Origin of the sequence: Streptomyces sp. NPDC091376 (genome assembly GCF_044757085.1) — a bacterium.
Taxonomy (GTDB): Bacteria; Actinomycetota; Actinomycetes; order Streptomycetales; family Streptomycetaceae; genus Streptomyces; species Streptomyces pratisoli.
Genome location: NZ_JBIVUF010000013.1, coordinates 115344 through 171389, shown reverse-complemented (window position 1 = coordinate 171389; position 56046 = coordinate 115344). Strand labels below are relative to the sequence as shown.

Sequence of the window (56046 nt, the reverse complement as noted above, 5' to 3'; positions counted from 1 at the left end):
GCTGGACGTGGTGCACGACTACTCCGCCGAGGGTGCCGGGGCCGGGCTCCCGGTCGTCTGGGAGCTGTGACCGTCATGCGGATCGTCGACGCCCATCACCATGTATGGGACCTGTCCGTGCGCGACCAGGACTGGATCGGCCCGGAACTCGCCACGATCCGGCGGGACTTCCTCCTCCCCGAGCTGTGTGCGGAGACGGCGGCGGCCGGGGTGCACGCGACGGTCCTCGTCCAGACGGTGCCGGTGGCACAGGAGACTCCCGAGTTCCTCGCTCTCGCCGCCGCCGACGACGGTCCGGTCGCGGGTGTGGTCGGCTGGACGGACCTGACCGCGCCGGACGTCGCCGGCGCCCTGGCCGCGCTGCGTGAACTCCCCGGCGGGGAACGGCTCGTCGGCATCCGCCATCCGGTGCAGGGCGAGCCGGACCCCGGCTGGCTGCTCCGGGACGACGTGCGGCGCGGGCTGTCCGCGGTCGCGGAGGCCGGGCTGGTGTACGACCTGCTGGTCCGGCCGCATCAGCTGGACGCGGCGGTGCGGACGGCCGCCGCCCATCCCGGGCTGACGTTCGTCCTCGACCATCTGGGCAAGCCGCCGATCGCGACCGGCGGGCGGGAGCCGTGGGGGGCCGCGGTGCGCGCGCTGGCGGCGCTGCCGAACACCGTCTGCAAGCTGTCCGGGATGGTCACCGAGGCGGACTGGACGACCTGGACGGTGGGCGGTCTGCGGCCGTACGCGGACACGGTGCTGGAGGCGTTCGGGCCGGCCCGGACGATGTACGGCTCCGACTGGCCGGTGTGCCGGCTGGCTTCCTCGTACGCCGGCGTACTGGCCTGCGCGCGTACGCTGACCGAGCGACTGGCACGGGACGAGCAGGCCCAGGTGTTCGCCGGGACGGCCGACCGCGTCTACGGGCTCGGGGGCGCCTGAGCCGCCTTCTCCAGCACGTCGACGAGCGTCGGGAGATGGCTGCCCTCGACGTTCTTCACCGAGGTGACGAGGGTGACCGGCCCGCCGCGGGCGAGGGCGAGCAGCCGCTCCAGGGCTTCCGCGGCCGGGCCCTGTTCGAGCTCCTGGCGGTAGCGCGCGTCGAACTCCCCGTACCGGGAGGCGTCCTTGTGGTACCAGGTGCGCAACTCACCGGAGGGAGCCACCTCCTTGAGCCATTCCTCGACCGCCGCCCGCTCCTTGGAGACCCCTCTGGGCCAGAGCCTGTCGACGAGGACGCGGGTGCCGTCGTCGGGCCGGGGATCGTCGTAGACCCTGCGCACGGTGATGGTGACCATGCCGTCAGCCTGGTGGGGTGCCGCGGTCGGCGCAAGCGCGCGACCCTCCCATTTCGTCGCCTTGACGATAAGCGGCGGTCACCGATATCGTCGCAGTGACGAAAACAAGGGGGTTGTTCCATGGCCGACATCACCAGGCGCTTCGGCTGGCGCCATCTGCGCTCCGCACCCACCGTCCATGTCCGCCACCACCGGCGCGGCCGGCTCGTCCACGACGGCCCCGGCCTCAGCTTCTGGTTCCGGGCGCTGACCGCGGCCGTGTCCGAAGTACCGGTCGACGACCGGGAGCTGGCCGTCACGTTCCACGCCAGGACGTCCGACTTCCAGGACGTGTCGGTGCAGGCGACGGTGACGTACCGGATCAGCGAACCCGCCACCGCCGCCGCCCGCCTGGACTTCTCCGTCGACCCGGACACCGGCGTCTGGCGCGGCGCCCCGCTGGAGCAGATCTCCACGCTGCTCACCGGGACCGCCCAGCAGCACGCGCTCGACGTCCTGGCCCGCACGCCGCTGTCGGCGGCGCTGGCCGACGGCGTCACCGCCGTACGGGAGAGGATCTCCGCCGGTCTCGGCGGCGAGCCGCGGCTCGGCGCCACCGGCATCGAGGTGGTGGCCGTACGCGTCATCGCCCTGCGCCCAGAACCCGAGGTCGAACGGGCGTTGCGCACCCCGGCCCGTGAGCAGATCCAGCAGGAGGCCGACCGCGCGACCTACGAGCGCCGTGCCGTCGCCGTGGAGCGGGAACGGGCCATCGCCGAGAACGAGCTCGCCAGCCGGATCGAGCTGGCCCGCAGGGAGGAGCGGCTCGTCGAGCAGAAGGGCACCAACGCCCGGCGGGAGGCGGAGGAGAGCGCCGCTGCCGACGCCGTACGCGCCGAGGCCGAAGCCACTCGCACGGTACGGCTCGCCAAGGCCGAGGCCACGGCGGCCCGCGAGGTCGGCGAGGCGCGCGCCGGGGCCCAGGCCGCCTGGCTGCGCGTGCACGCCGAGACCGACCCGGCGACGCTGCACGCACTGGCGGTCAGCCGCCTCGCGGAGAACCTGCCGCGCGTCGACAGCATCACCCTCTCCCCCGACGTCCTCACCGGACTGCTCGCCCGGCTGGGCGGTTCGGGAACGGCCACGGGGACGGGGACGGGGACGGCGTGAGCCTGGCACCGCGCGCGGTGCTCGTGCACCGCACCACCGAGTACGAAGAGCTGCTCGCCCGGCACGGCACCCACGGCCAGGCCGAGTTCTTCCTCTCCTCGCGCGGCCGCAGCATCCAGGACGTGGCCGAACGGCACCACCGCACCCGGCGGACGCTGGCGGAGGTGTCGGCGGCCGTGCCGGTGCAGTGGCGGCAGACGCGGGTGGAGCGCGCGGACCTCGACCGGTTCCTGTTCGCACCCGAGGACGTGGTCGTCGTGGCCGGCCAGGACGGGCTCGTCGCCAACACGGCGAAGTACCTGACCGGGCAGCCGGTGGTGGGGATCGACACCGATCCCGGGCGCAATCCCGGGGTGCTCGTACGCCACCGGGCGGCAGACACCGCCCGGCTGCTGCGGGCCGCCGTCGCCCGCGGCGCCACGGCCGAGGAGCTGACCATGGTCGAGGCCGTCGCCGACGACACCCAGCGCCTCGTCGCGCTCAACGAGATCTACCTCGGCCGGCCGGACCACCAGACGTCCCGGTACCGGATCGGTGTCGACGACGGGCCCGGCGGGACGGAGCCACAGGCGTCCTCCGGCGTCCTCGTCGGCACGGGGACCGGAGCCACCGGCTGGCTGCGTTCGCTGTGGCGCGAGCGCGGCAGCCGCCGGCCGCTGCCCGCACCGGCCGAGGCCATGCTCCTCTGGTTCGTGCGGGAGGCCTGGCCCTCCCCCGCCACCGGAACGTCGCTGGTGGAGGGAGTGCTGCCGGCCGGGCGGCACCTTCGGCTCACGGTGGAGTCCGAGCGGCTGGTCGCCTTCGGCGACGGGATGGAGTCCGACGCACTGGAGCTGACCTGGGGTCAGACGGTCGCGGTGGGGGTGTCGGACACCTCCCTGCGACTGCTCGTCTGAGCCCTCGCACCGACGGCTACGGGCAATCGGTGCGTACCGGCGTCCGCGCCGGCGACCACGGGCGGATGTCGTCGTCTCAGCGGCTGCCCGGGTCGAACGACATGACCGTCCTGTCCCTCTCCCGCCAGGAGCCGCACGGCTGGAAGCCGCCGCCCCACGTCCGGTCCCAGTGAGCGCGCCGGGGCCGGCCGCCGCCCGGTGTGGCCCGGGCGGCGGCCCGGCGGTGGGCGAGGATGGTCAGGACCGCCATGAGCGCGGCCAGTTCCTCGTCATCCGGTGCACCGTGCACGATGCGCAGATCCACGTCCATGACCGCCTCACCAGCGCACCGGAAGGGTCTTGGGCCCGCGGATCAGCGCGCCCTCCTCCCAGGCGATCTCCTCGGGCGGCACCGCGAGCGCGAGCCGCGGATAGCGGTCCAGCAGCGTCGCGATCATCACCTCGGACTCCATCCGGGCCAGCATCGCGCCGACGCAGTGGTGCGGCCCGAACCCGAACGACAGATGCGTCACGGCCTCACGTCCGAGGTCGAGCGTGTGCGGGTCGGTGAAGACCGCCGGGTCCCGGTTCGCGGAGAGGTACGAGCAGTAGACCGCCTCGCCCGCCCTGATGCGTACGCCGCCGACCTCCAGGTCCTCGGTCGCGATCCGCGGCAGGCCCACACCGTTGCGGTGCGGGATGTAGCGCAGCAGTTCTTCGACGGCCTGCGGCAGCATGCGGGGCTCGGCCCGCAGCCTCGCGAGCTGCTCGGGGTGGGTGAGCAGCGCGTACACCATGTTCGCGCTGTTGTTGCGCACCGCGTGCGCCCCGCTGACGAGGATCGCCGTCGCCAGCGACACGGCCTCGTCGTCGCTGATCTCGGCGTCCTTGACGGCGGCCGCGAGGACTCCCGCGAGATCCTCCCCCGGCTCGGTGCGCCGCCGGTCGAGGAGCCCGACGACGACGTCACGGACCGTGGCCCTGGCCTCCTCGCTGCGGGCCGGGGCCTGGCGCGGCGCCATGATGACGTTCGCCCAGGAGGTCATCCCGGCGCGTTCGCCCTCGGGCAGCCCGAGCAGATCGCAGACGACCGACAGCGGAAAGGGCCCGTGCAGATGCTGCATCAGATCGCCCGGGGGACCATTCCGCTCCATCCCGTCCAGCAGGGACTCGGCCCTTCGCCGGGCCATCGGCCACAGCCGCTCCATGCTCCTGCCGGTGAAGGCCCGGGCGACGACACGGCGCAGAGTGTTCAGATGCGGGGGGTCCGTGTAGTTGAGGGCGGCGTGCTTCGCGGCGATGGCGTGCGGCGAGCCGCTCGTCACCTCGCGCTCCGCCAGGGCCCGGCGGCTGAGCCGCGGGTCGGACGTGACCTGCTTGACGTCGTCGTAGCGCGTCACGAGCCAGGCGGTCCCCTCACCGAACGGAAGCCGGATACGGGCGACGGGCTCCTCGCGCAGCAGGGTGGTCAGAAGCGGGTCGAAGTCCAGCGCCTTCAGATCGTCGAGGCTCCAGAAGAGGGCGCCCTCGTCGCCCACCTCACCCACCTCGCCCACGTCCTCCTTCGGGCCGGCTTCGGCCGATCGCCCCCGCGGACCGGGCCCGGCCGGGTCCTCCCGCGAGCCGGCCCCCGTCGAGTCCTCCTGCGCACCGGGGCCGGGCGCGGCCACCGTCTCGGGTTCTGACGTCATGGCGTTCAACTCCCAACGTTCAACGCTGTACGCGCACACCCGGCACCGATCACGCCGAGTGAGCGGCCCGGGCGGCATCCAGCGGGTTCGACATCCCTTCCCGATCGCCGGCCCGTCGGCCCGGCACCGGCGCGGCATCACCCGGACAGCCCAGCGGCAAGGGCTTTCCTCGGCGGGCGCGAACGGGTGACGTCCCTGATCCTTTAGAAGGAAACGCGAGAGAAGGGCGCACCATCATGGCCACTCTGTGCAGACCGGCAGTGTCCGTACCCGAGCACGTGATCACCATGGAGCAGACCCTTGACCTGGCGCGGTCCGTCCACGCGGACCATCCACAACTGGATCTGGCGCTGCGTCTGATCCGGAACACCGGCGTGGAGAAGAGGCATCTTCTGCAACCGATCGAGGAGACGCTGAAACATCCCGGTTTCGAACAGCGCAACGCCGTGTACGAATACGAGGCGAAGGCCCGGGTCCCCGGGGTCATCGAGCAGGCGCTGGACGACGCGGGACTCCGGCCCGTCGACATAGACGTCATCATTTACGTGTCGTGCACCGGCTTCATGATGCCGTCGCTGACGGCCTGGCTGATCAACACGATGGGCTTTCGCACCGACGCGCGCCAGGTGCCGATCGCCCAGCTCGGCTGTGCGGCCGGGGGCGCGGCGGTCAACCGGGCGCACGACTTCTGCACCGCCTACCCGGAGGCGAACGCGCTCGTCGTAGCCTGCGAGTTCTGCTCGTTGTGCTACCAGCCCACCGATCTGGACGTCGGCAATCTGCTCTCCAACGGGCTCTTCGGCGACGGTCTCGCCGCCGTCGTGGTGCGCGGCCGGGGCGGCCATGGCGTCGTGCTGGAGCGCAACGGCTCCTTTCTCGTCCGGGACACCGAGGACTGGATCGCCTACGACGTCCGCTCCACCGGATTCCACTTCAAGCTGGACCGGCGGGTGCCAGGCACCATGGAACCGCTGGCTCCGGCGCTCAAGGACCTCGCGGCGGAACACGGCTGGGACGCCGCCTCGCTGGACTTCTACATCATCCACGCGGGCGGGCCACGCATCCTCGACGACCTCGGCAAGTATCTCGGGGTGGCCCCCGAGGCGTTCCGCTTCAGCCGGGCCACGCTCACCCAGTACGGCAACATCGCCAGCGCGGTCGTGCTGGACGCCCTGCGCAGGCTCTTCGACGAGGGGGCCCCGGACGACATGGCGCGGGGCATCCTCGCCGGCTTCGGCCCGGGCATCACCGCGGAGATGTCGCTGGGCCGCTGGAGCACGCCCGAAGGTGCCCTCGCCCGCGAAGGGGCGCTGGCGACGGAGAGGAGGTGAGCCGGCCATGCGGAACGAGACCACCAAGGGGCCCGGGGTCACTGAGGCAGGCTGCCCGGCGAGGGCGTCCGGGGCAGGGACCACGACGACCGCTCCGACCGCTTCGGCCACGACGACCACCTCGGCCCTTCCGGCCACGGCCGGCGCGGCCGACGGCGGCCCGCCGGTGCGCTTCTGGCCGGTGAGTGACCTGACCGGGGTGGACTTCGACCCGGACCTCGCCGCGCTGATGCGGGAGGGTCCACTGACCCGGATCCGGCTCCCCAACGGCCGGGGCTGGGCCTGGCTGGCGACACGCTACGACGACGTGCGGATGGTGACGAACGATCCGCGCTTCAGCCGCAAGGCGGTCGTCGGGAACGATGTCACGCGCCTGGCACCGCACTTCATACCCGTGGACGGGGCGGTCGGCTTCGAGGACCCGCCCGACCACACCCGGCTGCGCCGCTCCGTCGCGGCCGCGTTCACCACCCGCGCGATGGACCGGCTGCGCGGGCGGGCCCAGGACATGCTCGACGGACTCGTCGACGGTGTCCTGCACGACGGACCGCCCGCCGATCTCGTCGGGCGTGTCCTCTCGCCGTTCCCGCTGGCCGTCGTCTGCGAACTCATGGGCGTACCCGCCAGGGACCGGCCGAGGATGCACGAGTGGACCGCCCTCATCCTGTCCTCCTCCCACGGCGCGGAGCGCAGCGAGCAGGCCAGGACCGCGATGTGCGACTACTTCGCCGAACTGCTGAAGCAGCGTCGGGGCACCGGCGGTGAGGATGTGACCGGGCTGCTCGGGACGGCCGTCGCGGACGGTGAGATCACCGAGTCGGAGGCGGTCGGACTGGCGCTGCTCGTCCAGATCGGCGGCGAGGCGGTCACCAACAACACCGGAAACATGGCGTACATCCTCCTCACCCGCCCCGAACTGCACGCCCGGCTGCGCCGGGAGCCGGGGCTGCGGACCTCGGCCATGGACGAACTGCTGCGCTGGATACCGCACCGCAACGGCGTCGGACTGTGCCGGATCGCGACGGAGGACCTGACCGTCGCCGGCCAGGACGTCAGGAAGGGCGAGGCCGTCTACGTGTCGTATCTGGCGGCCAACCGCGACCCGGACGTCTTCCCGGACCCCGAGGAGATCCGCCTCGACCGGAGCCCCAACCCGCATGTGGCGTTCGGCTACGGTCCGCACTACTGCATCGGCGGCCTGCTCGCCCGGCTGGAGACGGAACTGATCTTCTCCGCCCTGATCGACCGGTTCCCGGGGATGCGGCTCGCCGTGCCGTCGGAGGAACTCCACTGGCGGCCCGGCGCACTCATCCGCGGCCCCGAAGGATTGCCGGTGATCTGGTGACCGCGCACGTCAGGACGCCGGACGGGCTGCTCGTGCCGAAGGGTCACGGCCGTACGCTGCGCGCGGCGGCCCAGCAGGTGACGTTCAAGGTCACCGGTGACATGTCACGTGTGTCGTCCAGCTTCGAAGTCGTCGTCCCTCCCGGGTTCGACGTCGGGGCACATGTGCACGCGCGGAGCGAGGAGCTCTTCTACGTACTCGAAGGAGAGCTGGACATGCTCGCCTTCGAGCCGCGCGTGCGCACCGGCGACGACTGGCGGCACTGGGAGTCCCGGTCGGGCCGGCGCTCCGTCCGCGCCGGTCCCGGCACGGTCGTCGTCGTGCCGCCCGGCTGTCCGCACGCCTTCGCCAACCGGACCGGCGAATCGGCGAGGATGTTCTTCCAGGCCTCGCCCCCGCCCGACCACGAGCGGTACTTCGAGGAACTGATCGAGATCCTCGACGCGGGCGGCCCGCCCGATCACGGGGCGATCGCCGAACTGCGGGCGCGCTACGACATCGAGCAGCTCACGCCGCTGCGCCACGAGGCGTGACGCCCGCCCTTCGCGCCGTCCCGTCGTGCCCGCCGTGCCGTCCCGCCGGTCATGATGTGCCGGCGGTGTGAAGTCCCGTCACCAGGCCGAACAGTTCCGCCTCGTTGCCGGCCAGGCCCGCGTCCTCGAGGGCCTGGTCGGCCTCGGCCATGGGGGCGGTGAGCAGCAGGGGCGGCGGGGCCGCAGCACCGGGTGGTGCGGCGAGCGCGGCGCGCACGGCACCCAGCAGGCGCAAGTACGCCTGGGCGGCGGCACGTTCACGGGACGTCATGACAACGGTGGTACTCATCGGTCGGCCATTCCCCTCGGGTCGTCTCGGTCGTCTCGGCGGTCTCAGTGGTCTTGCCGGTCTCGGGTCCTTTCGCACCGTCCCGGCCCTGCGGGGCCATATGTGACGGTGCACCCGACAGCCTGCCTCACGGCACTGACAACGCCCCTCCCGATCCGTCCGCGTACGACACCTTCCAGCCGGTCCGACCAGTCGGTATGTTCCGGAGTGCCGACACGACGTAGTCCAACGGAGCACGGAGGGGTCATGACCGACACCGGGGCACGGATCGAGGGCCATTGCGACGCGCGGTTCTCCGCGGTCCGCACCGCTTTCGAGGAGAACTTCCGTGAACGCGGCGAGCTGGGTGCCGCCGTCGCCGTCCGGTCCGGCGGGGAGACCGTCGTCGACCTGTGGGGCGGCTGGGCCGACGCCGCCCGCAGCCGGCCGTGGCAGCGGGACACCGTGGTCAACGTGTGGTCGACGACCAAGGGAGCGACCGCGCTGTGCGCGCATCTCCTGGCCGACCGAGGTCTGCTCGACCTGGACGCCCCGGTCGCCTCGTACTGGCCGGAGTTCGCCGCCGCCGGCAAGGACACCCTTCCCGTCCGCCACCTCCTCTCGCACCGCGCGGGACTCGCCGCTCTGCGTGAGCCGCACACGCTCGCCCAACTGTGCGACTGGGAGCTGACGGTGTCCCGGCTGGCCGCGACGGAGCCCTGGTGGGAGCCGGGGACCCGGTCCGGCTACCACGCGATGACGTACGGCTTCCTGGTCGGCGAGGTGGTGCGGCGCGTCACGGGACTGCTGCCCGGCGAGTTCCTGCACCGGGAGGTGACGGGGCCGAACGGCATCGACTTCACGATCGGGCTTCCCGAGAAGGAGTCCGGCCGCGCCGCCGAACTGGTGCATCCTCCGGTCGCGGCGAACAGCGAACAGGCCGCGGCGTTCGCGCAGTTGCAGCCGGTCGCGGTCGCCGCGCTCACCAACCCCGTCGTCGGCGCGGCCGGGGCGAACACCCCGGAGTGGCGGGCGGCCGAGATCCCGGCGGCCAACGGCCACGGCACCGCCCGCGCGGTCGCCGAGCTGTACGGCGTCTTCGCCTCGGGCGGTCTGCTCGGAGAGCACCGCGTGCTGTCCGCGGCGGCCGCCGAGCGGGTCCGCGAGGGCCAGGGCGCCTGCCGGGACCTCGTCCTCGGCGCGGGCTTCGCCCATGAGACCGAGATCGGACTGGGCCTGTGGCTGAGCGGCCCGAACGGGTCGTACGGACCCAACCCGCGCGCCTTCGGCCATGACGGCTACGGCGGTTCCTGTGGGCTCGCGGACCCGGAGGCGGGCGTGTCGATGGGGTACGTCATGAACCGCATGGGGTCACGCATCGCCGACGATCCGCGCAAGATGGCCCTGGTCGACGCGGTGTACAGCGCCATGTGACACCGTGACGCATCCCCGGGCGGTCACGGGGCGGCGGGCAGGGTCACCTCGAAGCGGCAGCCGCCGGTCACATTGTGCACGTCGGCGCGACCTGCGTGGGCCTCGACGATGCCCCGGACGATCGCCAGCCCGAGGCCCGCCCCGGCCGGAGGGGTCCGGGCCTGGCTGCCGCGCCATCCGGTGTCGAAGACACGGGGCAGGTCCTCCTCAGGGATGCCGCCGCAGCCGTCGGTCACGGACAGCACGACGCTGTTCCGGCGTCGTTCCGCGGCGACCGCGACCGTGCCGTCCGCCGGGGTCCGCCGGATCGCGTTGACGAGCAGATTGGCCAGGACTCGGGTCATCTCCTTGCCGTCCACCTGGACGGGGACCGGCTCCACCCGGTCCCCCACGAGCCGTACGCCGTGCTCACGGGCGAGCGGGTCCGCGCCCGCCAGTGCCTCGCCGACCAGGTCGTACACGGACATCCGGGTGGGGCTGAGCGCGAGCGCGCCGGCGTGGATCCGGGACAGTTCGAAGAGGTCCCCGACCATGCTGTTGAGCCGCTCGACCTCGGCGCGGATCTGCCGGAAGTACCGCTCGGGGTCCTGGACGACGCCGTCCTCCAGCGCCTCCGACATGGCGCGCAGCCCGGCGAGCGGGGTGCGCAGATCGTGCGAGATCCAGGCGACGAGCTCCCGCCGGGAGGTCTCCAGCGCCCGCTCCCGTTCCCGGGACGCGGCGAGCTTCGCGCTCGTGGCGGCGAGTTCCCTGCTCAGCTCGGCGAGTTCGGCCGTGGCCTCGCCGTCGGGCGCGGCGAAGCTGCCGTCCTCGCCGAACGTACGGGCGGCGAGGGCGAGTTCGCGGCTGCGGGCGACGACCCAGCGGCCGAGGAGCAGCGCGGTGGCGAGCGACACGACCGCGGCCATCGCGACGACGGTGGTGACGACCGTCAGGTCGTGCGCGGACAGGAACATCGCCTGGGCGACCGCGAGGGTCCCGGCGAGCATCGCGACGACGGTGACGGCGGCGACGACCGTCAGCGACACGGCGACCGACCGGTGGCGCAGCAGGCGCAGGACGAGGGCACCGGCCAGCCCGGCGGAGGCCGCGCCGAGGAAGGCGAGGAGCACGATGAGGAGGAAGTCACGCATGACGTGTCACACCCCGTCCGTCGGTTCGGGTGCGCCGAACACCGCCGGTGCTGGTGCTGGTGCTGGTGCGTCGAAGCGGTAGCCGACGCCCCAGACGGTCTGGATCAGGCGTGGTCTGGCGGGATCGTCCTCGATCTTGCCGCGCAGCCGTCGGACGTGGACGGTGACGGTCGACAGGTCCCCGAACTCCCAGCCCCACACGTCGTGCATCAGCTGTTCGCGGGCGATGGCCTGTCCGCGGTGGCGCATGAGATGGGCGAGGAGGTCGAACTCCCTCAGCGTGAGGGCGAGTTCGCCGCCGTCCTTGGTGACGCGGCGGGCCGTCGGGTCGACGCTGATCCCCGCACAGCTGAGCACGGGTCCGGCGGTCCGCCCCTCGTCCCGCGCCCGGCTGCGGCGCAGCACGGACTCGACGCGCAGCACCAGTTCACGCGGGCTGAACGGCTTGGTGACGTAGTCGTCCGCGCCGACTTCGAGACCCAGGATGCGGTCGTCCTCGTCCCCGCGCGCGGTCAGCATGATCACCGGCACGGGCCCCTGGCCGCGCAGCCTGCGGCAGACCTCGAGGCCGTCCATGCCGGGCAGCATCAGGTCCAGCACCACCAGGTCCGGCCACAGCTGCCCGGCGGACCGCAGGGCCTCGGGCCCGTCCTCCGCGCGGTTGACCGCGAAGCCCGCGCGTTCCAGGTAGCCGGCGACCACTTCGGCGACGGTCGGATCGTCGTCGACGACGAGGATGTTCTGCATGGCTCCAGTCTGGTCCGCGAGGGCCGGCGACTGCGCGCGGGGACCCTTACGAATCGATGACGGCGAGCCGGGCGAGCTCCCCGGCGCCCGTCCGTGACCGTGTGCGTGCGGTGTCCGATTCCTTCAAGACGCCGTACCACCGCCCTTCCTACGGTGGCTCCATGACTCCACGACTCGATGCCGTCGGCCTGGTCGTCTCCGACATGGCCGCCTCACTCGCCTTCTACCGCCGCCTCGGCCTGGACTTCGCGGAAGGGGCCGAGTCCGCGCCGCATGTCGAGGCCGTGCTGCCCGGCGGGCCGCGCGTGCTCTTCGACACCGAGGAGACGATCCGGTCCTTCGATCCCGGCTGGACCCGGCCCGAGGGCGGGGACCGTGTCGGGCTCGCCTTCCTCTGCGACAGTCCCGCCGAGGTGGACAAGGTGTACGAAGAGCTGGTCGCGGCAGGCCATCGTGGCCACCTGGGGCCGTGGGACGCGTTCTGGGGGCAGCGCTACGCGATCGTGCTCGACCCGGACGGTGCCGGGGTCTCCCTGTTCGCGGACGCGGAGCCGGCGGCCAGTTCGGCGTAGCGGCCGAGGGTGAGCCCGGTCAGGTCCCGCATCTCGCGTGCGAGGTGTGCCTGGTCGGCGCAGCCCGCGGCGAGGGCGGCCTCGGCATGGGAGGTCCCGGCCCGTACGAGGGTGAGGGCGCGTTGCAGTCGCAGGACCCGGGCGAGCGTCTTTGGGCCGTATCCGAAGGCGTCCAGGGATCTGCGGTGCAACTGGCGTGCGCCGAGCCCGACCGCGTCGGCGGTCGCCGCGACGGTCCCTCCGGCGTCGAGCCGCTGGACGACGGCCCGCAGCAACGGGTCGGGCCGGGGACCGTCCGCCGCGTACCGCAGGGCCACGGCCTCCAGCGCCGCGGCCCGGTCCGGCGCTGCGGTGACCCGTGCGGCCATCGCGCGCACACGGCCGGCGGGCCAGAGGCCGGCGAGTTCCACGCGGACGTCGCGCAGCTCGTGCGCGGGTACGCCGAAGAAGGCGGGGGCGGTGCCGGGGGCGAAGCGCAGCCCCGTGTACGAGGCGCCGGTGCCGTCGGACGGATGCGCGCGTGTGTCGGGTCCGGCGACGAGGAGCCGGCCGTCGCTCCACATCAGGTCCATGCAGCCGTCGGGCAGTACGGGAAGGCCCGGGCCGGGGCCGGGCTCGTTGCGCCAGACGACGGCCCCGTCCAGCGACGAGGCCCGTTCCTCGTACATGGTGTCGAGGCTAGAGCTTCTGGCTGCCGTTGTCGCGAGGATCCCGGCTGCCGTGGAACCGGGATTTCACGTCGTCCGGCGGCAGGAACTTGGACCAGCGTTCGGGGAACTCCGACGGCATGTCGCCGCTCCCTTCCCCTTCCTCGCCCTCCTCGCCTTCCTCCCCGTCCTCGCTCTCGCCTTCCGCGGCACGGGCGCGGGCGACCAGCTCGGCGGCGTGGGCGGCACGGACTCGCTGGTTGGCGGCGCGGGCGGCGGCGGTGGCGACCGAGGGCCAGACCCGGTCGATGGCGGCGTTCACGGCGGCGCCGACGAGCACCGCGAAGGCCGAGATGCCGATCCAGAGGAGTACGGCGATGGGGGCGGCGAGGGAGCCGTAGATGGTGGGGCCCTCGACGGTGCTGGTCAGGTAGATGCGGAGCAGGAAGCTGCCGAGCACCCACATGGCGAGGGCGACGAGCGCGCCCGGGATGTCCTCGGCCCACGGTGAGCGGACCGGCACGGACACGTGGTAGAGCGTGGTGAGGAAGGCGATGGACAGCAGGATCACCACGGGCCAGTACAGGACGCTGACGACTTCCGTGCCGAACGGCAGGAGTTCCACGAGGCGGTCGGGGCCCACGACCGCCAGCGGCAGCACGACCGCGCCGATCAGCAGCGCGACGAGGTAGAGCAGGAACGCCAGCAGCCGGGTGGCGACGATGCCGCGCTGGCCGTCGAGTCCGTACATCACGGTGATGGTGTCGACGAAGACGTTCACGGCCCGCGATCCGGACCACAGGGCGATCGCGAAGCCGAGCGAGATGACGTCGGGGCGGCCGCCGCGGGTGACGTCCTCCAGGAGGGGTTTGGCGATCTCGTTGACGCCGCGGTCGGACAGGACGGTGCCGGCGGCGCCGAGGATGTTCTCCTGGATGGAGGCGACGGTGGTGGTGCTGGTCCAGTCGTCGACGTAGCCGAGGAGCCCGAGGACGCCCAGCATCAGTGGTGGCAGCGACAGCAGGGTGAAGAACGCCGCCTCGGCCGCGAGCCCGAGGATCCGGTACTCGATGCACGAATTGACGGTGTCCTTCAGCAGCAGCCAGGCCAGTTTCCGCTTGGAGACGTTGCGGTAGAGGACTCGCGCCCGGTGGAGCCGGCCGGAGGGCCGCTCGGGTGTTTCGTTTGCTGCCTGCACCTCCTTACCGTATCGGCATGGAGACCAGCACCCACACCGTGACCAACCAGGCTCCGCCCCTGGTCGCGTACGACGTGTTCGCGGCGGACCGTGCGCTGACCGAGGCCGTGGAGCGGCACCTGGATCCGGGGCTGCTCGGTACGGCGCGTCAGGAGCTGTCCGAGCTCGGCCGCACCGCGGGTTCGGCGCAGGCCCAGCGGTGGGGAGCGCAGGCCGACGAGAACCCTCCGGTGCTCCGGACGCACGACCGGTACGGGCACCGGATCGACGAGGTGGACTTCCATCCGGCGTGGCACCGGCTGCTGGGCAAGGCGGTCACCTCGGGGCTGACGAACGCCTGGGGGCGGCCCGGCGGGCATGTGCGGCGCGCGGCCGGGTTCCTGGTCTGGTCGCAGGTGGAGTCCGGGCACGGCTGCCCGGTGTCGATGACGCATGCGGCGGTGCCTGCGCTGCGCACGGACCCGGCGCTGGCGGCCGAGTGGGAGCCGCGGCTGACGTCGCGGGTGTACGAGGACGGCCTGCGGCCGCCGGTCGATAAGGCCGGTGTGCTGTTCGGGATGGGCATGACCGAGAAGCAGGGCGGCAGCGACGTCCGGGCGAACACGACCCGGGCGGTGCCGCTGGCCGCGGCCGGGGAGTACGGGCTGACCGGGCACAAGTGGTTCTGCTCGGCGCCGATGAGCGACGCCTTCCTGGTGCTCGCGCAGGCTCCCGGCGGCCTCACGTGCTTCCTCGTGCCGCGGGTGCTGGACGACGGGACGCGCAACGTGTTCGCGATCCAGCGGCTCAAGGACAAGCTGGGCAACAGGTCGAACGCGTCGAGCGAGGTGGAGTTCGACGGGACGTGGGCGCGGCGGGTCGGCGAGGAGGGGCGCGGGGTGCGCACCATCATCGGGATGGTGTCGGCGACGCGCCTGGACTGCGTACTCGGTTCGGCGGCGCTGATGCGGCAGTCGGTGGCGCAGGCGGTCCACCACACCGCCCACCGCAACGCGTTCGGCGGCCCGCTGATCGACAAGCCGCTGATGCGGAACGTACTGGCCGATCTGGCGCTGGAGTCGGAGGCGGCGACGGTGCTGGCGATGCGGCTGGCGGCGGCGTACGACGCCGCTCAGGCCGGTGACGAGGCGGAGCGGGCGCTGCTGCGGCTCGCGGTGCCGGCCGCCAAGTACTGGGTGACCAAGCGGTGTACGCCGGTGGTGGCGGAGGCGCTGGAGTGCCTGGGCGGGAACGGCTACGTGGAGGAGTCCGGGATGCCGCGGCTGCTGCGGGAGTCTCCGCTGAACTCGATCTGGGAGGGATCGGGCAATGTGCAGGCCCTGGATGTGCTGCGGGCGCTGCGGGCGACGCCGGAGGCGCTGGACGCGTACCTCCGGGAGGTCGGGCGGGCGCGTGGCGCGGACCACCGGCTGGACGGCGCGATCAAGGGGATGCTGACGGAGCTGGCCGATCTGGAGTCCGTGGAGGTACGTGCGCGGCGGCTGGTCGAGCGGATGGCGCTGGTGCTCCAGGGGTCGCTGCTGGTGCGCTGGGCGCCGCCGGAGGTGGCGGACGCGTTCTGCGCGTCACGGCTGGGCGGGGACTGGGGGTCGGCGTTCGGGACGCTGCCGTACGGGCTGAACCTGGCGGCCGTCGTGGAGCGGGCGCGCGTACAGGTGTGAGGGCGGCTCGCGTACAGGTGCGGGGGCGGCTCGCGTACAGGTGCGGGGGCGGCGCGCGTACGGGTGCGGGGGCGGCGCGCGAGCCGGTGTGAACGGCGGCGCGCGAGCCGGCTGACGCGACCGTGCGCCCTTGGTGTGCGCCGGTGCGTTGACCTGCGAAAGCGGAGGGTGGTGCTGCGCCGACACGGCACCACCCTCCGCTCATGTCACCCTCACGCACAGGCTGGCCGTTGGCCAGAGTTGCAGACCGTTGCAGGAGATGTGCGAATCGGCTTCCGGGCGGGTGCGCGGGCGGCACGATGGGAGGCGGAGGGGCCGCGATGCGGCACGCACCGGTGCGTGGTGGGACGCGCACCGAGCAGAACCGATACGGCACGGCCGGCCCGCATCATTCGGCGCCGGCGACGGCGGGGGGTACCCGATGAGGAACACGGCTCTCGACATGGCACGGCTCAGCAGCATGGACGCCGGGCATGCGACGCGTCTGCTCCGCCAGGTACACGCCGCGACCCTGGCCGGCCGGCGCCCGCCGGTCGCGCCGCGCCCGGTCATCGACGCGTCCTGGCAGCGGATGCTCCGCCTGGGCGTGGACCCCGACAGTTCCACGGGCAGTGAGCTGCTGCAGCGTGAGGAGCTGGAGCACCGGCGGCGGGCGACCGTGCTCGGCGAGGTGATGCACACGCTCAGCGGCGGGCTCTCCGAGATCGCCGACGCGTCCGTGCAGATCATGGTGGTGACGGACGATCAGGGCCGGGTGCTGTGGCGGGAGGGGAACGCCGGAGTGATCCGGCAGGCCGACACCATCTGTCTCGAGGAGGGCGCGGCCTGGAGCGAGGACAGCGCCGGCACCAACGCCATCGGCACCGCCCTCGCCGCCCGGCGGCCGGTCCAGGTCCACTCGGCCGAGCACTTCGTGCACACGCTGCACAACTGGACCTGTGCGGCGGCGCCCGTGCACGACCCGCGCGACGGCCGGCTGCTGGGCATCGTCGACGTCAGCGGCCCGGCGTCCGGCTTCCACCCGGCGACGCTGGCGCTCGTCAACTCGGTGGCCCGGCTCGCGGAGGCGGATCTTCGCGAGCGTCATCTGCGGGTGGTCGAGCGGCTCCGGTCGGTCGCGGCGCCGATCCTGTGCCGGCTCGCCGGCCGGGCGCTGGCCGTCGACGTGCACGGCTGGACGGCGGCGGTCAGCGGTATGGCACCGGTGGACCGGCTGCCGCTGCCCAAGTCGTTCCGCGCGGGCCGGGTCTGGCTGCCGTCGCTGGGCATGTGCACCGTCGAGCCGCTGCCGGGCGGCTGGCTGGTCCGTCCCGACGAGTCCAGGGCCACGGAGACGGCGAGCCGTGTCGTCCTGGACCTGAGCCGCGCCCGCCGCTGGACGGTCGCGGTCAGCGGTCCCGCGGGCAGCTGGTCCCAGGAGCTGAGCCCGCGCCATGCCGAGCTGCTGTACGTGCTGGCGAGGCATCCGCAGGGGCGCACGGCCGCGGAGCTGGCGTCCGATGTGTTCGGTGACCCGACACGCACGGTGACGGTGCGCGCTGAAATGTCACGTGTGAGGCGCTACCTCTCCGGTGTGCTGGCCCACCGCCCGTACCGCTTCAGCGAGGAGGTCAGGGTGGAGGTGGTCCGTCCGGCCCGCCCGGATGACCTCCTGCCGCACTCCTCGGCCCCGGCGGTCGCCGCGGAGCGGACCGCGGGGTTCCAGGCCCTGTCAGGAGCATGATCCGCACGAGGGGCGCAGGGGCGTGCCCGCGGCTCCCGGCTTTTTGGAGCCGGGGCGCGGACGTGGTTCCCTGGCGGCCATGAGCATCACTGTGACCACGTGGTCCCTGGAGCAGACCTCGGCCGCCGATCTGCGTCCGGCCGCCGAGCCCGCGGGGGACGTGCGGATCGTGCGGGCCGAGGTGCCCTCGCCCGAGTTCAGCCGCTTCCTCTACACGGCGGTCGGCGGGGACATCCGCTGGACCGACCGGCTGGGTCTCACCCACGCACAGTGGCAGGAGACGCTGGACAGGCCGGGCGTGGAGACCTGGGTGGCGTACGAGAAGGGGACACCGGCCGGGTACGTCGAGCTGGAGGCGCAGGACGAGGGCGCCGTCGAGATCGTCTACTTCGGGCTGATCCCGGCTTTCCGCGGGCGGCGCATCGGTGGTCATCTGCTGTCGTTCGGCACCGCGCGGGCCTGGGACCTCGCGGACCGCTGGCCGGGACGGACCCCGACGAAGCGGGTGTGGCTGCACACCTGCTCCAAGGACGGCCCGCACGCGATGGACAACTACCTGCGCCGCGGCTTCACGCTGTGCGACACGAAGGTGGAGGACGAGCCCGAGGTGGAGACGCCCGGCCCCTGGCCCGGCGCCCGGGTCTGACCCGAGGCCCGCCCCGCGGCCGTGGGGCGGTGCGGGTGATCGAGGACACAGTGTCTCGCGATGCGGGACACTCTTGTCCATATTCTGGATGACGGTGGACTGGGTCCAAAGTCCCGTGACACGCTTCCGTCATGTCTCGAGCTGGAATTGCCTTGGTGAGTCGGCGTCACGTCGACCTCGGCCGCATGTCCAGCGCCATGTGTCCGGCGGGCTGACGCTACGGACAGCCGGGGCCCTCGGCCCCTAGCAGCCCACCACGACCTCAGACATCCCCTGCCTTCTGCGCACCGCGACGCCCTGCTCGTGCGCAGGTCAGAGCCGCCCTCCTGCAGTCCCGAAGGACGTACCTCCATGGCCGCCACCCCGGAACAGCCCGCCACCGCCACGCCCCGCCGCAAGGCCGGACGCCACCGCGGCGAGGGTCAGTGGGCCGTTGGCCACCTCACGCCGCTCAACGCCAACGAGCAGACCAAGAGGGACGACGACGGTCTCAATGTGCGGACACGCATTGAGACGATCTACGCCCATCGTGGTTTCGACTCCATCGACGGGGCCGACCTGCGTGGACGCATGCGCTGGTGGGGCCTCTACACCCAGCGCAAGCCCGGGATCGACGGCGGCAAGACCGCGATCCTGGAGCCGGAGGAGCTGGACGACAAGTACTTCATGCTGCGTGTCCGGATCGACGGCGGCCGGCTGACCACCGCGCAGCTGCGGGTCATCGGCGAGATCTCCGAGGAGTTCGCGCGCGGCACCGCCGACATCACCGACCGGCAGAACGTCCAGTACCACTGGATCCGGATCGAGGACGTGCCCGAGATCTGGAACCGGCTGGAGGCCGTCGGCCTGTCCACCACCGAGGCGTGCGGTGACACCCCCCGCGTCATCCTCGGCTCCCCCGTCGCCGGCATCGCCGAGGACGAGATCGTCGACGGCACCCCCGCCATCGACGAGATCCACCGCCGCATCGTGGGCAACAAGGACTTCTCCAACCTCCCCCGCAAGTTCAAGTCGGCGATCTCCGGCTCCCCGCTCCTGGACGTGGCGCACGAGATCAACGACGTCGCCTTCGTCGGCGTGAACCACCCCGAGCACGGTCCCGGCTTCGACCTCTGGGTCGGCGGCGGACTGTCCACCAACCCCAAGATCGGTGTCCGGCTCGGCGCCTGGGTGCCGCTGGACGAGGTCCCGGACGTCTACGAGGGCGTCATCTCGGTCTTCCGCGACTACGGCTACCGCCGGCTGCGCACCCGCGCCCGGCTGAAGTTCCTCGTCGCGGACTGGGGCGCGGAGAAGTTCCGCCAGGTGCTCCAGGACGAGTACCTGCAGCGCAAGCTCGTCGACGGCCCCGCGCCCGAGCAGCCCGTGCAGCGGTGGCGCGACCACGTCGGCGTCCACAAGCAGCAGGACGGGCGCTACTACGTCGGCTTCGCTCCACGCGTCGGCCGGGTCGACGGCACCACGCTGACCAAGATCGCCGAGGTGGCGGAGGCGCACGGCTCGGGCCGGGTGCGTACCACCGCGGAGCAGAAGATGCTGGTCCTCGACGTGGCCCAGCCGCAGGTCGAGTCGCTGGTCGCCGCTCTGGAGGCGCTGGACCTGCGGGTCGGTCCTTCCCCGTTCCGTCGGGGCACGATGGCCTGCACCGGTATCGAGTTCTGCAAGCTGGCCATCGTCGAGACCAAGGCCCGCGGCGCCTCGCTGATCGACGAACTCGAGCGCCGCCTCCCCGAGTTCGACGAGCCGATCACCATCAACATCAACGGCTGCCCGAACGCCTGCGCCCGTATCCAGGTCGCGGACATCGGTCTCAAGGGCCAGCTGGTGCTGGACGAGAACGGCGACCAGGTCGAGGGCTACCAGGTGCACCTGGGCGGCGCGCTGGGGCTGGAGGCCGGATTCGGCCGCAAGGTCCGCGGTCTGAAGGTCACTTCGGCCGAGCTGCCCGACTACATCGAGCGTGTCCTCAAGAACTTCCAGGCGGAGCGCGAGGACGGCGAGCGCTTCGCCGCCTGGGCGGCCCGTGCGTCGGAGGGGGCCCTCTCATGAGCGAGCGCGCGGCCCCCTTCTACTGCCCCTACTGCGGCGACGAGGACCTGCGCCCGAGCGAGCAAGGCCACGGCGCCTGGGAATGCGCGGCGTGCAATCGGGCCTTCCAGCTGAAGTTCCTCGGGCTTCTCGCCCGAGGAGTCCGGCGCGACGACGCGGGAGGGGAAGAGATATGACGGTGGTTCAGACGAGGGACGAACTGAAGTCCCTCGCCGAGCGGGCCGGCCGGGACCTCGAGGAGGCCTCGGCCCTCGACATCCTGAAGTGGGCGGCCGAGAACTTCGGCCCGCGGTTCTGCGTCACCTCCTCCATGGAGGACGCGGTCGTCGCCCACCTCGCCTCGCGTGCCCTGCCCGGCGTCGACGTCGTCTTCCTCGACACCGGCTACCACTTCCCCGAGACCATCGGCACCCGCGACGCGGTCGAGGCGGTGATGGACGTCAACGTCATCACGCTCACCCCACGCCGGTCGGTCGCGGAGCAGGACGCCGAGTACGGCCCGCGACTTCACGACCGCGACCCCGATCTGTGCTGCGCCCTGCGCAAGGTCCGGCCGCTGGAGGAGGGGCTGGCCGGGTACGACGCCTGGGCGACCGGGCTGCGCCGCGACGAGTCCCCCACCCGGGCGAACACCCCCGTCGTCGGCTGGGACGAGAAGCGGCAGAAGGTCAAGATCTCGCCGATCGCCCGCTGGACCCAGGCCGATGTGGACGGCTACGTCACCGAGCACGGGGTCCTCACCAACCCGCTGCTGATGGACGGTTACGCCTCCGTCGGCTGCGCCCCGTGCACCCGGCGGGTCGCGGCGGGCGAGGACGCCAGGGCCGGCCGGTGGGCCGGCCGCGGCAAGACCGAGTGCGGGCTGCACGGCTGATGACAACGACCGACGACGACCCGACGACCCTGAACCACCGGGAGAAGCACGTGACTGGGGCCACCATCTGGCTCACCGGGCTGCCGAGCGCGGGCAAGACCACCATCGCGTACGAGCTGGCCGGCCGGCTGCGCGACGAGGGCCACCGCGTCGAGGTGCTCGACGGGGACGAGATCCGCGAGTTCCTCTCGGCGGGCCTCGGATTCAGCCGCGAGGACCGGCACACCAACGTCCAGCGGATCGGCTTCGTCGCCGAACTGCTGGCGTCGAACGGTGTGCACGTCCTGGTGCCGGTGATCGCCCCGTACGCGGACAGCCGCGAAGCCGTCCGCAAGCGCCACGGCGCCGAGGGCACGCCCTATGTCGAGGTGCATGTGGCCACGCCGGTAGAGGTGTGCTCCGTACGCGATGTGAAGGGGCTCTACGCCAAGCAGGCCGCGGGCGAGATCAGTGGACTGACCGGCGTCGACGACCCGTACGAGGAGCCCGAGTCGCCGGATCTGCGGATCGAGTCGCACACCCAGACCGTGCAGGAGTCCGCGGCGTCGCTGTACGCGCTGCTCAGTGAAAGGGGACTGGCGTGACGACCAGTATCGATGTCGTGGGCGGGAGCACGGACAGCCCGTACGCGCTGACGCACCTGGACGCGCTGGAGTCCGAGGCGGTGCACATCTTCCGTGAGGTGGCGGGCGAGTTCGAGCGGCCGGTGATCCTGTTCTCCGGCGGCAAGGACTCCATCGTCATGCTGCATCTCGCGCTCAAGGCGTTCGCGCCCGCCACGGTGCCGTTCTCGCTGCTGCACGTGGACACGGGGCACAACTTCCCCGAGGTCATCGAGTACCGCGACAGTACGGTGTCACAGCACAATCTCAGGCTTCACGTGGCATCGGTGCAGGAGTACATCGACGCGGGCACGCTCCGCGAGCGCCCCGACGGCACCCGTAACCCGCTGCAGACCGTTCCGCTGACCGAGGCGATCCAGCAGCACCGCTTCGACGCCGTCTTCGGCGGTGGCCGCCGCGACGAGGAGAAGGCCAGGGCCAAGGAACGGGTGTTCTCGCTGCGGGACGAGTTCTCGCAGTGGGACCCGCGGCGCCAGCGCCCCGAGCTGTGGCAGCTCTACAACGGACGGCACGCACCCGGTGAGCACGTCCGCGTCTTCCCGCTGTCCAACTGGACCGAGCTGGACGTCTGGCAGTACATCCAGCGCGAGAAGATCGAACTGCCGCAGATCTACTTCGCCCACGAGCGGGAGGTCTTCGCCCGCAACGGCATGTGGCTCACGGCCGGCGACTGGGGCGGCCCGAAGGACGACGAGCCGGTCGAGACCCGGCTGATCCGCTACCGCACCGTCGGCGACATGTCCTGCACCGGCGCCGTCGACTCCGACGCGACGACGCTGGACGCCGTGATCGCCGAGATCGCCGCCTCCCGCCTCACCGAGCGGGGCGCCACCCGCGCCGACGACAAGCTGTCCGAGGCCGCCATGGAAGACCGCAAGCGCGAAGGGTACTTCTAACCATGACCAGCACAGTCGATCCGGCCGGACAGCTGGCCGAGCAGCTGTCGGCCACCACCCTCCTGCGCTTCGCCACCGCCGGGTCCGTCGACGACGGCAAGTCCACCCTGGTGGGCCGGCTGCTGCACGACTCCAAGAGCGTGCTCGCCGACCAGCTGGAGGCCGTCGAGCACGCGTCGCGCTCCCGCGGCCAGGAAGCCCCCGACCTGGCGCTGCTCACCGACGGTCTGCGGGCCGAGCGCGAGCAGGGCATCACGATCGACGTGGCGTACCGGTACTTCGCCACGCCGCGGCGCCGGTTCATCCTCGCCGACACCCCCGGGCATGTGCAGTACACCCGCAACATGGTCACGGGTGCCTCGACGGCCGAGCTGACCGTGATCCTGGTCGACGCCCGCAACGGCGTGGTCGAGCAGACCCGCCGGCACGCCGCGATCGCCGCGCTGCTGCGCGTCCCGCATGTCGTCCTCGCCGTCAACAAGATGGACCTCGTCGGCTACGAGGAGTCCTCGTTCGCCTCGATCGCCGAGGAGTTCACGGCGTACGCGAGCGAACTCGGCGTTCCCGAGATCACCGCGATCCCGATCTCCGCGCTCGCCGGCGACAACGTGGTGGACGCCTCCGCGAACATGGACTGGTACGGCGGCCCGACCGTCCTGGAGCACCTGGAGACGGTGCCCGTCAGCCACGACCTGACCGGCTGCCACGCCCGCTTCCCGGTGCAGTACGTGATCCGTCCGCAGACCGCCGAGCACCCCGACTACCGCGGCTACGCGGGGCAGATCGCCGCCGGCACGTTCCGCGTCGGTGAGAGCGTGACCGTACTGCCCTCGGGCCTGACCTCGAGGATCGCGGGGATCGACCTGCTCGGCAGCCCGGTGGACGTGGCCTGGACACCGCAGTCGGTCACGCTGCTGCTGCGGGACGACATCGACATCTCCCGTGGCGACATCGTCGTGCCGAGCGAGGACGCGCCCGCCACCACGCAGGACGTCGACGCCACCGTCTGCCACGTCGCCGACACCCCGCTCACGGTGGGCCAGCGGGTGCTGCTGAAGCACACCACCCGCACGGTCAAGGCGATCGTGAAGGACATCCCGTCGAGGCTGACGCTCGACGACCTCTCCCAGCACCCGGCTCCCGGGCGGCTGGAGGCCAACGACATCGGCCGGGTCCGGGTCCGTACCGCCGAGCCGCTCGCGCTCGACACGTACGCGGACTCCCGCCGTACCGGGTCGTTCCTGCTGATCGACCCGGCCGACGGTACGACCCTGGCGGCCGGCATGGCGGGCGAGGCCTTCGCCGCCGCCGAGGCCGGTCCCGTCCAAGGCGACGAGGGGTGGGACTTCTGATGACGATCGATGTGTACGCGACCTTCGCGAAGGAGGGCGGCCGGGTCGGCAGCGGCGTGCTCGGCGCGGGCTCGGGAGGTGTGACGCGATGTGTCCGATGACCGCCGCCTCGCGAACGCACCGACCGCACCACAGACGAAGACCCGGAAAAGCCGATCTCCCGGCCACGACCTGAGTTCGTGACCGCCGGGCCACCGAGAGGAACACCTCCCGTGCCTGCATCCCGTACGAGCCGTACGACCCGCACGACCCGTACCGCCGCCCTTCGCCGCAGCCTCGCCGCAGCCGCCGCCCTCCCCCTGCTGGCCGTGACGCTCACCGCCTGCGGCTACGGCTCCGAGGCCAAGGACGACCAGAGGACCCAGGTCGCCGCCGAGGGCAAGAAGCTCTCCGCGAGCAGCGTCCGCATCGGCTACTTCCCGAACCTCACCCACGCCACCGCCCTCGTCGGCATCCAGGAAGGCCTCATCCAGAAGGAGCTCGGCGGCACGCAGATCGAGCCGCAGACCTTCAACGCCGGCCCGTCCGAGATCGAGGCCCTGAACGGCGGCTCGCTCGACATCGGCTTCATCGGCCCCTCCCCGTCCATCAACGCGTACGTGAAGTCCAAGGGCCAGAACCTGCGGATCATCTCCGGGTCCGCCTCCGGCGGGGTGAAGCTCGTCGTCGACCCGGACAAGATCAAGACCCTGGACGACCTCAAGGGCAAGAGGATCGCCACTCCGCAGAAGGGGAACACGCAGGACGTCGCGTTCCTCAACTGGATCTCGGAGAAGGGCTGGAAGGTCGACGCCGAGAGCGGCAAGGGCGACGTCTCCGTCGTCCGCACGGACAACAAGGTCACCCCCGACGCCTACAAGTCGGGCTCGCTCGACGGCGCCTGGGTGCCCGAGCCGACGGCGTCGAAGCTGGTCTCCGAGGGTGCGAAGGTGCTTCTCGACGAGACCAGCCTGTGGCCGGAGAAGAAGTTCGTCATCACGAACATCATCGTGTCGCAGACGTTCCTGAAGGAGCACCCGGACGTCGTCGAGGCCGTGCTGCGCGGCACGGTGAAGACCAACGCCTGGATCAACGCCGAGCCCGCCGAGGCCAAGGCGTCGGCGAACGCCGCGCTCAAGGAGCTGGGCGGCAAGGCGCTGGCCGCCGAGGTGATCGACCCGGCGTGGCCGAGCATCCGGATCACGGACGACCCGCTGGCGGCCACGCTGAAGACCCAGTCCGAGTGGGCGGTCAAGGCGAAGCTGATCGAGCGGCCCGACCTGAAGGGCATCTACGACCTCACGCTCCTGAACAAGGTGCTGAAGGCCGAGGGCAGGCCCGAGGTGTCCGACGCCGGTCTCGGCGCCAAGTAACCCCGCAATCACCACAGTTCCCAGGAGGTGACGACCATGGCCACCACACTTGCCAAGGCTGACGTGGGCACCACGGCGGTGCAGCACGCCGCCCGGATCGAGCACGTCTCGAAGTCCTTCTCCGGTCCCGCCGGAACGCAGCTCGTCCTGGACGACATCAGTCTCGATGTCGCGCCCGGCGAGTTCGTCACCATCCTGGGAGCCTCGGGGTGCGGCAAGTCCACCCTGCTCAACCTGGTCGCCGGGCTGGACCGGCCGAGCGCCGGATCCATCGCCACACCCGGCGGGCGGCCCGCCCTGATGTTCCAGGAGCACGCCCTGTTCCCGTGGCTCACCGCGGGCAAGAACATCGAGCTGGCGCTGCGGCTGCGCGGCGTGCCCAAGTCCGAGCGCCGCGGGGAGGCCGAGCGGCTGCTGGAGCTGGTCCGGCTGAGCGGCGCGTACGGCAAGCGCGTCCACGAGCTGTCCGGCGGTATGCGTCAGCGGGTGGCGCTGGCCCGTGCGCTGGCGCAGGACAGCGACCTGCTGCTGATGGACGAGCCGTTCGCGGCGCTCGACGCCATCACACGTGACGTGCTGCACGGCGAGCTGACGCGGATCTGGGAGGAGGCCGGTGTGTCGGTCCTCTTCGTGACGCACAACGTGCGCGAGGCCGTGCGGCTGGCGCAGCGCGTGGTGCTGCTGTCCTCCCGCCCGGGCCGGGTGGCCCACGAGTGGACGGTGGACATCCCCCAGCCGCGCCGCATCGAGGACGCCGCCGTCGCGGAGCTGTCCATCGAGATCACCGAACAACTGCGTGGGGAGATCCGCCGCCATGGCCAGCACTGAAGTCCGCGACGACGCCGCGAGGAAGACGCCGGCGAAGGCGGACGACCTGGCCGGTCTCGAGGCCGGCCTGGACGCGCTCGACGCCGTCGAGATACGCCGTACGCCCGTCCGCGAGGTCCTCGTCAGGAAGGTCCTGCCACCGGTTGTGGCGATCGGCCTGGTGCTCGTCGTCTGGCAGGTCCTCGTCTCCGCGAAGGTGACGACCGAGGACAAGCTGCCGTCGCCGTCCTCGGTGTGGACGGGCCTGAGCGACATGTGGCTGCAGGGCACCCTGCTGGACGTCGTCTGGACCAGCGTGTCGCGCGGCCTGTTCGGGTTCCTGCTGGCCCTGGCCATCGGTACGCCGCTGGGTCTGCTGGTGGCCCGGGTGAGGTTCGTCCGTGCCGCGATCGGACCGATCCTGTCCGGCCTGCAGTCGCTGCCGTCGGTGGCGTGGGTGCCGCCGGCCGTCATCTGGCTCGGTCTGAACGACTCGATGATGTACGCGGTCATCCTGCTCGGCGCGGTGCCGTCGATCGCCAACGGGCTCGTCTCGGGTGTCGACCAGGTGCCGCCGCTGTTCCTGCGTGCCGGGCGGACCATGGGCGCCACCGGCCTGAGGGGCACCTGGCACATCGTCATGCCGGCCGCGCTGCCGGGCTATCTGGCCGGTCTGAAGCAGGGCTGGGCCTTCTCGTGGCGCTCGCTGATGGCGGCCGAGATCATCGCGTCCTCGCCGGAACTGGGTCTGGGGCTCGGCCAGTTGCTGGAGAACGGCCGCAACAACATCGACATGCCCGGGGTGTTCCTCGCGATCCTTCTCATCCTGATCGTCGGTATCGCCATCGACCTGATCGTCTTCAGCCCGCTGGAGCGCTGGGTGCTGCGCAGCCGCGGTCTGCTGGTCAAGAGCTGAGGATCCACTGATGCACGGGCCCGCTCTCCTCGTCATCGCCCACGGCAGCCGCGACCCGCGGCACGCCGCGACGGTGCACGCCCTCGTGCGGCGTCTGCGGTCGCCGCAGGGGTCCGGGGGGAAGCCGGAGCTGCGGGTGTCGACGGCGTTCCTCGACTTCAACGCGCCGTCCGTGCCGCAGGTACTGGAGCGGATGGCGAACGACGGCGTGCGGGAGGTGGTGGCGCTCCCGCTGCTGCTGACGCGGGCCTTCCACGCGAAGGCCGACATCCCGTCCGTGCTGAACGAGGCGAGGGCCCGCTACCCGAGGCTGCGGATCACCCAGGCCGATGTACTCGGTCCGTCCCCGCTGCTCCTGGACGCGGTGGAGCACCGGCTGTACGAGGCCGGGCTCACCCCGGCCGACAAGCGCTCGACCGGGGTCGTCCTGGCCTCGGCTGGCTCCTCCGACCCGGAGGCGATCGCAGTGATCGCTGATATGGCGCGGGAGCTGCGGCGCACCGGTTGGTGCGCCGTGCGACCTGCGTTCGCCTCCGCTGTGACCGCCGCGAGCCCGCCCCGTCCCGAGGACGCGGTACGGGCGCTGCGCGCCGAGGGTGTCGCCCGGGTGGCGGTGGCGCCGTACGTCATCGCCCCCGGCCGGCTCCCGGACCGTATCGCCGCCGGTGCGGGCGCGGCGGGCGCCGATGTCCTGGCCGGTGTCCTCGGCCCGTCGCCGGAGCTGGCACGGCTGCTGCTGGAGCGGTACGAGGAGGCGTCGGCCCTCGCGCCGGGTCTCGCCGCGGCGGGCTGAACGGGCGACGCGGGGGCGGCCGGCGCAGGAGGCCCCGGGTCCGGTCAGCGTCCGGTGTGCGGTGGGCGGACCTCCAGGAAGCGGCGGCGGGCCCGGCCGCGGTAGAGCAGCGCGTCCCAGCCGAGGCGGTCCAGCACGCGTGCGCATTCGGTGAGCGCGCTCTCCTCCTGGCCGGTGGCGCCGCTGCCGGGCGGGCCGAGCCATTCGACGGTGACGGTCCCCGGCTCCGCCTCCGCCGCCCGGACGCGGTAACCCGTCGCCACTCGCTTTCCGGTGGCGGTGTCGACCGCGGACGGCGTGATCCCGGCGGCCTCCAGCGCGAGGGCGACGGCCCGGACCGGCCGGCCGAGTTCCCAGGGTGCCGGACCCGTCTCCGGGTCGCCGGCGCCGGTGTGCGTCAGCCGGCGGATCTGCAGCAGGCCCTCGAACGCGACCCGCACCTCGGCGGCCCGGGTCCTCGCGTCGTCCGCGCCGGCTGCCCGTGGCGGTCCGTCCCCGTCGTCGTACATGGAACCGACGATAGGGCGCGGCACCGACAGCGAGGAGCGCGGGCGCGTTGGCCCGTTGGGAGGAGCGGTGACACGACCGTGGCGTTGCCGTGACAGCCGCGCCGCCTCGCGCGCGCACGATGGCTGCGAGGAGGCCGACATGTCGCTCTACTACCACAAGCGGATCACGATCATCCCGAGGCTGATGCATCTGCACATCGGCACGCACGGCTGGTCCCTGAGTCTGGGCACGCGCCGGGCCCGGGTCACCCGGAGCAGCGACGGGCGCAGCAGCGCTTCGGTGCGCCTGCCCGGTGGTTTCAGCTGGCGCCGGAGCTCCCGTCGGCACTGAACGGGGTGCCCTGGTGGAAGTACAGCCGCCAGCCGGCGTCGGTGCGCCGCCACAGTGAACTGCGGTGGGCTCGGCGGCCGCCCAGCTCGGTGACGAACGTCAGGTGCACGACGTCGGGGGCGAGCGGGGTGCCCGTCATCCCGGACGCGGTGATCGGGTCGAGGGCCCGGGAGCCCTCCTCGGCCAGCGCCGCGACGATCGCGTCACGGTCCCAGCGGCGGCCGGACACGCCGAACTCCAGGAACTCCGGGTGCAGCAGCCCGGCGAGGACGTCGGGCTCGGCCCGGACGGCGGGGTCGAGGAGGCGCAGTTCGCCCTCGATGGCGGCGTCCACCGCGGCGGCGTCGGCGATCTCCTCGGGGCTCACGCGCTCGCTCCGGTCATCTCGGCCAGCTTGACGACGGTGTTCCAGTTGCGGGTCGTGGCGATGACCCCTTTGGTCATGCGGGGCCGGGAGAGCATTTCGGCGAGTTTGGACCGGCCGAGTCCGTGGGGCGCGTAGAGATACAGCGCGCGTTCGCCGAGCCGGAACTCCTCCGGCAGGAACGCCGGCGCGTCGACGGAGTCGAACCGCTGTGGATCGATGTGCTCCGAGAAGTAGGTGACGTGCAGTTGCCTGCCCTCCAGTTCGGCCGCGGGGAAGGGGCAGTCCGCGACGACGGAGGCGAGATAGGGCGCGGCACGGACCAGGCAGTCGACGGTGAAGCCGAAATGTGCCTCGACGGCCTGCTCGATGCCCCGGGCGAGGGTGTCGTCGGCGTCGCCGGAGGCACTGGTGAAGACGGCGTTGCCGCTCTGCAGATAGGTACGGACGTCGCCGTGGCCGAGTCCGGTCAGCACCGTGCTCAGATCCGCCATGGGGACCCTGCGGTGGCCGCCGATGTTGATTCCGCGCAGCAGCGCCGCATATGCCTGCGTCTTCGCCATGGTCACACCATAGGACGGCCGCCGCGCCCCGTGGGGGAGGGCGCGGCGGCCGCCGCATGTTGCCGTCCGTCGTTGGCTACTCGACGACCTTCAGCAGCTTGTTGGGCGTGCCCTCGCTCGGGTTGGCGATCTTGTCGGGCGTGGCGCCGTCCGTCAGGGCCTTGGCGACCTGATCGGGGGTGGCGTCCTGGTGGGCGGCGAGGTAGACCGCGGCGGCGCCGACGACGTGCGGGGTCGCCATCGAGGTACCGGAGATGGTCTTGGTGCCCTCGTCGCTGTCGTTCCAGGCCGAGGTGATGTCCGAGCCCGGGGCGTAGATGTCCACGACCGAGCCGAAGTTGGAGAAGTCGGACTGCTGGTCGTCCTTGGTCGAGGAGGCGACGGTGATGGCCTCCTTGACGCGGGAGGGGGAGCCCTGGCCGGCGTCGCTGGACTCGTTGCCCGCGGCCACGCCGAAGGTCACGCCGGAGGCGATGGCCTTCTGTACGGCCTCGTCGAGCGCCGGGTCGGCGCCGCCGCCGAGGCTCATGTTGGCGACGGACGGGCCCTGGTGGTTCTTGGTGACCCAGTCGATACCGGCGACGACCTGCTCGGTGGTGCCCGAGCCGCTGTCGTCGAGCACGCGCACGGCGACGATCTTCGCCTTCTTGGCGACTCCGTGGGAGGCGCCGGCGATGGTGCCCGCCACGTGGGTGCCGTGGCCGTTGCCGTCGTCGGCGGTCTCGTCGTTGTCGATCGCGTCGAAGCCGTGGCTGGCGCGGCCCTCGAAGTCCTTGTGCGTGACGCGGACTCCGGTGTCGATGACGTACGCCGTGACGCCCTCGCCCGCGCCGTCGGGGTAGGTGTACTTGCTGTCGCCGGCGGTGTCGGCCTGGTCGATGCGGTCCAGGCCCCAGGACGGCGGGTTGTCCTGGGTGGCGTTGATGGTGAACTTCTTGTTCTGGACGACCTTGTCGACTGCCGGGTCGGCGGCGAGGCGCTTGGCCTCGGTCTCCGAAAGCCCGCTGGCGGAGAAGCCGTTGACGGCGGAGGTGTAGTTGCGCTGCAGCGTGCCGCCGTACTCCTTCGCCAGCGACTTGTTGTCGGCCTTCTCGTCCAGCAGGACGATGTAGCTTCCGGCGACGGCGCCTTCGGCGTTCGCTCCGTAGATCGTGCCCTCGGCGGGAGCCGTCGCGGCCCCGGCGAAGGAGGTTCCGAGTACGGTCACTCCGGCGGCGGCGGCCACGGCGGTTATCGCCGCGGTCAGCTTGATCCTGTTCGGGCGCTTGTGAGTTGCCATGAAGAGGGGGTCTCCTCGTCATCAATTTGTGGGGGGAATGGCCACCGGGAGAAAAATCTCCGGCGGTTGACTCGAAACCCTGACCGATTGACGCGCCCAGATCAAGACCTTCACGCAGCTGTGACTTGATCAACAAGAGTTTGTCATACGAAATCGGCCAGCACTCCACAAGTCGGACTCCTGGTCGAACTTTCCTTACACACAGGGAAATTCGGTCGAGGAATTGTGCCCACGATGTCATTGCCGTGTGACCGCCGGGAATGCGGGTAAACGCCGTCGGCCCCACCGCGGTTCCGGGTCAATTCCGCGCCCCAGCGGTCCGCGGGAAACACCGGTGAACACCGTCCGGGCAGCGCGAACACCCCGGCAGGGGCTCACGGATCGGCCGGATCGGGCCCGATCCGTGAGCAGCGCCGGAGGGGCTCTCCCTAAAGGAGTTCCGCCTCGATCAGGTCGGCCGCGCGCGTCGTCCCGCCCTCACCCGCCATCGAGAGCCCGACCTCCTTGAGCCTGCGGGCCACATCCGGGTCGCCGGCCAGGGCGAGGACCGCCTCGCGCAGGGTGTCCGCGGTGGCCTCCTCCATGGGGACGTGACGGGCCACGCCGAGCGAGGCGAGCATGTCGGCGTTGCCGAACTGGTCGACGGCCTGCGGGACCGCGACCATGGGCGTCGCCGTGGCGAGGCCCTCCTGGCTGCCGCCCGCCCCGGCATGGGTGATGAAGGCGTCCGCCTGCTTCAGGATCGCCAGCTGCGGCACCCAGTTGTGGGCCTCGATGTTCGCGGGGAGCGGCCCCAGCTCGGCGGCGTCCACGAACGCGCCGATCTGCAGCACCACATGCCATCCGGGGAGATCACCGAAGGCCTTCACACATTCCCGGTAGAAGCCGGGCTGCTTGGTGAAGGTCGAGCCCAGGGAGACCAGCAGCACCTTCTCCGCGCCGGCCGGCCGCCGCCACCGCCCCTGCTCGCCGCGCTCCCCCTGGCAGGCGCCGACGAAGGTGTGGACGGACTCGTCGACCCGGTCGGCGTTCGGCTGCAGCGCCCTCGGGATGAGGACGAGGGAGCGCCGCGGGCGGCCGACGAACGGGTCGGGGTGGGTGTCGATGCCGTTCTCGGCGAGCCATGCCTCGAAGCGGGCGTAGTACGCGCGGCCGCGCTCGGTCTCCCTGAGCCCGGCCGTCATCGGCTCGCCGACCTCCTCCTCGTAGCCCTCCCAGGCGACGAGGTTCGGTGAGAGGGACACGGCGGGCACGCCCCAGCGGTGGGCGAGCACGCGCGCCGGGTAGGAGGTGATGTCGTGCAGCACGAGGTCGGGCTCGTCCCCGGCGAACGCCTCGGCCAGTTGCGGCAGCGCCTGGATCGCGTCGCGCAGGAACGGTTCGATGTTGTCGATCAGCTCCGTACCCCACGCCTCCGGCTCGTCGTCGGTCGGGAGCGTGGAGGTGTAGAGCACCGGTTCGGCGCCGGTGGCGGCGACCTTCTCGGCGAAGGCCGGGGGGATCGCGTAGCTGACACGGTGCCCGCGGGCCACGAGTTCCCGGATCACTTCGAGGCTCGGGTTCACGTGCCCGTGGGCGGCGATGGAGAACATGGCGACATGGGCACGCTGGGGTTCGGTCATGCGCCCCACACTAAACGAGACGATACGTCTCGTGCAACGTAATGGCCCGGTCGTGCGGCCCGGCCGTGTGGACCTCCCTCTGCTGCCGCCTACTGCCGCTGGTAGCGGGCGAGGACCAGGTTCCCGTCCTCGACCAGGCGTTTCCTCAGCTCCGCGCCGTCGATGCCGCCGGAGTAGTACTCCTGGAGCGCGGGCGTCGCCACCTTGTCCTTCCACTCCGGATAGCCCCGCACCGACTGCGCGGGGGCCGACCTCAGATGCCGCGCGAGCGCCGCGCCGGTCGCCCAGCCGTTCTCGGCGGTCCTCAGCGACGGATCGGCGAGCGCCTGCCGGCCCGTCGGCAGCATCCAGTCGCCCTTCGCGAGCCGCACCATGTTCGCCGGCCGCAGCAGGAAGTCGATGAAGGCGACGGCCTCCTTCTTGTACGGGCTGTCCTCGGCGACCGACAGGGTCTGCGGGCTGACGCCCTGTGCGAGCCCCGCCCGGCCGGCGGGCGCGGGCAGCACGGTCCACTCGAAGCCCTCGGGCGCCTGCTGCGCGATCTGCTGCCGGTACGAGAAGCCCAGCGGGACCATCGCGTACCTGCCCGCGAAGAATCCGGGCAGGGCGTCGGAGCCGCCCCCGCCGAGCGCGGTCGGCGACGCGCTGCCGTCCACCGTGACCTGGTCGTGGACGGTCCCGGGGACGACCGCGTCGGCATCGGTGAACTCGATGCGCACCTTGCCGTCCGCGCCCCGCTGGAACATCCGCCCGCCCGCCGAGAGCCCGAGGTTCAGCGTGGCCGAGACCGGATCCTTCAGCGGCCAGGCCACGCCGTACCTCCCCTTGCCCAGATGCGCCGTCAGCTTCTTGGCGACGCCGCGGAACTCCTCCCAGGTCCACGGCTCCCGCGGCGTCGGGATCCGCACACCGGAGGCGTCGAGGATCTTCTTGTTGGCGATGAGGACACGGGGTTCCTGGAGGAACGGGACCCCGTGGACGCCTTCGCCGAAGGTCGTCGTCTCCCAGCTCTGCTGCGGGATGTCGGCGGTGAGCCGGGCCGGCAGCAGCCCGCGCAGATCGGCGAGATACCCGCCGTAGGCGAAGTCGGCGAGGTCGTCGGAGGCGTCGTGGATGATGTCGGGCGCCTCACCGCCCTCGAAGGAGGTGAGCAACTGGTCGTGGACGCTGTCCCAGCTGCCCTGGACGTACTCGACCCGCACCCGGGAGTGGGTGGCGTTCCACTCCTTCACCAGTTCCTTGTTGGCGGCGACGGACTCCTCCTGCCAGGCGAGCGACTGGAAGCGGAGCGTGATCTTCCCGTCGGTCCGTGAGGAGTCCTCACCGGAGCAGCCGGCCAGCAGCAGGACGAACGCCATGGCCGCCGCGGCAAGCGCCGGTACGCGTGGTCTCATCAGTGCTTCACCGCCCCCGCCAGCGTTCCGCCGGTGATCCGTTTCTGGATGATCGCGAAGATCACGAGCGAGGGGATCGTCGCGAGGAACGCGGCCGCGGCGAGCGGCCCGAGATCGGCGACGCCCTCGGCGCCGAGGAAGTGGGTGAGGACGACCGGCAGCGTCTGCTTCTCGGGGGTCTTCAGCAGGACGAGCGCGAAGAAGAACTCGTTCCACGCCGTGATGAACGCGAACATCGCGGTGGCCGCGATGCCGGGCGCCAGCAGCGGCGCGGTGACCGAGACGAGGATTCTGGCCCGGCCCGCGCCGTCCACGGCCGCGGCCTCCTCCAGTTCGGCGGGCACGGCCCGGACGTAGCCGGTGAGCATCCAGAGCGCGAACGGAAGCGACCACACCACGTACACCAGCACCAGACCGGTCAGGGTGTTGACCAGCTGGAGGTTCTTCAGGATCAGGAACAGCGGAATGATCAGCAGGACGAACGGGAACGCCTGGCTGACCACGACCCAGCCGGTGACGGCCTTCGAAAGCCGGGTGCGGTGGCGGGCCGTCACATAGGCCATCGGGGTCGCGACGACCACCGCCACGAGAGCCGCGGCCAGGGCGATGACCAGACTGTTGGCGGCGGCCCGCAGCAGCGGCTGTTCGCCGAAGGCCTGCCGGAAGTTGTCGAGGGTCGGGTTCCGCGGGATCCAGGTGGGGTGGAGCGAGGCGAGTTCCCCGGGCGGCTTGAAGGCGGTGGAGACCAGCCACAGGAACGGGAACGCGAGGAAGACGAGATACGCGAGGAGCGCCAGGTACTGGCCGGCCCGTCCGGCCCTGCCGGTGCGTATGGTCACCGCGGCTCACCACCCCTCAGCCGGCCCACCAGATACAGCGCGAGCATCACGGAGATCACCGCCACCATGACGCAGCCCATCGCCGCGGCATAGCCAAACTGGCCGTAGCGGAAGGCCTCTTCGTAGGCGAACAGCATGGGAAGGCGGGTGCGGCCGCCGGGACCGCCGCTGGTGAGGACGTAGACCAGGGCGAAGGAGTTGAAGTTCCAGATGAACTGCAGCGCCGTGATCGCGAGCGCGACGGGCCGCAGCGCGGGCCAGGTGACGGTACGGAACCGGCGCCAGGCGCCCGCGCCGTCGAGCGCCGCGGCCTCATGGAGCTCCTGGGGGGTGTTCTGGAGGCCGGCGAGGAGCGCCACGGTGGTCTGGGGCATGCCGGACCAGACGCCCACGACGATCACGGCGGGGAGCGCGGTGGCCAGTCCGGTGAGCCAGTCGCGGCCGTCGCCGAGGCCGAGATCGCGGATGGTCTCGTTGAGGACGCCCGCGTCGGGGTGGTAGACGAGGCGCCACATGATGCCGACGACGACCTCCGGCATGGCCCAGGGGATGATCGCGAGGGCTCGTGCGAGCCAGCGCAGCCGGAGGTTCTGGTTGAGGAGCAGGGCGAGGCCGAGGGCCAGCACGAACTGCGGGACGGTGACGCCGAACGCCCAGACGAGACCGATCCGGAACGAGTCCCAGAACAGGGTGTCGTGCAGCAGGTCCCGGAAGTTGAGCGTCCCCGTCCAGGTGGTGGCCTGGGTACGGCCGGACTGGGCGTCGGTGAGGGACAGCGCGATGCCGTAGAGCAGTGGGCCGACGCTGAGGACGAGGATCGGTACGAGGGCCGGGAGCACGAGGAACCAGGCCCCGTGGTCCCTGTGGTAGCGGTGGTCCCTCGCTGTGCCTGACCGCGCCGTCGCGGTCGCCGCCAATGCCACGGATTCGACCCCTTCGCGACGCCGGACCGGCCTCCGTCATCGTGCTGACGGTCCATCGGTTCGTCAACCCCACCTGCGAGGATGCGAGAATCCGCGGTATGGACGAGACACGGGCGCGGGTGGTACTGGACGCGGCGGGGCTGTCGCACGACGCGACGCTGCTGGCCCTCGGGGAGAACGCGGTCTTCGGCGCGGGCGAGCTCGTCGTGAAGGTCGGGCGCGGCGCCGAGCTGCTCGAGCGCGCGGAACGCGAACTGGCCGTCGCCGGATGGCTGGAGGCGGCGGGCGTCCCCGCGGTGCGGTCCGCGGAGCCCACGGCGCGACTGGTTCAGGGGCATCCGGTGACGGTGTGGCACCGGCTGCCGGAGGCGGTGCGGGCCGCCGAACCACGGGACCTGGCGCCGCTGCTGCGACAGGTGCACGCGCTGCCGGCGGCCCCGTTCGCCCTGCCGGCGCGGGAACTGCTCGGAGGTGTCGAGCGGTGGCTGCGGCTGGCGGGGGACGCGATCGACCCGGCGGACGCGGCGTATCTGCGGGAGCGGCGGGACGGTTTCGCCGCGGCGGCCGCCGCGCTGACGCCGCATCTTCCGCCGGGGCCGGTCCACGGCGACGCGCTGCCGCGCAATGTCCATGTCGGGCCCGACGGGCCGGTCCTGGTCGACCTGGAGACGTTCTCCTCGGACCTGCGCGAGCACGACCTGGTCGTGCTGGCGCTGTCCCGCGACCGGTACGGGCTGGACGCGGCGGCGTACGAGGCGTTCACGGAGGCGTACGGCTGGGATGTGCGCCGGTGGGAGGGGTGCGGGGTGCTTCGGGGCGCGCGTGAGACGGCGAGCTGTGCGTGGGTGGCGCAGCACGCGCCGGTGAACCCGCGGGCACGCGAGGAGTTCCGGCGGCGGGTGACGTCCCTGCGCCAGGGGGACGCGGAGGTGCGCTGGTACCCGTTCTGACGAACGACGAACGACGAACGCGGAACGAAGGACGCTGAACGACGAACGAGCGACGAGGAACGAGGAACGAGAGGCGGGCCGCGCTGCACGGCCCCCGCGGCGGTGCTCGTCAGCCGGAAACGGCCACTGGCTCGCGCAGGGGCCAGGTCCCGTCGACGGTCGCGTCCGCCTCGCCCTTGCGGCGCAGGAACGCCTGGAAGTCCGCCGCCCATTCGGCATACCACCGGACCTGGCGGGAGTGGAGCTCGGCCGGGGTCAGGCCCGCGACCGTGGTGTGGCGGGTGGCTATCGCGCGGGCGACGCGGACCGCGGCCAGTGCGTCGGCCGAGGCCTCGTGCGCGTCGTCGAGGACCACGCCGTACTCCCCGCAGACCGCCTCCAGGGTGCGCTTGCCGCGCCGGTAGCGGTCGACCGCGCGGTCGATGGTGTAAGGGTCGATGACGGGGCCGAGGTCCACGAGCGGGGCCAGCCCGTGCCGTTGGAGCTCCGCGGCGAGCAGGGTCAGGTCGAAGGCCGCGTTGTACGCCACGACCGGCACCCCGCGAGCCCAGTGTCCGGCCAGCGTTTCGGCGATCTCGGCGATCACGTCCCTGGCGGGACGGCCCTCCGCCGCCGCCCGTTCACTGCTGATGCCGTGGATCGCGGAGGCCTGCGCCGGGATGCGGACGCCCGGGTCCGCCAGCCAGGTGCGCCGGTCGACGGTCCCGTCTCCGGCCACCGTGACGACCGCCGCCGTCACGATCCGCGCCTGGAGCGGATCCGTCCCCGTGGTCTCCAGGTCGAAGCCGGCCAGCGGCTCACGGTGCCAGGTCATCGTCGTCGTCCCCCCTCGTTCAGTGGTGCTGACGGAAACTCTCGCACGCGCCTCTGACAGTCAGGACACCGGCCGTGAGTCGGCCCATACCGAGTCGAACTCCTCGCGGTACGTCTGGAACAGCCCGTGCTCGCCCTCCTGACCGGACCTCACCACCGACCGCCCGGCGCCGCGCAGGACCAGCACCGGCGCCTCCATGCCGCGTGCCCGCCGCAGATACGACTGCACGACGGCCAGCCCGTCCGGCCCGTCCCCGTCCACCAGGTAGGCCGTGAACCGGGGCGTCTCGTCGAAGACGTGGATCTCGAAGGCGCCGGGGTCGCGGAGCTTGGACCGCACCCGCCGCATGTGGAGGATGTTCATCTCCACCGAGCGGCTCAGCTCGCCCTTCCTCAGGCCGAGTTCACGCTCGCGCCGCTTGACCGCGCTGCTCGCCGGGTTGAGGAAGAGCAGCCGCACCCGGCAGCCGGACTCGGCCAGCCGGACCAGTCGCCGCCCGGAGAAGTTCTGCACCAGCAGGTTCAGTCCTATGCCGATGGCGTCGAGGCGCCGGGAGCCCCCGAAGAGGTCCTCGGCGGGCAGCTGCCGCTGCAGCCGTACCCGGTCGGAGTGGATGGAGACCACGTCCGCGTACCGGTCCCCCACCAGGTCCTCGACCGCGTCGACCGGGAGCCGGTCCGCCGAGGGCACCCCGGCGCCGCTGCCGAGGATCTCCAGCAGCCGGGCCGAGGCCCGTTCGGCCTGGGCGAGCACCGCCTCGTTCAGCGCCCGGTTGCGGGAGACGACGTTCCGCGCGACCTCCAGCTCGTCCAGCGCCAGCTCCACATCGCGCCGGTCGTCGAAGTACGGCTCGAAGCAGGGCCAGTGCTGGACCATCAGCTCCCGCAGCTGCGGGAGCGTGAGGAAGCTGAGCACGTTGTCGTCGGCCGGGTCGAGGAGGTACCCCTTGCGGCGGCTGACCTCCCGTACGGCGACGGCCCGCTGCACCCACTCCTGGCCGGCCGGGCCGGCGGCGGCGACGACCCACTCCTCGCCGTGCACGGGTTCGTAGATGGGCCGCAGCACGGCGGCCACGACGGCCCGCAACCGCTGTTCGACCAGATTCAGCCAGATGTACGCCCGCCCTGCTCGCTGGGCGCGCGTACGCACCTCGCTCCAGGCGTCGGCGCTCCAGTCCAGCTCCGCCCCGATCTCCACCGGGCGGGCGAGTGAGACCGCGCCGGGCGGGACGTCGGCGGAGTCCCCCTCGTGACCCGTGTCACCTGGGGGTAGCTCCATCCCTCCCGAGCTCACCCGCGCACCGCCTTCTGCTCCCGCGCACCCGTCTTCAACGATCAAGGAAGGGTACTCCGGGAGCGGGAGGCGATGCAGCCGGATCCACAGGTACTCGCTCAACTCCCCTGCGGTGGCGCACCGTTCTGGCCGACGAGATCGGCCGGAGAGAGCGGATTCATAGCGGTTACGTCCCTCGGCGCGAGCTGGAAGCCTTGCCAGTGGACCGGCATCGGCTGCTGGTCCTCGTCCCGGGCGATGTGGTGGAACCCGATGTTCACCCACACGACCGGGTGGCTCAGCGTCTCTCCGTTGACCCACTCGTCGACGCTGTCGGGGGCGTTCGGTCCGCAGTTGAGGATGTTGTTGCTGGCGAACTGCTCGCAGGCCCGGTTCTGGGTGACGTAGATGTCGTGCTCGGTGAACGGCCGGCCCGCGTGCGGGGCGGACGGCCCGGGGACGATCTCGTAACTGCGAGGGTGTCCGTCCTTGTTCTTTCCCGTCGCGCTGACGACGCGCCACCACCGCATGGTCTGCGCGTCCCCGGCGAGCTCCTTGGTGACGGGCGTACGGGTGGTCCTCGTCGTCGGGCTGCCGTCGGCCGGGGGCGGGGTGACCTTGGAGTCGTACTGCTCGATCCGGTCCCTGACACCGCCGTCGAGGCCGAAGTTCAGCCGCCAGAAGACGTTGTGGCTGTGGCTGGCGGCGTAGTCCCTGGCGCCCTTGCCGATGGGCCAGCCGCGGCCGTCTCCGGCGTCGTAGTCGCCCGGGGAGAGACTGCCGGTGGCGCCGACGTTCGCCGATATCGTGCCGTCGGAGGAGAAGCGCCACTCGGTGATGTACTCGTACCAGGAGACCTTGTTGACGGTGTAGAGGAGCAGGTCCGCGCCCCGCTCCTGCCAGACCTTGGCGCCGTCGTCGCTCGCCATCCGGTAGGCGTGTCCGCGTGATCGGGTGGTCGTGCACAGACCCTTGACCCGGCCCGCGTCGGGGACCTTCACCGTCTTGACGGTGCCGCCGGGGCACTCGGTGGGCTTGAGGTCCTGCAGGCCGTAGCCGAAGCCGAAGCCGGTGAGGTCGTCGTACTCGGCCTGGCCGTTGTCGTAGGGCACATGCACCTGGGCGAGCTTGGCACTGGCCAGCACCTGGATGGGCCGGGGTTCGCCCTTGGGCTGGTAGGTGACGTTGTCCAGGACGAGCCCGGCGGAGGAGTCGTAGTGCCAGCACATGCGCCAGGTGGTGCCGCCGGCCAGCTTCTGGCTGATGCGGTACGGCGCGCTGCAGCCCGGGGCCGGGGCCGGGGCCGCGGTGGGGCCCTGGGGCGCGGCGGCCTGCGCGGTGGGACCGGCGGCGGTCAGCGCGCCGCCCAGCAGGACGGCGGCGGCCAGCACCGGGGCGGACCTGCGGGCCGCCCGTGCGGCGCGTACGGGACCGGCCGGGAGGACGGCCGGGGCGAGCGCACGCGGAAGTCTGCTCTTGTCCATGGGACGGAGATCCCCTCAGGCGGAAGGCGCGCGGACGACGGTGCGGGCGCTGAGGTCGACGGCCAGGTCCCTGGTGTCGATCCACGGCCCATTGGTGATCTTGGTGATGACGCGCACACAGCGGTGCACCCCGCAGGAGGCGAGCTCCGCGGGAGTGCGCGCCTCGCGTTCCTTGCGGTAGACGAAGCCGCTCAGGGTGAGCGGTCCGGCCGAGGTGAGTGTGCGGCCGGTGGCGTCCTGGTAGTCGGCCCTGAGTCCGGCGCCGAGCGGGCTCGCCAGGATCAGCTCGACGGCTTCGCGCAGCTCCTCGCGGCGCGGGGAGGGCTGCACCCCCTGCTGTGCCTCGCGGCTCTCCACCTTCCCGCTGCCGACCTCGACGGTGGCCGTGACGAGCTGGTCGGTCCGGTAGTCGTAGAACGACACGACGGCGCGGCGCGGCGGTGCGGCGAGGCCCGCCTCGGACGGCAGCGGTTCGGCCAGGTCGGTGGTGAGGTGCTGCGGGCCCCGGCCGCCGCCCACGTTCTCGCCGCTGCGCGCGGCCGGCGCCGTCGCCAGCCCCTCGGCCCTTTTCCGTTCGTCGTCGGTGAGCGGGTCGCGTCCGACTCCCTTCCCGCCCTCGTCGGGGGGCGCCTCCATGACGCCGGGTTCCGGCCCGGAGACGCCGGGATCCCCCGTTCCCCGCTCCCGGGCGGCGGCGGCCGGGCCGCCGGGTCCGTCCTGTGCTCCCGCCGTGCCCGGCAGGGTGATTCCCGCCGCCAACGCGGTCCCCGTCACCGCAATGGCCGTGCCCGCCACCAGTTTCCCCAGGTGGCGGCGCATCAGAGTGCGCACATTTCCCCCCTCTTACCCGTGGTCACCCGGTAGGACGGTGGTAAGTCCTAGGAGGTTGCCCTACTTTCGGGGAGGATTCGGCCGAAGAGGTTCCCAGCACCCGGATCAGAAGTGGAAGAGTCTTATCTATGCAGGTCTGGCCGGGACAGGCGTATCCACTCGGTGCCACGTACGACGGCGCCGGCACCAATTTCGCGGTCTACTCCGAGGCCGCGCACCGAATCGAGCTGTGTCTGCTGCACGACGACGGCTCCGAGACGGCGGTCGAGCTGCGCGAGACCGACGCGTTCGTCCGCCATGCCTATCTGCCGGGTGTCATGCCCGGACAGCGGTACGGATTCCGGGTGCACGGCCCCTACGCGCCGGAGCGCGGGCAGCGGTGCAACTCGGCGAAGCTGCTCCTCGACCCGTACGCGCGGGCGATGAGCGGCCGTATCGACTGGGGCGAGGCGGTCTACGGCTATCACTTCGGCAGACCGGACTCGCGCAACGATCTCGACTCCGCCCCGCACACGATGACGTCGGTCGTCGTCAATCCCTACTTCGACTGGGGAGACGACCGTCCGCCGCGGACCGACTACCACCGCACGATCCTCTACGAGGCCCATGTGAAGGGTCTGACGATGATGCATCCCGCGCTGCCGGAGGAGCTGCGCGGGACGTACGCGGGGCTCGCGCACCCCGAGGTGATCTCGCATCTGACGGAACTGGGCATCACGGCACTGGAATTGATGCCGGTGCACCAGTTCGTGAACGATCACCGGCTGGTCGATTCAGGGCTCAACAACTACTGGGGCTACAACACGATCGGGTTCTTCGCACCGCACAACCGCTACGCGTCGTGGGGCGACCGCGGACAGCAGGTCCTGGAGTTCAAGTCCGCCGTCCGCGCGCTGCACCAGGCGGGTATCGAGGTCATCCTCGACGTGGTCTACAACCACACGGCCGAGGGCAATCATCTCGGCCCGACGCTGTCGTTCCGCGGCATCGACAACGCCTCCTACTACCGGCTGTCGGAGGACCGCCGCTACCACACGGACACCACCGGCACCGGCAACTCGATGCTGATGCGCTCGCCGCACGTGCTCCAGCTGATCATGGACTCGCTGCGCTACTGGGTGACCGAGATGCACGTCGACGGCTTCCGCTTCGACCTCGCGGCGACCCTGGCGCGCCAGTTCCACGAGGTCGACCGGCTCTCCTCGTTCTTCGACCTGGTCCAGCAGGATCCGGTGGTCAGCCAGGTGAAGCTGATCGCCGAGCCGTGGGACGTCGGCGAGGGCGGCTACCAGGTGGGGAAGTTCCCGCCCCTGTGGACCGAGTGGAACGGCAAGTACCGCGACACCGTACGGGACTTGTGGCGCGGGGAGCCGCGCACGCTCGCCGAGTTCGCGTCCCGGCTGACCGGCTCCTCCGATCTGTACCAGGACGACGGACGGCGTCCGCTCGCCTCGGTCAACTTCGTCACCTGCCACGACGGTTTCACCCTGCACGACCTCGTCGCGTACAACGAGAAGCACAACGAGGCCAACGGGGAGGGCAACAGGGACGGGGAGAGCCACAACCGGTCCTGGAACTGCGGGGCGGAGGGCGAGACCGAGGACGGCGAGGTACGGGAGCTGCGCAACCGGCAGATGCGCAACTTCATCGCGACGCTCATGCTGTCCCAGGGCGTGCCGATGCTCAGCCACGGCGACGAGTTCGCCCGTACGCAGTCCGGCAACAACAACGCCTACTGCCAGGACAACGAGCTCTCCTGGGTGCACTGGCCGGAGTCGACCGCCGACCAGGAGGGCACGCTCCTCGCCTTCACCCGGGCGATGGTCTGGCTGCGCCGCGACCACCAGGTGTTCCGCCGGCGGCGCTTCTTCCACGGCCGGCCGGTGGAGGGCACGCACGACGAGCTGTCCGACATCGCCTGGTTCACCCCGGAGGGCGGGGAGATGACGTCGCGGGACTGGCAGGCCGCCCATGCCAAGGCGCTGACGGTGTTCCTCAACGGCCACGCGATCTCGGAGCCGGGGCCGCGGGGAGAGCGGATCTCGGACGACTCGTTCCTGCTGATGTTCAACGCGAGCGCCGAGGACCTGGATTTCGCGGTTCCGGTGAACCACGGACGGACCTGGCAGGTCGTGGTGGACACCGCCCGCCCGGAGGGCGTCCCTCCGGGCCAGGGGCCGAAGGTGGCGGCGGGCGAGCGGGTCCGGATGATCAGCCGGAGTCTGACGGTGCTGCGGCGGCCCGCGTAGCAGCCGGTCCGGGAGCGGACCGGGCAGCGGACCGGGGAGCGGACCGGGGAGCGGACCGGCCGGAAACGGGCAGGTCGTGACGGCCGGCCGTGGAGGGAGCCGGACGGGCGGCGTTCGTCGTATCAGGTGAACGTCGCCCGGCCCACCCCGCCGGTTGCGGCGCACGATGACACAGAACGCCGCGATGCGGGTACGTACGTTCGCATGACGCCCACCGCCACGTACCGGCTCCAGCTCCAGCCGGCCTTTCCCTTCCGGGCCGCCGAGGAGGCGGTCCCGTATCTCGCCGGCCTCGGTGTCTCGCATCTGCATCTGTCGCCCGTGCTGGAGGCCGTGCCCGCCTCCCCGCACGGCTACGACGTCGTCGACCACGCCCGCGTCCGGGAGGAACTCGGCGGCGAGGAGGGACTGCGCTCGCTCGCCCGTACGGCACGCGACCACGGGCTCGGACTGGTGCTCGACATCGTGCCCAACCACATGGCCGCCGTGCCGCGGTACAACAGGGCGCTGTGGGAGGTCCTGCGCGAGGGCCCCGGTTCCCCGTACGCCCGGTGGTTCGACATCGACTGGGACGCGGGCGGCGGGCGGGTGCTGATGCCCGTGCTGGGCGGGCGGCTCGGGCAGGAGCTCGGCTCACTGCGGGTGGAGGGGCGGGTCCTGCACTACGGCGAACACACGTTCCCGCTGCGGGAGGGCACGGAACGGCTCGCGCTGCCGGAGCTGCTGGACGCCCAGTGGTACCGGCTCGGCTGGTGGCGCCTGGCCCGCACCGAGCTCAACTACCGCCGGTTCTTCACCGTTTCCGAGCTGATCGGGCTACGGGTCGAGGACCCCGAGGTCTTCGCCGCCACCCACACCAAGATCCTGGAGCTGGTGCGGGACGGGGTCGTCGACGGGCTGCGGATCGACCATCCGGACGGACTCGCCGACCCGGAGGAGTACCTGCGCCGGCTCAACGAGGCGACGGGCGGCTGCTGGACCGTCGTGGAGAAGATCCTCACCGGCGACGAGCGGCTGCCGGCGGCCTGGCCGGTCGACGGCACCACCGGGTACGACGCGCTGCACCGCGTCGACGGGCTGTTCACCGACCCCGACGGCGCCGGGGAACTGCTGCGGCTGTACCGGGACTTCGCCGCACCCACCGGTGATCGCGGCGGCTACTGGGGAGCCACGGCGAGGCGCGCCGCGTACAAGGTGATGACGCACGAGCTGGCCGCCGAGACCGAGGCGCTGGCCCGGCTGGCCGAACGGGTCTGCGCCACGGACACGGCGCTGCGCGATCACGCGCCGTGGGCGCTGCGCGCCGCGATCCGGGAACTGCTGGTGCGGGTGCCCGTCTACCGGCCCTACCGCACCGGCGGCGAGTCGGCCCTGACGAGCGACGCGGCACTGCGCGCGAAGGCGGCGTTCGCGGTGGCCGACGAGGCGGACGCGGTCGACGTGATCCGGGACCTGGCGCTCGGCCGGCTCGGCGAGGGCCCGGACCAGGAGGCGTTCCGCGTCCGCTTCGCGCAGACCTCGTCGGCGCTGCGGGCCAAGTCGGTGGAGGACACCGCGTACTTCCGCTACGTCCCGCTCCTCTCGGCGGACGAGGTGGGCGGCGATCCCGGCAAGCCCGCGGTGAGCCCCGAGGAGTTCCACGACTACTGCGGCCGGCTGGCGCGGGACTGGCCGTCCACCGGCACGGTGCTGTCCACGCACGACACCAAGCGCAGCGCCGACGTACGGGCGAGGATCGCCGTGCTCACGGAGTGCCCCGAGCGGTGGGGGCGGCTGCTGGAGTCCGTCGCCGGGGTGCCGGCGCCCGACCGCCATGTCGCCTGGGTGGCCTGGCAGACGGCGTTCGGCCTGGGGATCCCGCACCCGGGACGGCTCGGCCCACCGCTGCTGAAGGCGGTGCGGGAGGCCGGGCTGCACACGAGCTGGACCGAGCCCGACGCCTCCTACGAGCAGGCGGTGAGCGACTTCGTGGAGGCGGGACCCTGCGGACCCCCGCTCTACACGGTGGCCCTGTTCACGCGGGAGGTCGAGGCGTACACCCGGGCCAACACGCTCGGCGCGGCGCTGGTGCAGCTGACCATGCCGGGAGTGCCCGACGTGTACCAGGGCGCTGAGCACGAGTACCTGGCGCTGGTCGACCCCGACAACCGGGAGCCGTTCCGCCGGCGGCGGGCCGGCGAGAAGACGGAGCTCACCCGGACGGCGCTGCTGCTGCGCCGCCGGCGTCCCGGGGCGTTCGGCGAGTCGGGCACGTACGAGCCCCTGGCGGCGCGAGGTCCGGCGGCCGGCCACTGCGTGGCGTTCTGCCGCTCGGGCGAGGTGGTCACGGCGGTGACCCGGCTCTCGCTGCGGCTGGAGGAGTCGGGCGGCTGGAGGGACACCGCGCTGCCCCTCCCCGAGGGCCGCTGGACGGATCTGCTGTCCCCGGACCGGGAGTTCCGGGGCGGGGCGTCCGTGCCCCTGTCGGAGCTGTTCGGCGCACGCCCGGTAGCCCTGCTGGAGCGAGCGGACGGGACCGGGCAGGCCCCCCGCGACCGGGCGTGAGGCTCAGTCGGTGTCCTCGTCGCCGTCGAAGGCCCCGGTGGGTGAGCGGTCGGCCGGGGGGCGGCCCTTGGGCTGCGAGGGTTCGGGCAGGACCCGCGGCGGGGGCAGGGGGCGCTCCACCGGCCGGTCCGCGGAGACGGTGAGCAGCTCGCCGTGGTGCAGGAGATGCAGCGGCTCGCCCTCCTCCAGAACGTAGCGGGCCGTGCTGCGGCGGATGTCCACCCGCAGCCTGCGCCCCCGTACCATCACGGTGAACTTCAGCCCGGACAGCTGCTCCGGCATCCGGGGGGCGAAGCCGAGCGGGCCGATCCCGCCGTCCTCGCTCTCGTGCTGGCGCATTCCGCCGAGCCCGAGCACCAGGGCCATCCAGGTGCCGGCGAGGGACGCGATGTGCAGCCCGTCGCGGGTGTTGTGCTCCAGGTTCTCCAGGTCCATCAGGGCCGCCTCGCCCAGATAGGCGTAGGCGAGGCGCAGATGCCCGGTCTCCGCGGCCATGACGGCCTGGCAGCACGCCGAGAGCGAGGAGTCCCGTACGGTCAGGGCCTCGTAGTAGGCGAAGTTGCGTGCCTTCTCCTCGGCCGTGAAGTCGTCCCCGCAGGTCACCATGGCGAAGACCAGGTCCGCCTGTTTGACGACCTGCTTGCGGTAGAGGTCGAAGTAGGGGAAGTGCAGCAGCAGCGGGTACTGCTCCGCCGAGGTGGCGGCGAAGTCCCAGTGCTGGAAGCCGGTGAAGCCGGCCGACTGCTCGTGCACGCCGAGTGCCGCGTTGTACGGCACCGCGATCCGGGCGGCGGCGTCCCGCCACGCGGCGGTCTCCTCGTCGTCGACGCCGAGTTCCTCGGCACGGTCGGGGTGGCGTGCCGCCAGCTCCGCGGCGGCCGTCAGGTTCCGGCGCGCCATCAGGTTGGTGTACAGGTTGTCCCGGGCGATGGCGCTGTACTCGTCGGGGCCGGTGACACCGTCGATGTGGAAGACGCCCTCGGGGTCGTGGTGGCCGAGCGAGTGCCACAACCGGGCGGTGTGCACGAGCAGTTCCAGTCCGGGTCCGCGTGCGAACGTCACATCGCCGGTGATGGCCACGTACCGCACCACGGCGTAGGCGATGTCGGCGTTGATGTGGAAGGCGGCCGTGCCGGCCGGCCAGTAGGCCGAGCACTCGGCGCCGCTGATGGTCCGCCAGGGGAACGCGGCTCCGGCGAGTCCGAGCTGGTGGGCGCGGTCGCGCGCCGCGGGCAGGGTGGCGTGCCGCCAGCGCAGCACCGGGGCGACGGACTGGGGCGCCGTGAAGGTCAGCAGGGGCAGGACGAAGGACTCCACGTCCCAGAACGAGTGCCCGTCGTAGCCGGTGCCGGTCAGGCCCTTGGCGGGGATGGCCCGTTCCTCGCTGCGGGCGGCCGCCTGCAGCACATGGAAGAGGGCGAAGCGCACGGCCTGCTGGATCTGCGCGTCGCCGTCGACCTCGACGTCCGCGCCGGACCAGAAGTGGTCCAGATAGGCCCGCTGTTCGGCGAGCAGTGCCTCCCAGCCCGTGCTCCGGGCGGCGGCGACGGCGCCGTCGACCTGGTCGCGCACCGCGGACAGGGACCTCTCGGCTGACCATCCGTACCCGACGAACTTCACCAGCCGCAGCCGCCGGCCGGGTTCGAGGGTCGAGGTGACCGTGAGCCTGCTGACGTCCGGCTCGCTCTCGGCGGACCAGGTCGTGCCCTCGGGTCCGTCGATCAGATGGTCGGCCGCGGCTCCGACCCGCTGGCCGCTGCGCCGGGTGCAGTGCACCAGACGCAGCCGGGTGTCCTGGGCGAAGTCCTCCTCCGGCACGAGCGGGCAGTCGATCGCGGCCGCGACGCGCGGGTCGCCCGTGTCATGGGGCATCTGCTCGTTCGCGACGAGCTCGGACTGGACGGCGACGGTGGTGCTGCCGTTGAGCGGCTCCACCTCGTAGGCGATCGCGGCGATCGCCCGCTGGGTGAACGACACCAGCCGCTCGGAGGTGATGCGTACGGAGAGGCCGGCGGGGGACGTCCAGTCGGCGGTGCGGCGCAGGACGCCGGTGCGGAAGTCCAGTACGCGCTCGTGGGCGGTGAGTTCGCCGTAGCGCAGGTCGCAGGGGTGGTCGTCGACGAGCAGCCGGATGATCTTGCCGTCGGTGATGTTGATCAGCGTCTCGCCGGACTCGGGGTAGCCGTACCCCGCCTCGGCGTACGGCAGCGGGTGCAGCTCGTGGACACCGTTGAGGTAGGCCCCGGGCAGTCCGTGGGGTTCGCCCTCGTCGAGGTTGCCGCGCCAGCCGATATGGCCGTTGGACAGGGCGAACACGGACTCGCTCTGGGAGAGGAGGTCGAGGTTCAGCTCGGTCTCGCGCAGGGACCACGGTTCGACCGCGTAACCGGAGTGGGTGATCATGGTGACTCCATCAGTTCGGCGAGGTCGGTCACGACGACGTCCGCGCCGTGCCGCCGCAGCTCCGCCGCCTGCCCGGTCCGGTCGACGCCCACCACCAGGCCGAACCGTCCGGCCCTTCCGGCCTCCACTCCGGCGAGCGCGTCCTCGAACACCGCCGCGTCGCCCGGTTCGGCGCCGAGCAAGCGGGCGGCGGCCAGATAGGTGTCCGGAGCGGGCTTGCCCCGCAGCCCCTGTTCCCTGACGACGACCCCGTCGATGCGTTCCTCGAAGAGGTCCTCGATGCCGGCGGCGGCCAGCACGTCCCGGCAGTTGGCGCTGGAGGAGACGACGGCGCGCCGCAGCCCCGCGTCCCTGGCGGCCCGGACGAAGGCCACCGAGCCCTCGTACGCTTCCACGCCGTCCTCGCGGATCATGCGGAGCACCAGGTCGTTCTTGCGGGTGCCGAGTCCGTTGACCGTCTCCGTCTCCGGCGGGTCGTCGGGGCCGCCCTCGGGCAGTTCGATGCCGCGCGAGGCGAGAAAGGTGCGGACCCCGTCCTCACGGGGCCGGCCGTCCACGTACTCGTCGTAGTCGTGGACGGCGTCGAACGGGACGAAGGGCACGCCCTCGCGCCCGGCTCGTTGCCGCAGATAGTCGTCGAACATCTCCTTCCACGCGGCCGCGTGCACCTTGGCGGTGCGCGTGAGGACGCCGTCGAGGTCGAACAGGCAGGTGCGGACGTGATCCGGAAGCCCCAGCATGCGGTCGAGGCTACTGATCCGGTGCGGTCACGGACGTCATTGACGGCCCGGCAGACTCCAGTGGTACGGCGAGATGAGCCGGTTGACGCGGTCAGGGCCCCAGGATCCGGGGGCATACGGTTCGACGGGCGGCGGGTCGTCCAGCAGCGGGGTGGACACCTCCCAGAGCCGTTCGATCCCGTCGGAGCGGGTGAACAGCGACTGGTCGCCCAGCATGGCGTCGAGGATGAGGCGCTCGTAGCCCTCCAGCGCGTGGATCGTGTTGAAGGACTCCGCGTAGCTGAAGACCATGTCGGCCTCGGACAGGCGCATGGCGGGGCCGGGGGCCTTGACGAGGAACCGGGCGGCGATCCGGCCGGGGTCGTCGAAGTCGATCACCAGCTCGTTGTTGCGGGCTCCGTGACCCCTCGCGGCCATCGGGAACATCCGCAGCGCGGGTTCGCGAAAGCCCAGGGTCACGACGTGTCTGCCCTCGGCGAGGGACTTGCCCGAGCGGAGGTAGAAGGGCACCCCGGCCCAGCGCCAGTTGTCGAGTTCGACGCGCAGCGCGACGAACGTCTCGGTGTCGGATCGGGGGTCGACGCCCGGCTCCTCGCGGTAGCCCGCGTACTGGCCGCGGACCACGTGCGCCGGGTCCAGGGGCCGCATGGACTGGAACACCTTCTCCTTCTCGTCCCGCAGCGGCTTCGCCGAGAGCGCCGTCGGCGGTTCCATCGCCACGAAGCCGAGGAGCTGGAAGAGATGGGTCACGATCATGTCGCGGAAGGTCCCGGTCCCTTCGAAGAACTGGGCGCGGCCCTCGATGCCGATCTTCTCCGGCACGTCGATCTGCACATGGCTGATGTGGTCGCGGTTCCAGACGGGTTCGAAGTAGCCGTTGGCGAACCGCAGGGCGAGGATGTTGTCGACCGACTCCTTGCCGAGGAAGTGGTCGATGCGGAAGACCTGGGACTCGTCGAAGACGGCGTGGATCGTCGCGTTGAGGGCCCGGGCCGAGGGGAGGTCCGTGCCGAAGGGCTTCTCCACGATGACACGCGCGTCCTCGGCGAGGCCGGTGGCGCCGAGGATCTCGATGACGGAGGCGAACGCCGCCGGCGGCACGGCGAGGTGGAACAGCCGGCGCGGGCTGCCGCCGACGGCGCGTTCGGCCTCGCCCACGGCGGCGAGGAGCGGCGCGGGATCGTCCGGGTCGGCCGCGCCGAAGGACAGCGCGTCCTCGAACTCCTGCCACACCTTGCCTTCGGGCTTGGAGCTGCCGAACTCGGCGACCGCCTCCCGGGCCCGTTTGCGGAACTCGTCGTCGCTGAGCGCCGACTGGGCCGGTGCGGAACCGACGATCCGGTAGCGGGCGGGCAGCAGCCCGGCCTTGGCCAGGTGGAACAGCCCCGGCAGGAGCTTGCGCCGGGCGAGGTCGCCGGTGGCGCCGAAGAGCACGATGACGTGGTCGTCGGGGACGGGTCCGTGGTGCGTGCTGTGGGAACGGCTGGTCACGGTTCACCCCGTCTTCTCGGCGTGGCCGCCGAACTCGCCACGCATCGCGGACAGCACCTTGTCGGTGAATTCGCCGAGCCCGCGCGACTCGTACCGCTGGGTCAGCGCGGCGCTGATGACGGGCGCCGGGACGCTCTCGTCGACGGCCGCCAGGACCGTCCAGCGGCCCTCGCCGGAGTCGGAGACCCGGCCGGTGTACGCGTCGAGCCCGGGTGAGCGGGCGAGGGCGTCGGCGACGAGGTCGACGAGCCAGGAGCCGACGACCGAGCCGCGCCGCCACACCTCGGCGACCTCGGCCACGTCGATCTCGTACCGGTACGCCTCCGGCTCGCGCAGCGGGGCCGTCTCGGCGTCGACGGAGCGTGAGCGCAGGCCCGCGTCGGCGTGCTTGATGATGCTGAGCCCCTCGGCGATGGCGGCCATCATCCCGTACTCGACACCGTTGTGGACCATCTTGACGAAGTGCCCGGCGCCGCTCGGGCCGCAGTGCAGATAGCCCTCGGGCGCGGTCCCGTCGGTGCGGGTCCTGCCGCGTGTCGGCTCCGCGTCGCCGGTGCCGGGGGCGATGGTGCGGAAGACCGGGTCCAGCCGTTCGACCGCCGCGTCGTCGCCGCCGATCATCAGGCAGTAGCCGCGCTCCAGGCCCCAGACGCCGCCGGAGGTCCCGCAGTCGACGTAGTGGATCCCGCTGGGGGCGAGCTGAGCGGCCCGGGCCATGTCGTCGCGGTAGTAGGAGTTACCGCCGTCGATGACGGTGTCGTCGGTGGCGAGCAGGGCCACCAGCTGGTCGAGCGTCGGCTGCACCACGCCGGCGGGCAGCATCAGCCAGACGTTCCTGGGCTGCTCCAGCTTGTCGACGAGGTCGTGGAGCGAGCTGGCCGCGGTCGCCCCCTCCTTCTCCAGCTCCCGTACGGCTTCGGAGTCCAGGTCGTAGACGACGCAGCGATGGCCGTCGGCCATCAGCCGGCGCACCAGGTTGGCGCCCATCCGGCCGAGTCCGACCATGCCGATCTGCATGGGTGAGTCAGTGGTCATGGCCGATCTCCCCGTTCCTCGAAGCGGTGTTCACGTCGTGGCCTCCTCGCGGGCGGCCGTGACCAGTTCGCGTGCGACCTGGGCCACCCGTTGCGGGGTGAATCCGAACTTCGTGAGCAGCTGTTTCAGGGGTGCCGAGGCACCGAACGTGTGCATGCCGATGAGGGCGCCGTGATCGCCCACGTAGCGGTCCCAGCCGAACGTGGAGGCCTGCTCGACGCCCACGCGCGCGGTCACCGACGGTGGCAGCACCTCGTCGCGGTACTGCTGCGGCTGACGGTCGAACAGCTCCCAGCACGGCATGCTGACCACCCGGACGCCGATGCCCTCGGCGGCGAGTTCCTCCCGCGCCGACAGCGCGAGGGCCACCTCGGACCCCGTGGCGAGCAGGATCACCTGCGGCTCGCCGGACGGTGCGTCGGCCAGGACGTAGGCGCCGCGGGCGACGCCCGAGGCGGGGGCGAGCCGGGTGCGGTCGAGCGTGGGAAGGGCCTGGCGGGAGAGGATCAGCGCCGCCGGCTCATGGCGCAGTCCGGCGACGACCCGCCAGGTCTCCACGACCTCGCCGGCGTCCGCGGGGCGGAAGACCAGCAGGCCGGGCATCGCCCGCAGTCCGGCGAGCTGTTCGACGGGCTGGTGGGTGGGGCCGTCCTCGCCGACGCCGATGGAGTCGTGGGTGAAGATGTGCACGACCGGGATCTCCATCAGCGCGGACAGCCGGATGGCCGCCTTCGCGTAGTCGGAGAAGATGAGGAAGCCCGACCAGTAGGGCCGCAGTTTCGTCAGCGCCATCCCGTTGGCCACGGCCGCCGAGGTGTGCTCCCGGATGCCCAGGTGGAGGTTGCGTCCGGTGGGCTCGTCCGGCTCGCAGTCCCCCGCACCGTCGAAGGTGAGGCGGGTCTTGGTCGACGGGGAGAGGTCGGCGGAGCCGCCGAGGAGCCAGGGCACGCTCTGCGCGAGGGCGTTCAGGACCTGTCCCGAGGAGTCGCGGGTGGCGAGGCCCTTGGGGTCGGCGGGGAACTCGGGCAGCGCCCGGTCCCAGCCGTCGGGCAGTTCCCTGCGCTGGATGCGTTCGAGCTCGTCGGCGAGAACGGGGTGGGCGGTGCGGTAGGCGTCGAAGCGCTTGTGCCAGGCGGTGCGCAGTTCGGCGCCGCGGGTGCCGATGCTCTGGGCGAACCGCTCGCGAACGGCGTCGGGGACCCAGAACTGCTCGTCCTCGGGGAGGCCGAAGAAGCGTTTGGCCGCCCGTACGCCGTCGGGTCCCAGCGGCGATCCATGGGCCTTCGGGGAGTCCTCGACGGGTGAGCCGTAGCCGATGTGGCTGTGCACGACGATGAGGGTGGGGCGTTCGTCCTCGGCGCGGAAGGTGTGGAAGGCACGCGTCACGGCGTCGAGGTCGTTGGCGTCGGCGACGGTGGTCACGTTCCAGCCGTAGGCGAGGAAGCGGGCGGCGACGTCCTCGGTGAAGGTGAGTTCGGTGTGGCCCTCGATGGTGATCCGGTTGGAGTCGTAGATCCAGCACAGATTGGCAAGCCGCTGGTGGCCGGCGAGGGACGCGGCCTCCGAGGAGACGCCCTCCATCATGCAGCCGTCCCCGGCGAGCGCGTACACGTCGAAGTCGAAGAGTGTGGCGTCCTCGCGGTTGTACCGTCCGGCGAGCCACCGGCCCGCCATGGCCATCCCCACGGACGTGGCGACGCCCTGGCCGAGCGGCCCGGTCGTGGTCTCGACGCCGCTCGTCCACCGGTACTCGGGATGGCCGGGACAGCGGGAGCCGAGCTGCCGGAACGACTTCAGGTCCTCCATGGTGACCGCGGGGCGGCCCAGCACCTCGTAGTCCGGGTCGACGGCGTGCACTCCGCTCAGATGCAGCAGGGACCACAGCAGCACCGAGGCGTGTCCCTCGGACAGCACGAACCGGTCCCGGTTGGGCCAGATCGGGTCCTGGGGGTCGAACCGCAGGAACCGCTGCCACAGCGTGCAGGCGACGGGGGCGATCCCCATCGGCGTGCCCGGGTGCCCGGACTCCGCCTGCTGGACGGCGTCCATGCACAGGCCACGAATGGTGTTCACCGACAGCGTGTCCAGGTCGGTCATGAGCACTCCCCGGTCTCGGCGGGCTCCGGCCCGCCCGGCGGACGGCGCACGGACGGCTCCCGGACACCGGCGGCCGGGCGCCGGCTCCGCGGCACGGGTGATCGTGCTGTCAGGGTGCCCGCGTGCGGTGCGCCGGGCCTCACCCGCCGCGGGTGAAATGCCCGCCGGGCCGCTTCGGCCGGCCCGCGGCCGGCTCCTGTCAGACGTGTGACGGACATGGGTCAGGCGTGGGGCACGACGGCCACGGGGCAGGGGGCGTGGTGCATCACGGCGTGGGTGACCGACCCGATGTGCGAGCCCTTGGCCGCGCGGCGCCTGCCCACGACGACGAGACGCGCGTCGCGGGCCGCGTCGACGAGGTGGTCGGCCGCCCGCCCGGGGGCCGACACCTCCGACACCTTGACCGCCGCGAACGTGTCCCGGAAGGGGCGTACCGCGCCCGACAGCGCGGCCGCGTCCGCGTCCGACCCCGCTGCGGCCTCGGCGGCCGCCTCGTGGCGGTGGAAGAACGGGGCGGGCCGGCTGTGGACGATGTGCAGCGGCAGGTCGTGCAGGGCCGCGTAGGCGAAGGCGAACTCCAGCAGCTCGTTCCTCATGTCGCGCACGTCGAGACCGAGGACGACCTTCCGGGAGTCCGCGCCGTCCGCGCCGTCCCGCCCACCCGGCCGGACCAGCACGACCGGGCCGGCGGCGTCGCCGACCACCTCCTGCCCGACCGAGCCGACGATGAAGCCGCCGACGCTGCCGAGGCCGTGCGACCCCATGACCAGCAGCTCCGCCTCGGAGCCCGCGGCGAGCAGCACCTTGGCCGGCGAGTCCTCGATCTCGTGCGAGGTCACCGTGAGGCCGGGCCTGCGGGCCCGTACGCGCTCCTCCACCGCGTCGAGGACACCCTCCGCCTCGTCGGCGCGGTCCTCGTGGGACACCTTCACGGCCTGCAGCTGGTGCTCCATCCACCGCGTGGCGTTCACCAGCCGCAGGGCGGTGCCGCGGCGTGCGGCCTCGTCGGCGGCCCAGTCCGCGGCCGCCAGACTCCCCTCGGAGCCGTCCACTCCCACGGCGATGGGTCGGGACATGCTGCTCTCCTTGCCTCGGGCTCTCGCGGAGGGCCGGTCGCGCGGGCCGTGTCACCGGCTGCCGCGTGGCAGGGCACCTGGTCAAGAAGCTACCCAGGAGGGAGGAAAGCCGCGATTCAGGGCATCACGCAGAGTCAGCCCCGGGTCGCGCCGAGAACGTCGGCCTCAGCGGGCGTCGAGGCGGAAACTCATGTGGCCGAAGCTCACCATGTCCCCGGCCTTGACCACGACCGAGCCGGTCACCCGGCGGCCGTTGACGGTGGTGCCGTTGGTCGAGCCGAGGTCGCGCAGCACCCACAGTCCGCCGCGCAGGGTCAGTTCGGCGTGCAGCCGCGACACCGTCTCATGGCTGAGCCGCAGCCCGTTGGCGGGGTCACGGCCGATGCGCAGGGGGTACGGTCCGGGCTCCGGCAGCAGCAGCGGGGGCAGCCGCTCGGCCTTCCAGGCGCGGCCGAGCCGCACGGAGAACGCGGAGATCCTGCCGACCGCGCCGAACAGCCGCTTCGACAGCCGTCCTTCGGTGTGCAGGTCCGCGGTGAGCGCCCGCAGTTCGTCGGGCCTGCGGGCGGCCAGGGCGAGTTCCATGCGCCGGACGAACGTGTCGTGCGACAGCCTCCCCTGGACCGCGCCCTCCCTGAGCATCCCGAGCACCCGGTCCCGCTCGGCGTCGGAAGGCCGCGCGGGATACGTCTGGAACTCGAAGGAGGACGTCACATTCGTGATTGTCGGGCCGAGTGCCCCGGGTGTCCAGAAGGACCGGTGAAGATCACTTCCGCCGTACGGCCGTCGTACGGCCACCGGTTGTACGGAGAATCCCCTGGACGGCACCGCCCGCGGCCCTCTAACGTGCTCCCGACGCCCGCGACGACGGCAGGAGGCGAGTGCAGTGCCGACCACACGAATCCCGCGCTCCCGCCCCGTCCGCCCGGCGTTCACCGTCTGACCGGGAGCGCATCAACACATGCGACGTCCCGGAGGACTTCCACCATGACCGCTGCGAACGGTCCCCTCATCCGCACGCTCCCGCTCTCCGAGAGCGACGCCCGTCTCTTCGACGCGCTGCCCGACCCGCTGGGTGTGGGCCGCGCGCTGTCCCGTGCCACGCACCGCCCCGACTGGAAGCGGATCGCGCTCCGCGACGGCAGGATCGTCGCGCGCGCCGCGTGGTGGGGCGCGACCGGTGACATGTCACCGGTCAATCTCAACTGGTTCGATGTCGCCGAGGGCGAGGAGGAAGCGGGCGCCGAACTGCTGCGCAGCTCCCCGTTCCGGGTCGAGTACGAACTGATCCTGCCCGCCGGCTGGCGCGAGGACCCGGTGCACCTGGCCGCCGCCGAA

The 56046-nt window shown here is 71.9% G+C and carries 55 protein-coding genes (2 of these 55 running past the window's edge); 28 read left to right on the top strand and 27 right to left on the bottom strand.

The features are described from left to right. Positions 1-70, top strand: the 3' end of a protein-coding gene (locus ACIQMR_RS26565) for an L-rhamnose mutarotase (RefSeq protein ID WP_401392071.1). It extends 242 nt beyond the left edge of the window; only the last 70 of its 312 coding nucleotides appear in the window; its start codon lies off the left edge, out of view; it ends in the stop codon at positions 68-70. 5 nt (positions 71-75) lie between these two features. After that, on the top strand, positions 76-927 hold the full coding sequence (locus ACIQMR_RS26560) for an amidohydrolase family protein (protein WP_401392069.1): 852 nt from the start codon (positions 76-78) through the stop codon (positions 925-927). Here ACIQMR_RS26560 and ACIQMR_RS26555 read toward each other — a convergent pair. Then, complete coding sequence (locus ACIQMR_RS26555; protein ID WP_401392067.1) at positions 906-1283, bottom strand: DUF488 domain-containing protein; 378 nt, start codon at positions 1281-1283, stop codon at positions 906-908. The two genes, ACIQMR_RS26560 and ACIQMR_RS26555, sit on opposite strands and share 22 nt — an antisense overlap. A 120-nt stretch (positions 1284-1403) precedes the next feature. On the opposite strand from ACIQMR_RS26555, the gene ACIQMR_RS26550 reads away from it, so the two are divergent. Together ACIQMR_RS26550 and ACIQMR_RS26545 are read left to right on the top strand one after the other, a co-directional pair. Further along, a complete protein-coding gene (locus ACIQMR_RS26550) occupies positions 1404-2432 on the top strand; it encodes an SPFH domain-containing protein (protein ID WP_401392064.1) in 1029 nt (342 codons plus the stop codon). Beyond that, positions 2429-3328 carry a hypothetical protein gene (locus ACIQMR_RS26545; RefSeq protein ID WP_401392061.1) on the top strand — a complete coding sequence of 300 codons (900 nt, stop codon included), beginning with the start codon at positions 2429-2431 and terminating at the stop codon, positions 3326-3328. The genes ACIQMR_RS26550 and ACIQMR_RS26545 overlap by 4 nt, the downstream gene beginning before the upstream one ends. Positions 3329-3404: 76 nt before the next feature. Here the strand turns inward: ACIQMR_RS26545 and ACIQMR_RS26540 are convergent, their stop codons facing one another. Then, the gene (locus ACIQMR_RS26540) at positions 3405-3638 is read right to left on the bottom strand and encodes an acyl-CoA carboxylase subunit epsilon (protein WP_401392059.1); all 234 of its coding nucleotides are present in this window, start codon (positions 3636-3638) and stop codon (positions 3405-3407) included. Between the two features lie 7 nt (positions 3639-3645). Then, positions 3646-4998: a cytochrome P450 gene (locus ACIQMR_RS26535; protein ID WP_401392056.1), complete on the bottom strand. Its 1353-nt coding sequence runs from the start codon at positions 4996-4998 to the stop codon at positions 3646-3648. A 236-nt stretch (positions 4999-5234) separates the two neighbouring features. Between ACIQMR_RS26535 and ACIQMR_RS26530 the strand changes: the two genes are divergently transcribed. From ACIQMR_RS26530 to ACIQMR_RS26520, 3 genes are read left to right on the top strand one after another with little or no spacing between them, the layout of a single operon-like run. After that, the gene (locus ACIQMR_RS26530) at positions 5235-6329 is read left to right on the top strand and encodes a type III polyketide synthase (RefSeq protein WP_401392053.1); all 1095 of its coding nucleotides are present in this window, start codon (positions 5235-5237) and stop codon (positions 6327-6329) included. Positions 6330-6336: 7 nt separating this feature from the next. Further along, positions 6337-7674 (top strand): cytochrome P450, encoded by a 1338-nt coding sequence (locus ACIQMR_RS26525; RefSeq protein ID WP_401392050.1) that lies wholly within the window; start codon positions 6337-6339, stop codon positions 7672-7674. Beyond that, the gene (locus ACIQMR_RS26520; protein WP_401392047.1) at positions 7671-8207 is read left to right on the top strand and encodes a cupin domain-containing protein; all 537 of its coding nucleotides are present in this window, start codon (positions 7671-7673) and stop codon (positions 8205-8207) included. Before ACIQMR_RS26525 ends, ACIQMR_RS26520 begins: the two co-directional genes overlap by 4 nt. Positions 8208-8256: 49 nt before the next feature. On the opposite strand, the gene ACIQMR_RS26515 is transcribed toward ACIQMR_RS26520, so the two are convergent. Continuing rightward, on the bottom strand, positions 8257-8496 hold the full coding sequence (locus tag ACIQMR_RS26515; RefSeq protein ID WP_401392044.1) for a hypothetical protein: 240 nt from the start codon (positions 8494-8496) through the stop codon (positions 8257-8259). Between the two features lie 246 nt (positions 8497-8742). On the opposite strand from ACIQMR_RS26515, the gene ACIQMR_RS26510 reads away from it, so the two are divergent. After that, the gene (locus ACIQMR_RS26510) at positions 8743-9909 is read left to right on the top strand and encodes a serine hydrolase domain-containing protein (RefSeq protein WP_401392041.1); all 1167 of its coding nucleotides are present in this window, start codon (positions 8743-8745) and stop codon (positions 9907-9909) included. A gap of 23 nt (positions 9910-9932) precedes the next feature. Here the strand turns inward: ACIQMR_RS26510 and ACIQMR_RS26505 are convergent, their stop codons facing one another. Continuing rightward, entirely contained in the window at positions 9933-11042 is a 1110-nt protein-coding gene (locus tag ACIQMR_RS26505; protein WP_401392038.1) for a sensor histidine kinase, read from the bottom strand. 6 nt (positions 11043-11048) lie between these two features. Further along, the gene (locus ACIQMR_RS26500) at positions 11049-11789 is read right to left on the bottom strand and encodes a response regulator transcription factor (RefSeq protein WP_401392035.1); all 741 of its coding nucleotides are present in this window, start codon (positions 11787-11789) and stop codon (positions 11049-11051) included. Between the two features lie 161 nt (positions 11790-11950). Here ACIQMR_RS26500 and ACIQMR_RS26495 point away from each other — a divergent pair, with 161 nt between their 5' ends. Further along, a complete protein-coding gene (locus ACIQMR_RS26495; protein WP_401392032.1) occupies positions 11951-12361 on the top strand; it encodes a VOC family protein in 411 nt (136 codons plus the stop codon). Here the strand turns inward: ACIQMR_RS26495 and ACIQMR_RS26490 are convergent. Continuing rightward, entirely contained in the window at positions 12283-13029 is a 747-nt protein-coding gene (locus ACIQMR_RS26490; protein WP_401392028.1) for a helix-turn-helix domain-containing protein, read from the bottom strand. The two genes, ACIQMR_RS26495 and ACIQMR_RS26490, sit on opposite strands and share 79 nt — an antisense overlap. A gap of 10 nt (positions 13030-13039) precedes the next feature. Then, on the bottom strand, positions 13040-14206 hold the full coding sequence (locus tag ACIQMR_RS26485; protein WP_401392025.1) for a YihY/virulence factor BrkB family protein: 1167 nt from the start codon (positions 14204-14206) through the stop codon (positions 13040-13042). Positions 14207-14223: 17 nt separating this feature from the next. Between ACIQMR_RS26485 and ACIQMR_RS26480 the strand changes: the two genes are divergently transcribed. From ACIQMR_RS26480 to ACIQMR_RS26415, 14 genes are all read left to right on the top strand, one after another. Beyond that, positions 14224-15867, top strand: a complete 1644-nt coding sequence (locus tag ACIQMR_RS26480; RefSeq protein ID WP_401392022.1) for an acyl-CoA dehydrogenase family protein — start codon at positions 14224-14226, stop codon at positions 15865-15867. 421 nt (positions 15868-16288) lie between these two features. After that, positions 16289-17590 (top strand): GAF domain-containing protein, encoded by a 1302-nt coding sequence (locus tag ACIQMR_RS26475; protein ID WP_401392019.1) that lies wholly within the window; start codon positions 16289-16291, stop codon positions 17588-17590. 79 nt (positions 17591-17669) lie between these two features. Next, a complete protein-coding gene (locus tag ACIQMR_RS26470; protein WP_401392016.1) occupies positions 17670-18236 on the top strand; it encodes a GNAT family N-acetyltransferase in 567 nt (188 codons plus the stop codon). A 131-nt stretch (positions 18237-18367) separates the two neighbouring features. Then, the gene (locus ACIQMR_RS26465; RefSeq protein WP_323137367.1) at positions 18368-18451 is read left to right on the top strand and encodes a putative leader peptide; all 84 of its coding nucleotides are present in this window, start codon (positions 18368-18370) and stop codon (positions 18449-18451) included. 136 nt (positions 18452-18587) lie between these two features. Beyond that, positions 18588-20285 (top strand): nitrite/sulfite reductase, encoded by a 1698-nt coding sequence (locus ACIQMR_RS26460; RefSeq protein WP_401392013.1) that lies wholly within the window; start codon positions 18588-18590, stop codon positions 20283-20285. After that, a complete protein-coding gene (locus ACIQMR_RS26455; protein WP_401392010.1) occupies positions 20282-20461 on the top strand; it encodes a hypothetical protein in 180 nt (59 codons plus the stop codon). Before ACIQMR_RS26460 ends, ACIQMR_RS26455 begins: the two co-directional genes overlap by 4 nt. Further along, the gene (locus ACIQMR_RS26450; RefSeq protein ID WP_401392007.1) at positions 20458-21159 is read left to right on the top strand and encodes a phosphoadenylyl-sulfate reductase; all 702 of its coding nucleotides are present in this window, start codon (positions 20458-20460) and stop codon (positions 21157-21159) included. Before ACIQMR_RS26455 ends, ACIQMR_RS26450 begins: the two co-directional genes overlap by 4 nt. Then, on the top strand, positions 21159-21743 hold the full coding sequence (gene cysC / locus ACIQMR_RS26445; protein ID WP_358666061.1) for an adenylyl-sulfate kinase: 585 nt from the start codon (positions 21159-21161) through the stop codon (positions 21741-21743). Before ACIQMR_RS26450 ends, cysC begins: the two co-directional genes overlap by 1 nt. After that, a complete protein-coding gene (gene cysD, locus ACIQMR_RS26440) occupies positions 21740-22678 on the top strand; it encodes a sulfate adenylyltransferase subunit CysD (protein ID WP_401392004.1) in 939 nt (312 codons plus the stop codon). The genes cysC and cysD overlap by 4 nt, the downstream gene beginning before the upstream one ends. Positions 22679-22680: 2 nt before the next feature. Beyond that, positions 22681-24030: a sulfate adenylyltransferase subunit 1 gene (locus ACIQMR_RS26435; RefSeq protein ID WP_401392001.1), complete on the top strand. Its 1350-nt coding sequence runs from the start codon at positions 22681-22683 to the stop codon at positions 24028-24030. A gap of 212 nt (positions 24031-24242) precedes the next feature. Further along, positions 24243-25382: an aliphatic sulfonate ABC transporter substrate-binding protein gene (locus ACIQMR_RS26430; RefSeq protein ID WP_401391998.1), complete on the top strand. Its 1140-nt coding sequence runs from the start codon at positions 24243-24245 to the stop codon at positions 25380-25382. Positions 25383-25418: 36 nt separating this feature from the next. Next, positions 25419-26210, top strand: a complete 792-nt coding sequence (locus ACIQMR_RS26425; RefSeq protein ID WP_401391995.1) for an ABC transporter ATP-binding protein — start codon at positions 25419-25421, stop codon at positions 26208-26210. Then, positions 26197-27105, top strand: coding sequence for an ABC transporter permease (locus tag ACIQMR_RS26420; RefSeq protein WP_401391992.1), 909 nt, complete (start codon positions 26197-26199; stop codon positions 27103-27105). The genes ACIQMR_RS26425 and ACIQMR_RS26420 overlap by 14 nt, the downstream gene beginning before the upstream one ends. Positions 27106-27115: 10 nt before the next feature. After that, positions 27116-27898, top strand: a complete 783-nt coding sequence (locus tag ACIQMR_RS26415; RefSeq protein WP_401391989.1) for a sirohydrochlorin chelatase — start codon at positions 27116-27118, stop codon at positions 27896-27898. 44 nt (positions 27899-27942) lie between these two features. On the opposite strand, the gene ACIQMR_RS26410 is transcribed toward ACIQMR_RS26415, so the two are convergent. Beyond that, on the bottom strand, positions 27943-28407 hold the full coding sequence (locus ACIQMR_RS26410; RefSeq protein ID WP_401391986.1) for a hypothetical protein: 465 nt from the start codon (positions 28405-28407) through the stop codon (positions 27943-27945). Between the two features lie 139 nt (positions 28408-28546). Here ACIQMR_RS26410 and ACIQMR_RS26405 point away from each other — a divergent pair, with 139 nt between their 5' ends. Next, the gene (locus ACIQMR_RS26405; protein ID WP_266387563.1) at positions 28547-28738 is read left to right on the top strand and encodes a DUF4236 domain-containing protein; all 192 of its coding nucleotides are present in this window, start codon (positions 28547-28549) and stop codon (positions 28736-28738) included. Here ACIQMR_RS26405 and ACIQMR_RS26400 read toward each other — a convergent pair. The 7 genes from ACIQMR_RS26400 to ACIQMR_RS26370 form a co-directional block, all read right to left on the bottom strand. Then, a complete protein-coding gene (locus ACIQMR_RS26400) occupies positions 28707-29105 on the bottom strand; it encodes a DUF4440 domain-containing protein (protein ID WP_401391982.1) in 399 nt (132 codons plus the stop codon). The two genes, ACIQMR_RS26405 and ACIQMR_RS26400, sit on opposite strands and share 32 nt — an antisense overlap. Then, complete coding sequence (locus ACIQMR_RS26395) at positions 29102-29665, bottom strand: DUF1697 domain-containing protein (RefSeq protein ID WP_401391979.1); 564 nt, start codon at positions 29663-29665, stop codon at positions 29102-29104. The genes ACIQMR_RS26400 and ACIQMR_RS26395 overlap by 4 nt, the downstream gene beginning before the upstream one ends. 76 nt (positions 29666-29741) lie before the next feature. Further along, complete coding sequence (locus ACIQMR_RS26390) at positions 29742-30944, bottom strand: S8 family peptidase (RefSeq protein WP_401391976.1); 1203 nt, start codon at positions 30942-30944, stop codon at positions 29742-29744. 428 nt (positions 30945-31372) lie between these two features. Then, the gene (gene mgt, locus ACIQMR_RS26385) at positions 31373-32566 is read right to left on the bottom strand and encodes a macrolide-inactivating glycosyltransferase (RefSeq protein ID WP_401391973.1); all 1194 of its coding nucleotides are present in this window, start codon (positions 32564-32566) and stop codon (positions 31373-31375) included. A gap of 89 nt (positions 32567-32655) precedes the next feature. After that, positions 32656-33960 carry an ABC transporter substrate-binding protein gene (locus ACIQMR_RS26380; RefSeq protein WP_401391970.1) on the bottom strand — a complete coding sequence of 435 codons (1305 nt, stop codon included), beginning with the start codon at positions 33958-33960 and terminating at the stop codon, positions 32656-32658. Beyond that, positions 33960-34799, bottom strand: a complete 840-nt coding sequence (locus ACIQMR_RS26375; RefSeq protein ID WP_401391967.1) for a carbohydrate ABC transporter permease — start codon at positions 34797-34799, stop codon at positions 33960-33962. Before ACIQMR_RS26375 ends, ACIQMR_RS26380 begins: the two co-directional genes overlap by 1 nt. Next, the gene (locus ACIQMR_RS26370; RefSeq protein ID WP_401392266.1) at positions 34796-35716 is read right to left on the bottom strand and encodes a carbohydrate ABC transporter permease; all 921 of its coding nucleotides are present in this window, start codon (positions 35714-35716) and stop codon (positions 34796-34798) included. Before ACIQMR_RS26370 ends, ACIQMR_RS26375 begins: the two co-directional genes overlap by 4 nt. A gap of 104 nt (positions 35717-35820) precedes the next feature. Here ACIQMR_RS26370 and ACIQMR_RS26365 point away from each other — a divergent pair, with 104 nt between their 5' ends. Next, the gene (locus tag ACIQMR_RS26365) at positions 35821-36672 is read left to right on the top strand and encodes a phosphotransferase enzyme family protein (protein ID WP_401391964.1); all 852 of its coding nucleotides are present in this window, start codon (positions 35821-35823) and stop codon (positions 36670-36672) included. Positions 36673-36781: 109 nt separating this feature from the next. On the opposite strand, the gene ACIQMR_RS26360 is transcribed toward ACIQMR_RS26365, so the two are convergent. From ACIQMR_RS26360 to ACIQMR_RS26345, 4 genes are all read right to left on the bottom strand, one after another. Beyond that, on the bottom strand, positions 36782-37486 hold the full coding sequence (locus tag ACIQMR_RS26360; protein WP_401391961.1) for a 3'-5' exonuclease: 705 nt from the start codon (positions 37484-37486) through the stop codon (positions 36782-36784). Positions 37487-37546: 60 nt separating this feature from the next. Next, positions 37547-38779, bottom strand: a complete 1233-nt coding sequence (locus tag ACIQMR_RS26355; RefSeq protein WP_401391958.1) for an SAV2148 family HEPN domain-containing protein — start codon at positions 38777-38779, stop codon at positions 37547-37549. 98 nt (positions 38780-38877) lie between these two features. Further along, positions 38878-40242 carry a copper amine oxidase gene (locus ACIQMR_RS26350; RefSeq protein ID WP_401391955.1) on the bottom strand — a complete coding sequence of 455 codons (1365 nt, stop codon included), beginning with the start codon at positions 40240-40242 and terminating at the stop codon, positions 38878-38880. A gap of 15 nt (positions 40243-40257) precedes the next feature. Further along, positions 40258-41073 carry a Tat pathway signal sequence domain protein gene (locus ACIQMR_RS26345; protein ID WP_401391952.1) on the bottom strand — a complete coding sequence of 272 codons (816 nt, stop codon included), beginning with the start codon at positions 41071-41073 and terminating at the stop codon, positions 40258-40260. Positions 41074-41201: 128 nt separating this feature from the next. Here ACIQMR_RS26345 and glgX point away from each other — a divergent pair, with 128 nt between their 5' ends. Next, positions 41202-43322 (top strand): glycogen debranching protein GlgX, encoded by a 2121-nt coding sequence (gene glgX / locus ACIQMR_RS26340; RefSeq protein ID WP_266387593.1) that lies wholly within the window; start codon positions 41202-41204, stop codon positions 43320-43322. 204 nt (positions 43323-43526) lie between these two features. After that, positions 43527-45866, top strand: a complete 2340-nt coding sequence (treY, locus tag ACIQMR_RS26335; RefSeq protein WP_401391949.1) for a malto-oligosyltrehalose synthase — start codon at positions 43527-43529, stop codon at positions 45864-45866. A 3-nt stretch (positions 45867-45869) separates the two neighbouring features. On the opposite strand, the gene ACIQMR_RS26330 is transcribed toward treY, so the two are convergent. From ACIQMR_RS26330 to ACIQMR_RS26300, 7 genes are all read right to left on the bottom strand, one after another. After that, on the bottom strand, positions 45870-48269 hold the full coding sequence (locus ACIQMR_RS26330; protein WP_401391946.1) for a glycoside hydrolase family 65 protein: 2400 nt from the start codon (positions 48267-48269) through the stop codon (positions 45870-45872). Then, the gene (locus ACIQMR_RS26325; protein WP_401391943.1) at positions 48266-49009 is read right to left on the bottom strand and encodes an HAD family hydrolase; all 744 of its coding nucleotides are present in this window, start codon (positions 49007-49009) and stop codon (positions 48266-48268) included. Before ACIQMR_RS26325 ends, ACIQMR_RS26330 begins: the two co-directional genes overlap by 4 nt. Positions 49010-49045: 36 nt before the next feature. Next, on the bottom strand, positions 49046-50500 hold the full coding sequence (gene zwf / locus ACIQMR_RS26320) for a glucose-6-phosphate dehydrogenase (RefSeq protein WP_401391940.1): 1455 nt from the start codon (positions 50498-50500) through the stop codon (positions 49046-49048). Between the two features lie 3 nt (positions 50501-50503). Then, positions 50504-51535: a phosphogluconate dehydrogenase (NAD(+)-dependent, decarboxylating) gene (gene gnd, locus ACIQMR_RS26315; RefSeq protein WP_401391937.1), complete on the bottom strand. Its 1032-nt coding sequence runs from the start codon at positions 51533-51535 to the stop codon at positions 50504-50506. A 30-nt stretch (positions 51536-51565) separates the two neighbouring features. Beyond that, entirely contained in the window at positions 51566-53632 is a 2067-nt protein-coding gene (gene tkt, locus ACIQMR_RS26310; RefSeq protein ID WP_401391934.1) for a transketolase, read from the bottom strand. 221 nt (positions 53633-53853) lie between these two features. After that, positions 53854-54708: a universal stress protein gene (locus ACIQMR_RS26305; protein WP_401391932.1), complete on the bottom strand. Its 855-nt coding sequence runs from the start codon at positions 54706-54708 to the stop codon at positions 53854-53856. A 165-nt stretch (positions 54709-54873) separates the two neighbouring features. Beyond that, on the bottom strand, positions 54874-55422 hold the full coding sequence (locus ACIQMR_RS26300; protein ID WP_401391929.1) for a DUF1707 and FHA domain-containing protein: 549 nt from the start codon (positions 55420-55422) through the stop codon (positions 54874-54876). A 273-nt stretch (positions 55423-55695) separates the two neighbouring features. Between ACIQMR_RS26300 and ACIQMR_RS26295 the strand changes: the two genes are divergently transcribed. Beyond that, positions 55696-56046, top strand: partial view of a GNAT family N-acetyltransferase gene (locus tag ACIQMR_RS26295; RefSeq protein WP_401391926.1) — the beginning only. Its footprint extends 549 nt past the window's final position; 351 of the gene's 900 nt are visible here — the first part of the coding sequence; its start codon is at positions 55696-55698; the stop codon falls past the right edge of the window.

Bases quoted from the DNA above. Each gene is read 5' to 3' on its own strand.
- ACIQMR_RS26420 (WP_401391992.1), top strand. From the start codon at position 26,197: ATGGCCAGCACTGAAGTCCGCGACGACGCCGCGAGGAAGACGCCGGCG.
- ACIQMR_RS26465 (WP_323137367.1), top strand. From the start codon at position 18,368: ATGTCTCGAGCTGGAATTGCCTTGGTGAGTCGGCGTCACGTCGACCTC.
- gnd (WP_401391937.1), bottom strand. From the start codon at position 51,535: ATGACCACTGACTCACCCATGCAGATCGGCATGGTCGGACTCGGCCGG.
- ACIQMR_RS26540 (WP_401392059.1), bottom strand. From the start codon at position 3,638: ATGGACGTGGATCTGCGCATCGTGCACGGTGCACCGGATGACGAGGAA.
- ACIQMR_RS26390 (WP_401391976.1), bottom strand. From the start codon at position 30,944: ATGGCAACTCACAAGCGCCCGAACAGGATCAAGCTGACCGCGGCGATA.
- ACIQMR_RS26475 (WP_401392019.1), top strand. From the start codon at position 16,289: ATGAGGAACACGGCTCTCGACATGGCACGGCTCAGCAGCATGGACGCC.
- glgX (WP_266387593.1), top strand. From the start codon at position 41,202: ATGCAGGTCTGGCCGGGACAGGCGTATCCACTCGGTGCCACGTACGAC.
- ACIQMR_RS26455 (WP_401392010.1), top strand. From the start codon at position 20,282: ATGAGCGAGCGCGCGGCCCCCTTCTACTGCCCCTACTGCGGCGACGAG.
- ACIQMR_RS26495 (WP_401392032.1), top strand. From the start codon at position 11,951: ATGACTCCACGACTCGATGCCGTCGGCCTGGTCGTCTCCGACATGGCC.
- ACIQMR_RS26505 (WP_401392038.1), bottom strand. From the start codon at position 11,042: ATGCGTGACTTCCTCCTCATCGTGCTCCTCGCCTTCCTCGGCGCGGCC.
- ACIQMR_RS26515 (WP_401392044.1), bottom strand. From the start codon at position 8,496: ATGAGTACCACCGTTGTCATGACGTCCCGTGAACGTGCCGCCGCCCAG.
- ACIQMR_RS26410 (WP_401391986.1), bottom strand. From the start codon at position 28,407: ATGTACGACGACGGGGACGGACCGCCACGGGCAGCCGGCGCGGACGAC.
- ACIQMR_RS26415 (WP_401391989.1), top strand. From the start codon at position 27,116: ATGCACGGGCCCGCTCTCCTCGTCATCGCCCACGGCAGCCGCGACCCG.
- ACIQMR_RS26435 (WP_401392001.1), top strand. From the start codon at position 22,681: ATGACCAGCACAGTCGATCCGGCCGGACAGCTGGCCGAGCAGCTGTCG.
- ACIQMR_RS26350 (WP_401391955.1), bottom strand. From the start codon at position 40,242: ATGGACAAGAGCAGACTTCCGCGTGCGCTCGCCCCGGCCGTCCTCCCG.
- cysC (WP_358666061.1), top strand. From the start codon at position 21,159: ATGACAACGACCGACGACGACCCGACGACCCTGAACCACCGGGAGAAG.
- ACIQMR_RS26560 (WP_401392069.1), top strand. From the start codon at position 76: ATGCGGATCGTCGACGCCCATCACCATGTATGGGACCTGTCCGTGCGC.
- ACIQMR_RS26330 (WP_401391946.1), bottom strand. From the start codon at position 48,269: ATGATCACCCACTCCGGTTACGCGGTCGAACCGTGGTCCCTGCGCGAG.
- ACIQMR_RS26460 (WP_401392013.1), top strand. From the start codon at position 18,588: ATGGCCGCCACCCCGGAACAGCCCGCCACCGCCACGCCCCGCCGCAAG.
- ACIQMR_RS26555 (WP_401392067.1), bottom strand. From the start codon at position 1,283: ATGGTCACCATCACCGTGCGCAGGGTCTACGACGATCCCCGGCCCGAC.
- ACIQMR_RS26405 (WP_266387563.1), top strand. From the start codon at position 28,547: ATGTCGCTCTACTACCACAAGCGGATCACGATCATCCCGAGGCTGATG.
- mgt (WP_401391973.1), bottom strand. From the start codon at position 32,566: ATGACCGAACCCCAGCGTGCCCATGTCGCCATGTTCTCCATCGCCGCC.
- ACIQMR_RS26550 (WP_401392064.1), top strand. From the start codon at position 1,404: ATGGCCGACATCACCAGGCGCTTCGGCTGGCGCCATCTGCGCTCCGCA.
- ACIQMR_RS26450 (WP_401392007.1), top strand. From the start codon at position 20,458: ATGACGGTGGTTCAGACGAGGGACGAACTGAAGTCCCTCGCCGAGCGG.
- ACIQMR_RS26365 (WP_401391964.1), top strand. From the start codon at position 35,821: ATGGACGAGACACGGGCGCGGGTGGTACTGGACGCGGCGGGGCTGTCG.
- ACIQMR_RS26380 (WP_401391970.1), bottom strand. From the start codon at position 33,960: ATGAGACCACGCGTACCGGCGCTTGCCGCGGCGGCCATGGCGTTCGTC.
- ACIQMR_RS26530 (WP_401392053.1), top strand. From the start codon at position 5,235: ATGGCCACTCTGTGCAGACCGGCAGTGTCCGTACCCGAGCACGTGATC.
- ACIQMR_RS26500 (WP_401392035.1), bottom strand. From the start codon at position 11,789: ATGCAGAACATCCTCGTCGTCGACGACGATCCGACCGTCGCCGAAGTG.
- ACIQMR_RS26525 (WP_401392050.1), top strand. From the start codon at position 6,337: ATGCGGAACGAGACCACCAAGGGGCCCGGGGTCACTGAGGCAGGCTGC.
- ACIQMR_RS26510 (WP_401392041.1), top strand. From the start codon at position 8,743: ATGACCGACACCGGGGCACGGATCGAGGGCCATTGCGACGCGCGGTTC.
- ACIQMR_RS26480 (WP_401392022.1), top strand. From the start codon at position 14,224: ATGGAGACCAGCACCCACACCGTGACCAACCAGGCTCCGCCCCTGGTC.
- tkt (WP_401391934.1), bottom strand. From the start codon at position 53,632: ATGACCGACCTGGACACGCTGTCGGTGAACACCATTCGTGGCCTGTGC.
- ACIQMR_RS26395 (WP_401391979.1), bottom strand. From the start codon at position 29,665: ATGGCGAAGACGCAGGCATATGCGGCGCTGCTGCGCGGAATCAACATC.
- ACIQMR_RS26490 (WP_401392028.1), bottom strand. From the start codon at position 13,029: ATGTACGAGGAACGGGCCTCGTCGCTGGACGGGGCCGTCGTCTGGCGC.
- ACIQMR_RS26360 (WP_401391961.1), bottom strand. From the start codon at position 37,486: ATGACCTGGCACCGTGAGCCGCTGGCCGGCTTCGACCTGGAGACCACG.
- ACIQMR_RS26535 (WP_401392056.1), bottom strand. From the start codon at position 4,998: ATGACGTCAGAACCCGAGACGGTGGCCGCGCCCGGCCCCGGTGCGCAG.
- treY (WP_401391949.1), top strand. From the start codon at position 43,527: ATGACGCCCACCGCCACGTACCGGCTCCAGCTCCAGCCGGCCTTTCCC.
- ACIQMR_RS26305 (WP_401391932.1), bottom strand. From the start codon at position 54,708: ATGTCCCGACCCATCGCCGTGGGAGTGGACGGCTCCGAGGGGAGTCTG.
- ACIQMR_RS26470 (WP_401392016.1), top strand. From the start codon at position 17,670: ATGAGCATCACTGTGACCACGTGGTCCCTGGAGCAGACCTCGGCCGCC.
- ACIQMR_RS26325 (WP_401391943.1), bottom strand. From the start codon at position 49,009: ATGCTGGGGCTTCCGGATCACGTCCGCACCTGCCTGTTCGACCTCGAC.
- ACIQMR_RS26425 (WP_401391995.1), top strand. From the start codon at position 25,419: ATGGCCACCACACTTGCCAAGGCTGACGTGGGCACCACGGCGGTGCAG.